This window comes from Rhizobium sp. BR 315 (assembly GCF_050577975.1).
Lineage (GTDB): Bacteria > Pseudomonadota > Alphaproteobacteria > Rhizobiales > Rhizobiaceae > Rhizobium > Rhizobium miluonense.
In genome coordinates, this window is the sequence record NZ_JARWKZ010000009.1 from 57,672 (window position 1) to 115,342 (window position 57,671).

A 57,671-nucleotide genomic window follows, 5' to 3' on the forward strand; every position below is an offset into this window, starting at 1 on the left:
CAGAACAGCCGCCCGCGCCTGATCGCTGACCAGCTCGGCATTGAGCGCGCCGGCGATCGCCGCCTGCTCGACGACATCGCGATTGTAGCGCGAATGCAGATTGTCGATCAGCGTACGCAGACGCAGAGCATCGGAAATAACCTCGCGCAGATCCTGTCCCGCGCGTACTTCACCGCTGCCAAGCCGGAGGCTGGCATCGTCGAGGCCTTGCGCGATCAGATATTCTTCCAGCGCCTTCTCGTCCTTCAGATATTGCACCGACTTGCCGCGCGCCACCTTATAAAGCGGTGGCTGGGCGATATAGAGATGGCCGCGTTCGATGAGGTCAGGCATCTGGCGGAAGAAGAAGGTGAGCAGCAGCGTACGGATATGGGCACCGTCGACGTCTGCATCCGTCATGATAATGATCTTGTGATAACGCAGCTTGTCGGCGTTAAACTCGTCCTTGCCGATGCCGGTGCCGAGCGCGGTGATCAGCGTGCCGATTTCCTGGCTCGACAGCATCTTGTCGAAGCGTGCACGCTCGACGTTTAGGATCTTGCCGCGCAGCGGCAGGATCGCCTGGTTTTCGCGTGAACGGCCCTGCTTGGCAGAGCCGCCTGCCGAGTCACCCTCGACGAGGAAGACTTCGGACTTGGCTGGATCGCGCTCGGAGCAATCGGCGAGCTTGCCCGGCAGCGATGCGATATCAAGCGCACCCTTGCGGCGGGTCAGTTCACGCGCCCTGCGGGCCGCCTCGCGAGCGGCTGCGGCCTCCACGACCTTGCCGACCAGCACCTTGGCTTCAGACGGATGTTCTTCGAGCCAGGTGCTGAGCGCTTCGTTGACGAGGCTTTCCACGACCGGGCGAACTTCGGAGGAAACCAGCTTGTCCTTGGTTTGCGAAGAGAACTTCGGGTCGGGAACCTTGACCGACAGCACGGCAGTCAGGCCTTCGCGGCAATCATCACCCGTCAGCGTTACCTTTTCCTTCTTGGTGATGCCGGATGACTCGCCGTAGGAGGTGATCTGGCGCGTCAGAGCCGCGCGGAAGCCGGCCATATGCGTGCCGCCGTCGCGCTGCGGGATATTGTTGGTGAAGCAGAGGACGTTTTCGTGGTAGCTGTCGTTCCACCACATCGCGACTTCGACCGTGATGCCGTCCTTCTCGCTGCGGATCGACACCGGCTTCTGAACCAGCGGCTTCTTGGCGCGATCGAGGTAGGCGACGAAGGCTTCCAGGCCGCCGTCATAGAGCATCTCTTCCTGCCTGACGTCGGAATGACGCTTATCGGTCAAAAGGATGCGGACGCCGGAATTCAGGAAGGCCAGTTCGCGCAGGCGATGTTCCAGCGTGCTGTAATCGAACTCCGTCATGGTGAATGTTTCGGAGCTCGGCATGAAGCTCACTTCCGTGCCGGTCGCATTGCCGGCATCGCCCGTTTGCTTCAGCGGCGCGTCGGCAACGCCATGGGTGAAGCTCATTTCATGGACATTGCCCTGGCGGCGGATCTTCAGCTTCAACCAGACGGACAGCGCGTTGACGACGGAAACGCCGACGCCATGCAGACCGCCGGAGACCTTATAGGAATTCTGGTCGAATTTGCCGCCGGCATGCAGCTGGGTCATGATGACCTCGGCGGCGGAAACGCCTTCGCCGGTGTGGATATCAGTCGGGATGCCGCGGCCGTTGTCGGTAACCGTGACCGAACCATCGGGATTAAGGGTAACCGTGACGATATCGGCATGACCGGCCAAAGCCTCGTCAATGGCGTTGTCGACAACTTCGTAGACCATATGATGCAGGCCGGAACCGTCATCCGTATCACCGATATACATGCCGGGACGCTTGCGCACGGCATCAAGGCCTTTGAGAACCTTGATGCTGTCTGCGCCATATTCGGCGCTACCGCCGTTTTCGGTTACGGATGTATCGGTCATTTATTGAAGTCTTTCCAGTGTTTAGAGAATCTCGCCGATCGCGGCCGAATCAGCGGTTTTTCTTTCCCTGAATATAGGATGTTTCACCCCGAACTTCCAAATGGAAGGCCCCGAAGTCAGGCATAAAGCAGGGGATTAAGGCGCTTTTCAGCCGGTTTTCCCGCCATTTTCGAGAACGCGATCTAGCTCTCGGATCGTTGCGGCGTCAAGGTTACGAATCTTGCCCGCCAAGCGGTTGACAAAGGCCGTGTATTCGGGCGCAAGCCCCGATGTATCGACGACGATGCGCGGATCGGAAAATCGTGCCAGCAGGAACAACTCCTCGGCCTCATCCCAGATAATGTTGAAATATCCGGCGATACGCTGCAGCAGATCGAAGGTCGGCGTGCCGCGCTTTCCGTGTTCTAAGGCGGATAAATAAGCCGGAGTCACATTCAGCGCGGCGGCCATCTGCTTCTGCGAGACGCCCTTGCGCAATCTCAGCTTTCGTACCGCTTCGCCGAAGGGGGTCATGGCTTCTCCCCCTTTGCGCGCGCGAGGCGAATATAGAGCGCGCCGTCGCCGCCATGGTGCTGAGCCGCAGTCTCGTAGGAGGAGATCAGGAAACGGAATTCCGGCTTGGAAAACCAGAGCGGTACGGCACGTTTAAGGGCGCCTTCGCTGCCCATGGAGCTGCCCTTGCCGGTAATGACCAGCACATGCCGAAGACCGCGACCATGCGCTCGCAGAAGGAAATCCAGAAGCATGCCGTGCGCCTCGCTCTGGATCAGACCATGGAGATCAATGCGCGCTTCCAGCGCCAGCCGACCCTTGGCGATCTTGCGCTTGACGGGACGTTCCAGCGGATGATGGCGGCCAGCGGGCTGCTTTGCGGGTGCCGAAGCTTCCTGCGCCTCCGAGGTTACGGGCGCTATCTTTGCCTTTGCGACGCGGACACTTTCCTCGTCTTCGGCTTCAGCCGCCAGCGCCGCTTCGAAAGCCTCGACATCCGCCATGCTGCGGCCTGGCATGGGGCGCGTGCTTTTGGCAACTTTGCCCCAGAGGATGCGGTCCTCCGTGCTGAGCTTACGCTCCTTGTCCTTTCGTTCCGGGGCCATCAGCCAAACCTTTGCGCTGCCGCCTTTGGAATGAGTATATAAAAATCGGCGTCGTTGCGCACGGTGCCGGCAAGCTCCCCGGCATCATAGCCCGAACCGGTAAAGATATCGCCGCGCGCCGGTCCGACGATCGCCGAGCCGGTGTCGAGCGCCAGCATCAGCCGGGCGAACGGCTTGCCGTCATCGAGATGCTTCAGGCTTTCCGAGCGGATGAAGAATGGGAAACCGAAGGTATGGATCAGCCGGTCGACCGCCAGCGAACGACCGGCAACCAAGGGCACCTTGGCGGCCGCGATCGGGCCGAGGGTCTCATCGCTAACATCGGCCTTGCGGAAGAAAATATAGGACCGATTGTGCGCGAGGACTTCATCGACCTGCTCCGGATGGGCATAAAGCCAGTCGCGGATCGTTTGCATGGAGATCGTTGCGCGGTCGAGCAAGCCACGGTCGATCAGCAAACGGCCCACCGCCGAGAAGGAATGCCCGGCCTTGGCAGCATAGGTGATGCGACCAAGCTGCCCATCCGGATAGCGCAGACGGGCAGCACCCTGCACATGCACGAAGAAGACATCGACCTTGGATTTCGCCCAGGCAATTTCCAGGTCCTTGCCTTCAAGGTAACCGCGATCGATCTCGCCACGGTCCGGATAGGCTGAAATCGCTCCGTCGCAGAAGCGTCCGAACATATAGGACGGATCGAGATCCAACGGCCGGTTGCTATCGTCGAGATCGATCAGATCGTCCGGCCGGCGATAGAATGGATAGCGGTAGGTTTCATCCCGCATGGCCGAGACTTCGATCTCCGGCTCGAAGAATGCCGTCACGAAACCATTTCCGCCATCGCCGCGACGGATGAAGAAAGGCTGGCAGTGTTCTTCGAAGAAGGCGCGGGCCTCGGCCGCATCTTGCGGCTCGCTTCCTTCCGCCTCATCAAGCAGCGTCAGGAGATCCTCGGCCGTCAGCCCGGCTGTGCCGGTACGATAGGGCTTCACATTGCGGATATGGGTCCGACAGTTCCTCATAGCGCGAAAAAGGCTAGAAGGATCGTCGTCCTTCCAGCCCTTCAGATCGGCGAAGGTTGCCGGCTCCAGCCTGAATTCCTGCGATGGGCTCGTCATTGTTCGGATTCGGTCGCCACAAGTTTCCAGTTCGGATCGCGGGAACGCGTATCGCGGGCAAAGGTCCAGAGATCGCTGATCTCCGCCACAGCTTCGGCATCGCCATCGATGAGTGCGCCGGCCTTGTCATAGGTGGCCGAGATCATCTGGCTGACGATGCGCATGGTGACGAAAGCTTCGGTCCCTTTCACCTCGGCAGTGACGATATCTGCCTTGTCGATGCCGACGAAGGTCGACTTGACCTTCTCTCCCTTGCCTTCGCGATCGGCGATGGCTGCGTCGAAGCCTTCATAAACTTCGCGGGACAAAAGCCCCTTCAAAGATTTGCGGTCGCCGTCGGCAAAGGCAATGACGATCATCTCGTAGGCCATGCGAGCGCCATTGACGAATTCCTTCGGGTTGAAGGAAGGATCGGCCTTGCTGACTTCTCGCAGCGAATTATTCAGCTGAGTGCCAGCCGGCGTGAAGGCGTCCACGGCTGCAAAACGATCTTCCTCTTCGGTCGCATCGCGGCGCGGCAAGGTCACCACCTTGCCCGCATCCGGCGGCGTCGGGCCGCTTGCCGGATCAGCGGAGCCATAGAGATCGCGCGGCGGCTTCTCGTTTCCCGTGCGGCGACCAAGGACACTGCGCAACTGAAAGAAGATCAGCACCGCCGCCACCAGGAAAAAGATCGTCACAAAGTCGTTTGCACCCATCTCGTATTGGAACCACCGTTAAAATTAAAGTTTCAATCCCCATATAGTCCGCATCGATCTATCATTCAAATAGCGGACCAGTTTCTTTATTATATGCGAGAAACCAACGCTTACGCGAAGAAACCCGCTTTCAGGACCACCGTAACATGCGCCTATCACTTCTTCCTATCTTCGTTTTCCTGATGCCTCTGGCTGAAATTGCCGGATTCATCATCGTCGGAAAGATGATCGGCGTCTGGGCGACACTGGGGCTCGTCATCCTCAGCGTACTGCTCGGTGCCGTTCTGCTAAGAATTCAGGGTATCGGCATCCTGCAGCGCATCTCGGCCGAAAGCCGCAATGGCGGCGACCCCGGCCGCGAGATGGTGCATGGCGCCATGATCGTCGTCGCCGCTTTCTTCCTGATGCTGCCCGGTTTCATCTCCGATCTCATCGGCCTCTTGCTTTTCATTCCGGCCGTACGCGATCTTGCCTGGACGATGCTGCGTAAACGCATCATTATCGTCGGCAATTCCCGCGCCTTTCGACGCGGACAGTATCCCGGCGCCGGCCCGCAGGGGCGACCGCAAAAGCCTGGAACGGTGGTCGATCTCGACGAAAGCGATTTCCATCGCGAGCCAAACCGCAAGTCGCCCTGGTCGGATCAGAAGCGGCTCGAGGACTAGGGCTGCAGCCTCAAGGCGGCAGGGGCATAAGGGTTGTGCGCCCCTATTCGAAATGCTAGATGGCGACACCCATCGAGACGTGAGAGGACACCCCCATGGCCAACGAGAACAGCGGAAACGGTGCAGCCAGCCCGAGCCTTAGCATCCTTGCTCAGTACACCAAGGATCTTTCCTTCGAAAATCCGGGTGCTCCGCGCTCGCTTCAGGCCAGGGAAAATGCTCCGGACATCAACATCAATGTCAACGTCAACGCCAACCCGTTGTCGGACGAGGATTTCGACGTCGTTCTGACGCTGAACGCCGAAGCCAAGGACGGCGAGCGCGTTCTCTTCCACACCGAGCTGGTTTATGGCGGCGTCTTCCGTGTTACCGGCTTCCCCCAGGAACACATGCTGCCGCTGCTCTTCATCGAGTGCCCGCGCTTGCTGTTCCCCTTCGCCCGTCAGATCATTGCCGACGTCACCCGCAATGGTGGCTTCCCGCCGCTGATGATCGACCCGATCGATTTCGCGCAGATGTTCACGCAGCGTATGGCCGAAGAACAGGCCCGCGCCCAGGTCTCGGCCGTTCCGAACTAAGTCTGAATTTTTCCACCCTGGAAACGAAAATGCCCGGATCACAGTCCGGGCATTTTCTTTTATGCGCTTAGGAAAGCACCCTATTCGGACACGCTATATTTGGACCAGATTCCCTTCGCGCCGAGCTTGGCGACCAGCGCCGAATGGGCGGCGAGTTCTTCATCGCTCAACCGACTAGGCAGCTGATTGGGCCGCGCAAGAACATCGGCAACGACATCCGCCGCTTCATCGCTTTGGCGCGAACGCGCCGACGAACCGTTGGCGCTGCCAAGACCAAGCGCGGTCTGACGGCCGCCGATCATCTCGATATAGACTTCGGCCAGTAGTTCGGAGTCGAGCAACGCTCCGTGCTTGGTGCGATGCGAATTGTCGATGCCGTAGCGGCGGCAGAGCGCATCCAGCGAATTCGGACCCATGGGGTGCTTGCGCCGGGCCATCGCCAGCGTGTCGATCACCATATCCGGCAGGATCGGCGGCCGGCCGAGCCTTGCGAACTCCGCATTGACGAAGCCCATATCGAAGGTGGCGTTGTGCGCGATCCATTTGGCATCGCCGAAGAATTCGAGAATTTGATCCGCAACAGTTTCGAAGGGCGGTTTGTCCTTCAGCGATTCATCGGTAATACCGTGGACGGCTAGCGCATCCGGATGGACCTTTCGGTCGCCGGGATTGATGAAGAGATGCAGTGTCTTGCCGGTCGGGAAATGGTTGATGAGCTCGATGCCGCCGATTTCGATGATACGGTCCGCCCTGTTGTCGAGGCCTGTGGTTTCCGTATCGAAAATGATTTCGCGCATGTAGTGCTCCGCCTTCCTATTTCTTGCTCTGCTGCTTGCGTCGCAGATCCGCGATGATCTCTCTCACCTGTTCGCCAGCCGCCTCGATGCTTCCACCCGTATCGATGATGTAATCGGCACGCGCCCGCTTTTCGGCATCCGGCGTCTGGCGGGAGAGAATCATATTGAATTTTTCCTCCGTCATGCCCGGCCGGGCAAGCACTCTTTCTCTTTGAATCTGTGGATCGCAGCTGACGACAACGATCTTGTCCAGCCTCGTTTCCGCACCGGTTTCAAACAGCAGCGGAATATCGAGCACGATCATATCAGCGCCGGCCTGCCGGTGACGTTCGAGAAACTGGTGTTCGCGTTCGCGCACAAGCGGATGAACGATGGCTTCGAGCCGCTTGAAACCGGAGGGATCGCTCGTAAGCTTTCGGCTGAGCTCCTGCCGGTCGACCTTGCCGTCGCTGGTAGAGCCGGGAAAAGCTGCCTCGACCAGCGGAACCGCTTCGCCGCTATAGAGATCATGGACGACGGCATCGGAATCATTCACGGGGATCCCAGCCTCGGCGAAAAGTTTCGCCGAGGTCGACTTTCCCATGCCGATCGATCCTGTCAGCCCGATCCTGATCATATCAGTGCTTTTCCATGTCGGCGATGATCAAAGCTCTCAAGGTTTCATCGACCACTGGGCGCCGTCCGAACCATTTTTCGAACCCCGGCACAGCCTGATGCAGCAGCATGCCAAGACCATCGACGATGGCAAAGCCCTGCTCCTCGGCCTGAGCCAGAAGCGGCGTTTTCAGCGGCACATATACAATGTCGGTAACGACGGCTCCTTGCACAAGAGGCGAGAAGTCGATCCGGGGTGCCGCTTCGCCATCCATGCCGAGCGACGTCGTATTGATAAATAGGCCGACGCCTTGCATGACCTCGCCGAGCGCTGCCATCGGATGGGCATGAACGCGTTCGCCAAAACGATCGGCCAATTCCTGCGCCCGCTCCACCGTGCGATTGACCACATGGATTTCCTTGAAGCCGCGGTCGCGAACCGCCTGGATAATGGCGCGACTGGCGCCGCCTGCTCCGAGGATCAGAGCGCGATCACCGCGATCCCAGCCGGGATGGCGCTCGTCGAGGTTCGCCGTGAAACCGCGGCCGTCGGTATTGGTCGCGTGAAGGACCCCGTCCTGAAGCCATAGCGTGTTGGAAGCGCCAAGCTCTTCCGAAAGGGCATCCGGCCGATCCGCCAGTTTGAACGCCGCTTCCTTATGAGGGATGGTGACATTGCCGCCAACGAAGCCGCTGGTGCCATCTTTCAGCGAGGCAATGAAAGAAGGAAACTCCGCCACAGGAACTTCATGGGCGCGATAACTGCCGGCTAAATCGAGCTGCCGCAGCCAGTAGCCGTGGATCAAAGGCGAGCGGGAATGCTTGACCGGGTAGCCCGTGACAAACGCTTTCGGCCCTTGTGTTTCACGTGAATCATCCATCGATCGCTCCCAACTCGCGCAGTTTTTCAAGAAGCGGCACCATCGGCAATCCGACGATCGTGAAATAGTCGCCGTCGATCTTGGAGAAGAGCTGGATACCCTCCCCCTCGAGTTGATACGCGCCGACACTCGACAATGCCTTCTCGCCGACGCGGCTGAGATGCCGATGAATGAAATCGGTCGACAGCGCGCGCATCGTCAGATTGGCGTGTGACATATGCTCCCAGATGATATCGCCGTTGCGCGCCAGGGCGATAGCGCTATTCAAACGGTGGGTCTGCGCCGACAAGATCTTCAAATGATTTTCGGCGTCGGCGATGGTCTTCGGCTTGTGGAAGACCTTGCTGCCGAGTGACATGGTTTGATCCGAGCCGATGATCAGCGAGCCCGGAAAGCGATCGCTCACCTCTTTGGCCTTTGCCTTGGCCAGCACCAGCGCTACTGCATCGGGGCTGGCGCCATTGTGCTCCAGCGGCGCCTCAATGGCACGCTCGTCAATATTGGCGGCGATGGCCTGGAAATGCAGTCCTGCATTCTCCATCAGCATGCGGCGAAACGGGCTGGACGACGCAAGGATAAGGGGCAAGGTCATGACATCTGCCTCTGAGATTATGATGTGCAGCGCTTAACGCAGCTTGGGGCGCAGGGCAACAATGGCCGCGGCAGTCTCTTCGATCGAACGGCGTGTGACGTCGATGATCGGCCAATTGTGCCGCGCGCAAAGCGAGCGGGCATATTTCAGCTCTTCGGAGATGGCGGCACGATCGGTGTAGTCGCCACGATCAAAGCCGGGCGTCGCGCCGAGGATACGGTTTTCGCGCACCTGAGAAATGCGATCGGTCGTTGCCACCAGTCCGACGATCAACGGTTTCGTCGCCCTGGCCAGGCTTTCCGGCAGAGGCACGCCATGAACGATCGGAATATTGGCCGTCTTGATGCCGCGATTGGCGAGATAGATGCTGGTCGGCGTTTTCGAGGTACGGCTAATACCGATGATGACGACATCGGCATCATCGTAATCGTCGGGCATCTGCCCGTCATCGTGATCCATGGTGAAGTTCAGCGCTTCGATGCGGGCAAAATAGTCCGCATTCATCACATGCTGTGCACCCACCCGGCGGCGCGAGGCTGTACCAAGGTAAGTCTGAAAAACATTCATGACCGGTTCGAGCACATTCACGCAGGGCACGCCCATATCCCGGCAACGCTCGGCAATGAAATCTGCTAACTCGCGATCGACGATCGTATAGAGGACGATGCCCGGGCTGTGATCGATCGCCTCCAGAACGGGCAGCAGCTGCTTGCGGTTCCGAATCAGTGGATAGACGTGCTCGATCGGCTGTGTGGCGTGGAATTGCACGGAAGCAGCCCGGCCGGCGGAGATGAGAGTCTCTCCTGTTGAGTCAGAAATCAGGTGCAGATGAAAGAAGCTCGTTCGGTTTTCCACGCTACTTTCCATCGCCTGTTGATATCTCGGGAGAAAAGAGAGGTACGAGAACCGGCCTATCCAGGGCAAGTGGAAAACCGCCGAGTTTTCCACATTTGGAATTTTCGCGAGACGGCTTTCGCGGTGGCTGTGGGCAATGTGGACAAATTGAACTGAGGCTGAGAGCTCCCCAGCTTATCCCCAGGCGGGGTCAAAGCGAAGCCTTCGACAAGCCGTTCAAAAGATTGAAAGATCCTGTTCTCTTTCCACATTTCCCATCGACGACACCGATTTGTTTGCTCGTTTGCCGTTCAGCCGCGACAAATTGGACAGGTACTGGATGAACTTTAATCCTTGATAGTCACCGACTCTAAGAAATAGAAACCTTAGATATATGTTTGATTTTATATAGGACGACGTCTTTGACCGATGAACGCCGGAAGATCATGCGGGTGCTGAGCGGAGAAACGCTTTCCCCTCCCCCTCTCTGGCTGATGCGCCAGGCTGGTCGCTATCTGCCGGAGTACCGCGAGACACGCGCCAAGGCCGGAAGTTTTCTCGATCTCTGTTATACGCCCGACCATGCGGTGGAAGTGACATTGCAGCCGATCAGACGCTATGGCTTCGATGCGGCTATTCTCTTTTCGGATATTCTCGTCATCCCCGATGCATTGAAGCGCAATGTTCGTTTCACCGAGGGACACGGGCCGGAGATGGATCCGATCGACGAGGCTGGAATTCTGGCCCTGAAGCCGGATGGGGTGATTGCGCACCTTGCGCCCGTCATGGAGACGGTTCGGCGGTTGCGGCAGGGCTTGCCCCTGGAGACGACGCTGCTCGGCTTCTGCGGCGCGCCCTGGACCGTTGCGACCTATATGATTGCCGGACACGGCACGCCTGACCAGGCTCCTGCCCGTCTGTTTGCCTATCGCCACCCCAAGGCGTTCGATCATCTCCTGATGCTGCTTGCCGATATATCCGCCGATTATCTCGTGGCGCAGATCGATGCCGGCGCCGACGCCGTACAGATTTTCGATTCCTGGGCCGGTGTGCTCGGTGAGAAGGAATTCGAGGCCTATGCCGTCAGGCCGGTCGCGCGAATGATTGCTTCCGTAAAAGCACAGCGACCGCACGCGCGGATCATCGCCTTCGCCAAGGGCGCTGGATACCAGCTGAAAACCTATCGGCAGAAGACAGGTGTGGACGCAATCGGTCTCGACTGGTCGGTACCACTGGCATTCGCGCGGGACCTGCAGCAGGAAGGCCCTGTGCAGGGCAATCTCGATCCGATGCGCGTCGTTGCCGGCGGCAAGGCGCTGGAGGACGGTATCGACGACATCCTGCAGCAGCTCGGTAACGGCCCACTGATTTTCAATCTTGGGCACGGGATAACGCCGCAGGCAGATCCGGCCAATGTTGCTGCGCTCGTCGAACGCGTGCGCGGATGGAGAGGCTGACGACGATGGAGAAGCAGACCGATACGGCCCCCGGCCAGAGGGCCGGACGACGGGCCTATTTTATGATCCTGGCTTTTGCTGTGCTGGCGATAGGATTGTTCGCCTGGCATCCGGTCGATCTCTATCTCTGGATCAAGGCGCTTCATATCATCGCCGTCATCTCATGGATGGCCGGAATGTTCTATCTGCCGCGGCTTTTTGTCTATCACACCGACGCCGAGCCGGGTTCGCAGCAATCGGAAACCTTCAAGGTGATGGAGCAACGTCTTCTGCGCTATATCATCAACCCGGCGATGATCCTGACTTGGATTTTTGGGCTCTATCTCGCCTGGTCGGTCTATGATTTCCAGGGCGGCTGGCTGCATGCGAAGATCGGGCTCGTTGTGCTTCTGTCCGCTGTTCACGGCCATTTCAGCAGCGCCGTGCGCGCCTTTGCCCGAGACCAGAACAAGCATTCGGCACGCTATTGGCGAATGATGAACGAGGCGCCAACACTTCTGATGATCGTGATCGTCATCCTGGTGGTGGTGAAGCCGTTTGCGTAAGATCGGGCCATTTTTGGTAGGGACGTTAAATTTCCTTCATTTTGCATGCCCCCCTTGCGGTTCGGAAAGTGAGTCGCTATTTTCCCGCCATCTTCTCTTCGTGGCATGTATCCATTCTGTCGCCCGCGAGCGCCCCCTATCGCGGTTCTGAATACGAGCAACATTGCCTTTCCCCTTCAAAAAAATGAGTAATTCCCTTCATGGCTGAAATGAAGCTTCAGGAACTGAAAAATAAATCCCCGACCGATCTCCTGGCCTTTGCCGAATCGCTCGAGGTCGAAAACGCCAGCACGATGCGCAAACAGGAATTGATGTTTGCCATCCTGAAGGTGCTCGCAAGCCAGGACGTGGAAATCATCGGCGAGGGCGTCGTCGAAGTTCTGCAGGACGGCTTTGGTTTCCTTCGCTCCGCTAACGCGAACTATCTTCCCGGTCCGGACGACATCTACATCTCTCCCTCCCAGATCCGCCGCTTCTCGCTGAAGACGGGCGACACGGTCGAGGGACCGATCCGCGGTCCGAAGGAAGGCGAGCGCTATTTCGCGCTGCTGAAAGTCAACACCATCAATTTCGACGATCCGGAAAAGATCCGTCACAAGGTCCACTTCGACAATCTGACGCCGCTCTATCCGAATGAGCGTTTCCGCATGGAACTCGACGTTCCCACCTCGAAGGATCTCTCTCCCCGCGTCATCGATCTGGTGGCGCCACTCGGCAAGGGTCAGCGCGGCCTGATCGTCGCTCCGCCCCGTACCGGTAAGACCGTTCTCCTGCAGAATATCGCTCATTCGATCACCGCCAATCATCCGGATTGCTACCTGATCGTGCTTCTGATCGACGAACGTCCGGAAGAAGTGACCGACATGCAGCGCTCCGTGCGCGGCGAAGTCATCTCCTCGACCTTCGATGAGCCGGCGGTTCGCCACGTGCAGGTCGCCGAGATGGTTATCGAAAAGGCCAAGCGCTTGGTCGAGCACGGGCGCGACGTTGTCATCCTCCTCGATTCCATCACCCGTCTCGGCCGCGCCTACAACACCGTCGTCCCTTCCTCCGGTAAGGTTCTGACTGGCGGTGTCGACGCCAACGCCCTGCAGCGCCCGAAGCGCTTCTTCGGCGCCGCCCGTAATATCGAAGAAGGCGGTTCGCTGACCATTATCGCGACGGCGCTCATCGATACTGGCAGCCGCATGGACGAAGTCATCTTTGAAGAATTCAAGGGCACCGGTAACTCGGAAATCGTTCTCGACCGCAAGGTCGCCGACAAGCGCATCTTCCCGGCTATGGATATCCTCAAGTCCGGTACGCGTAAGGAAGACCTGCTGGTGCCGCGTCAGGACCTGCAGAAGATCTTCGTTCTGCGCCGTATCCTCGCGCCGATGGGCACGACCGACGCGATCGAGTTCCTCATCGACAAATTGAAGCAAACGAAGAACAATCCGGATTTCTTCGAGTCGATGAATACGTAACTATTAGCTAGTTTTAGCGGCGTCTCTTTGAGAGAGACCGTGAAATGGTATGATCGGGTCGCTTAGTGCGGCCCGATTTTCATTTTGCGGAGTTCGATGAGCTCCTTGAACATGCAATCCGATCAGAATCGATTCGGAAGCGGATCAATTTTATGAACGCAGCGAACCAAACGATCTATGCTCTTTCCAGCGGCAGCCTTCCCGCCGGTGTCGCGGTTATTCGCATCAGCGGCAAGCAGGCGATGGCAGCCGTGGAATCGCTCGTGGGTTCCGTACCGGCGCCTCGTCATGCAGTATTGAAAACGATTCGGACTCGTAACGGTCTTATCCTCGACCGCGGTCTTGTTCTAACCTTTGCAGGTCCCGCTTCGTTTACGGGAGAAGACTGCGCTGAAATTCACGTTCATGGCGGCAAGGCTGTGGTCGCCTCGCTCTTGGCGGAGATCGCGACATTCGAGGACTGCCGCCTTGCTGAGCATGGTGAATTTTCACGGCGTGCCCTCGAAAATGGCAAAATGGACCTCGTAGAGGTCGAAGGTCTCGCCGATCTCATAAGCGCTGAGACGGAGATGCAGAGAAGGCTCGCTATGGAGCACGCCGCCGGCGGTCTGTCAGACCTGTACGAGAATTGGGCGGATCGTTTGACGCGAGCCCGTGCACTCATCGAAGCCGAACTCGATTTTGCCGATGAAGACGACGTGCCGGGCTCTGTTTCCGACCTCGTATGGGCCGACATGGAACGGCTTCATTCGGAACTGGCGACGCATCTGTCTGGGGCGGACTTTGGCGAGATCGTCAGAGACGGATTGCGGATCGTTATTGCCGGCCCGCCCAATGCCGGCAAGTCCAGCCTATTGAACGCTCTGGCGAAGCGCGAGGTGGCGATCGTCACCGATATCGCCGGAACAACACGCGATGTCCTGCATGTGGATCTCAACATTGAAGGATACGCCGTCAGGCTCTACGATACGGCCGGTCTAAGGGAGACGGATGAGATCGTTGAGCGCGAGGGAATTCGGCGAGCGCTGAAGACGGTGGCGGATGCCGATATGGTTCTTTCACTTGCCGAGATCGGTGAGCCCGCTCAAACTGATTTTGTCGGCTTCACCGGCAAGGTCTTTAAGCTAGGCACGAAAGCGGATGTTCACGGAACCGCGCCGGGCGATTATGATTTGCTTATCTCATCGACGTCGGGTGCCGGGCTGAAGGAACTACATCAGCTTATCATCAAGGATCTGCAGGATCGCTCCTCCTCCCTCTCGCTTGCCCTCCCCAGTCGCTTGCGTCATCGGGTGCTCCTCACCGAGAGTCTAGGTGCATTGAGCGCAGCAATTGAATCAGAGAGCCTGGGTCTCGATATCAGGGCGGAGCAGTTACGGCTAAGCGCCAACAGCCTCGGTCGAATAACTGGCCGGGTCGATGTCGAAGATCTATTGGATGTGATTTTCTCCGAGTTTTGCATCGGCAAATGATTCACGTGAAACACGTCATTGGACGTGACCGGAGAACGTTTCACGTGAAACCTTCTTGACTCCAGAAATTGATGTGCCAAACAAACGGCTTCATCGAGGATCGCAATCATGCTCGACAATATTTATGATGTAGTCGTCGTAGGTGGTGGCCATGCAGGCAGTGAGGCCGCTGCCGCTGCTGCGCGTCTGGGCGCTCGCACAGCGCTCGTCACGCATAAGCGCGCCACCATCGGCGTCATGTCTTGTAACCCCGCCATCGGCGGTCTTGGCAAGGGTCATCTAGTCCGCGAGATCGATTCCCTAGATGGGCTTATGGGCCGCATCGCCGATGCGGCCGGCATACAATTCAGGATGCTCAATCGCAAGAAGGGTCCAGCGGTCCGCGGTCCGCGAACGCAGGCCGACCGTAAGCTCTATCGACTTGCGATGCAGGCCGAGATCGAGGAAACGGCAAATCTCGAAGTCATTGAAGGTGATGCGTTCGATCTGGCGATTGAACATGGACGTGTCTCGGCTGTCACCTTAAAGGACGGCAGGGTGATCCGCTGCGGTGCGGTTGTTTTGACAACGGGCACCTTTCTTCGTGGGCTCATTCATATTGGTGATAAAAAGATTCCAGCCGGCCGTGTGGGTGAAGAGCCATCCATCGGGCTTTCGGGGACTCTGCTGCGTTATGGTCTGGCGCTCGGCCGCTTGAAAACCGGCACGCCGGCACGCCTTGATGGCTCGACGATCGATTGGGACTCCGTCGGCAGGCAAGGTGCGGATGAGGATCCGACACCCTTCTCCTTTATGACTGATTCTATCGTGAATCCTCAGGTCGAGTGTGGCGTGACCCGTACGACGCCGGAGACACACAAAATCATCGCCGATAACCTGAGGCGATCTGCGATGTATTCCGGGCAGATCGAGGGTGTCGGCCCGCGCTATTGTCCGTCCATTGAGGATAAGATCGTCAAGTTCGGCGAGCGCGACGGTCATCAGATTTTTCTGGAGCCAGAGGGCCTCGACGATACGACGATCTACCCGAACGGCATTTCGACCTCCCTCCCCGAGGATGTACAGGACGCCTTCATCAGAACCATTCCGGGCCTGGAACGAGTTCGAATCCTGCAATGTGGTTACGCGATCGAATATGATCACGTCGATCCGCGCGAGTTGAAATTGTCCCTGGAAGTGGAGAAGATCCCGGGCCTTTTCCTGGCCGGTCAGATTAACGGCACCACCGGCTATGAAGAAGCGGGTGCGCAAGGCCTCGTTGCTGGCCTGAATGCAGCGCGCCTGGCGTCTGGCGGCGAAGCCGTCGAGTTCAGCCGTACCGAATCCTATATCGGCGTAATGATCGACGATCTGACCTCGCGTGGGGTTGCTGAACCTTACCGTATGTTCACCTCGCGGGCCGAGTACCGCCTATCGCTCCGGGCCGATAATGCAGATGTGCGCCTGACGCCGATTGGCCTCGCGATTGGCTGTGTCAATAGCGCGCGCGCATCTCGCTTTAGCCGCTACATGGAGAATCTGGAGCAGACGAGAGCGCAGTTGAAGGAATTGACGATTACGCCGAGTGAGGTCGAAAAAGTCGGTATGCACCTGAACAAGGATGGTCAGCGGCGTTCGGCTTATGAGCTATTGTCTCATCCAGGCCAGTCGATCAAGACGCTTTCGAAGCTTTGGCCGGAGCTGGAAACGATAGAGCGTGGCGTGACGGAAGCCATCGAGATCGAAGCCGCCTATGCCGTCTATATGGATCGGCAGACCGCGGATATCGTTCAAGCCAGAAAGGAAGAAGAGCGCGTGATTCCTATGGAATTCGATTTCACCGTCCTCTCCGGACTGTCTAATGAATTGAAGCAGAAGTTGACGATGGCTCGCCCGAAGAATATCGCCCAGGCGTCTCGTATCGACGGAATGACCCCAGCAGCTATCTCGTTGCTTCTGGCGCATCTGCGGAAGCTCGGTGCTTCGGAAGAGCGCAAGCTGGTTTCCTAAGACTACAAGGTTTGAGAGTCTAAATTTATGGAATTGAACGGTGTACGTGTTTCACGTGAAACACAGGAGCGGCTGCAGCACTTTGCGGAGCTATTCCAGAAGTGGGCGAAGACGATCAATCTCGTAGCGCCGTCGACGATTGGCGATCTTTGGAGCCGGCATATTGCGGATAGCGCCCAGATTTTCCAGCTTCAGCCGAAAACGAATCACTGGGTCGATCTGGGCAGCGGTGGCGGTTTTCCGGGCATTATAACGGCGATTCTGTTGGCGGAACGGGGCGCCGGCCATGTTGATCTGGTGGAGAGCAATCAGAAAAAGGCAGCCTTTCTGCGGGTTTGTCTGCGCGAATGCGAAGCGCGTGGCGCTGTTCATGCGATCCGGATCGAGGAGGCGCCTGCAGTTATCCAACATTGTGATACGATTTCGGCGCGTGCGCTCGCTGAACTTGATTTGCTGCTGGACTATTCTGCGCCTTGGCTGGAGCGCAATAAGAATCTGCGCCTATTGTTGCATAAAGGCCGGGATTACGAGCGCGAGCTCCAGAAAGCCCGTGGTCGTTGGGAATTCGATCTGGTAAAACATCGAAGTGTCGTCGAGCGAGATTCCGTCATTTTGGAACTGAGTGGTATTCGGCACCTGATTTAACCGAAATTGGATGTGCGGCAGATGATCGGCGAGCGAAACCGGATTATTACCATCGCAAATCAGAAGGGCGGCGTTGGCAAGACAACGACCGCGATCAATTTGGCTACGGCGCTTGCCGCTATAGGCGAGCGCGTATTGATCGTCGATCTTGACCCGCAGGGTAACGCAAGTACCGGCCTGGGTATTGAGCGGCGCGATCGGAAACAGTCATCTTATGATCTCCTGGCCGGAACGCATACGATTCTGGAAACGGTGCTCGAAACCGCTGTTCCGAATCTCTTCATCGTGCCGTCGACCATGGACTTGCTCGGCGTCGAGATGGAAATTGCGCAGCAGCCTGACCGGGTGTTTCGCCTGCGGCGTGCGCTCAATAGCCCGGACGCTCTCTCCTTCTCCTACATTCTGGTCGATTGCCCACCCTCTTTCAATTTGCTTACAATGAATGCCATGGCAGCCGCGCACTCGGTGCTGGTGCCGTTGCAGTGCGAGTTCTTTGCTCTGGAAGGTCTTAGCCAGTTGCTCGAGACGGTCGATCAGGTTCGACGCACGGTCAATCCTTCGCTCGACATTCAGGGCATCGTTCTAACGATGTTTGATTCCCGAAACAATCTTGCGCAACAAGTAGTGAGCGATGTTCGCACCCATCTTGGTGAGAAGGTCTACCATACGTTGATTCCACGCAACGTACGCGTGTCTGAGGCGCCGTCTTACGGCAAGCCTGCGATTCTCTATGATCTGAAATGTGCGGGCAGCCAGGCTTATCTGCAATTGGCCTCGGAAGTGATTCAGCGGGAGCGGCAGCGCAAGGCTGCAGCCTGACATAGTTTTGTTCCAGAGTGAGTATCGGTGATGAATGATGATCTTTCGAAACGGCGTCTTGGGCGTGGATTAGCGGCTCTCATCGGTGAGATGGATCAGCCGACGCCCGTGGAAGCAGGAAGGCCGACCGTCAATCCGGACCGCCTGGTGCCGATCGAATTCATCTCGCGCAATCCGCGCAATCCCCGCCGTTATTTCGACGAAACCGAGCTGCATGACCTCGCCAGTTCCATACGGCAGCATGGTATCGTACAACCGGTCGTCGCTCGCACGGTCTCGGTAGATCGTTATGAGATCATTGCCGGTGAAAGACGCTGGCGTGCCGCGCAACTGGCAGGCCTCATCGAGATCCCCGTTATCGTTCGGGATGTCGATGACAAGACCGCGCTGGAAATTGCCATCGTCGAGAATGTTCAGCGTGCCGACCTCAATCCACTAGAAGAGGCGCTTGGATACGAGCAGTTGATCGCCGAGCACGGCTATACGCAGAACGATCTCGGCGAGATCATCGGCAAGAGCCGTAGCCATGTTGCCAACTCTCTCCGTCTGCTGAAGTTGCCTGATCCTGTGCGCGACATGCTTGCCGCCGGCAGCTTGTCCGCTGGCCACGCACGCGCGCTAGTCTCGACATCAGACCCGGCCGGTTTAGCCCGTACGATCGTCTCCAAGGGCATGTCCGTTCGTGATGCCGAGCGATTGGCGCAGAATGACATCAAGGCGCAAAACGACCCTCGCCCGGCCGGCGCGCATAGGGATGAGAAGGATTCCGATACGCTGGCGCTCGAACGCACGCTTTCGGATACGCTCGGGCTGGATGTGTCGATCAACCACCGAGGCAATGGCGGCCAGGTTAGGATATCCTATAAGACGCTGGAACAGCTTGAAGAAATCTGCCGCCTGCTGGAGCGGCGTTGAGCTCAGTCATTACGCGTAAAAATCAGCTCTTGCGGGCTGATTGCAGCGTTGTTGCCAGAAGAGTTTGCGTGGCGATGGTCTCTTCGAGACTGGCACGCTGCCGCGTCTGAAGAATGGCGGATTGCAGCCTGTTCATTTCGCGAGAGATGGCAGGCGCCGACCAGCTTTTGAGCGCTTGTTCAATGATTGGCTTGCGACGAAAATGCAGGTGGCGCCCGAGCGTCTGCATCACCTGGGCTGGTGCCAATCGCTTCTCATCCATTTCGGCCCGCATCGTGTCAAGCAGTTGAAATTGCTTCAGGCATCCCTGCAGCACGAGAAACATCGGCGTTTTCGAAGAAGCGATCTTCTGCATGGCACGCAGGAACCCTTCAGAGTCGCCTTTTAGGATAGCGTCGACGGCATCATCGGCGGAAATGGCGCTGGCGTCGCCAATAATGTCGAGGACATGCTCTTCCTCGATGGTGCTCTGCCCCCGGCAATAAAGCGCAAGCTTGCGTACTTCGTTGCGTGACGCAATACGATCTCCTCCGAGAAGCTCCAGGAGGGACTGGCGGGCTGCCGGCGTGATGCGCAGGCCTTCATTTGTTAGTTCAATGTCGATCAGGCCGTTAAGAGCTCTGATATCGTCGGCATAACAGGGAATGGTTGCGATCGCGCGGGCCGGTTCGGCGACCTTGCGTAGGCCCGATCCCTTCTTGAGATCGCCGGCCTCGATGATGATAAAGCTCGCATCCGGGGGTGTTTCGGAGATGATCTGAAGCGAATCGACCAGAGCCTTTTCGTTGGCGGCGCCACGAATCCAGACGAGTTTCTCGCCACCGAAGAGCCCGATGGCGTTGACCTCGTCAAGAAGGCGACCCGCATCGTTCTGCAGATCACCAACATCGAGTTTTATCAGAGAAAAAGCGTCGCTCAGATCGACGCCGGTCTTGGCGGCGATCTGAGCGGCACGCTCCGAAACAAGGCCTCGATCCGGGCCGTATATAACGAAAAGCCGGTAGTTGCGCGCGGCATTTTGGAGGAATCCGTCAAATTCGTGAGACTTGATTTCCGCCATGCCGGGCTCTTATTCAGCGGCTGAGTGCAGCAGCGATGTCGGCAGCCACCATCTGGGCAACTTCGCGGGCAGCACGATCTTCCGAGTTGAGGATTGCGCGATACTTGCCGAATTCCTGTGTTGGGAAATCGATGAGCGAGGTCACAGAACGGCTGCCAGATTTCAGCACCTTACCGGTGCCGGCCTCCTTGAGTACGAAGGAGGCTGTAACAGTCGTGCGGCCAGCTCCCGACGTATCGGATGATGGGAGATAGAGGACCCCGGCTACACTTGAACCGGCGCTCAGATCGACAGTGTACCTCGGTGTCTTTGTCTCGCCGCCACCGCGCCCGGCGATAAAGATCAGCTGGTTGCGAACTTCCTGTCCGACACGCGAGCCGGCATCGGAGAAGGAGACCTCCGACAGCTTCTGTGTCACGCCAGTGCTGATGGCATAGAGCGGCTTGACCTGGCAGGAAGACAGAAGACCGGCAACAGCCGCCAGAGACGCGACGCCGGCTATGCGGGCGAACTTGAAAAGACTATCAGACGACAATGTTCACGATCCTCTGTGGAACGACGATGATCTTCTTTGGCGCCTGATCATTCAATGCGCTTTTGACAGCATCCAGGGCGAGCACGGCCTGTTGCACCGCATTCTGATCTGCATCGCGCGCGATTGTCAATTCAGCTCGCTTCTTGCCGTTGATCTGAACGGGATAGACGATCTCGTTTTCTATGACGAGGGCCTCGTCATAGACCGGCCACGAGCTGGTGGCGATCATATTGCTATTGCCGAGCACCGCCGAGCATTCCTCGGCCAGATGCGGCGTGATCGGAGCAACCAGCGCAATGAGGATCTCGACGGCTTCGCGGACAGCGGAGCGGTAGGTGGCATCGGCCTGACCTGCCGCCACCTTGCTCAGTGGCGCCGCCAGCGCATTGACGAATTCGTAGATGCGCGCCACGGCCTTGTTGAAGGCGAGCTTGTCATAGTCACCCTGAACCGCCTTCAGCGTGCGATGTGCGATCTGCGAAATCGCCAGTGCTTCACCTTCCTTAGCCGGAGTCGATTCGGCCGATTTCAGAGCGTCGGCTGCCTCGGAGACGAGGCGCCACATGCGCTGCGTGAAACGATGCGCGCCTTCGACACCGGCTTCGGACCAGATGACGTCGCGATCGGGCGGCGAATCGGAAAGCACGAAGAAGCGCGCCGTATCGGCACCATAAGACGCGATGATATCATCGGGATCGACGACATTCTTCTTCGACTTCGACATCTTCTCGATCGAGCCGATGGTGATGTCCTCGCCATTCGACAGCAACGTGGCGCGGCGCTGGCCGTCCAATTCCTCGATGCGGATATCGGCCGGCGACACCCATTCGCGTGTCAAGCCATTGCTGCGGCTATAGGTTTCATGCACCACCATGCCCTGGGTGAACAGTCCCTTGAAGGGCTCCTTCACATCGAGATGGCCGGTTTCCCGCATGGCGCGGGTGAAGAAGCGTGAATAGAGCAGGTGCAGGATCGCGTGCTCGATGCCGCCGATATACTGGTCGACGGGCAGCCAGTGGTTGGCCGCGGCCTGATCCGTCGGCTGGTTTTCCCAAGGCGCGGTGAAGCGGGCGAAATACCAACTCGAATCAACGAAGGTATCCATCGTGTCCGTTTCACGGCGGGCATCCTTGCCGCATTGCGGGCAGGCGACATGACGCCAGGTGGCGTGGCGATCAAGCGGATTACCCGGCTGGTCGAAGGTGACGTCGTCCGGCAGCTTGACCGGCAAATCCTTCTTCGGCACCGGCAGCACGCCGCAATCGTCGCAATGGATGACTGGGATCGGGCAGCCCCAATAGCGCTGACGGGAAATGCCCCAGTCGCGCAGGCGGAAATTCACCTTGCGCTCGGCCTGTGGTGCATTGCCGAGGCTCGTGTCCGACAACTTCGTGGCCACAGTCTCGAAGGCTTCTTCGATGCTCATGCCGTCGAGGAAACGGGAGTTGATCATGATGCCGTCACCGTCATAGGCGACGTCGCCGATGCAGAAGCTTGCGGCATCGCCGTCCTTCGGCATGACGACGGGCACGACTGGCAGGTCGTATTTGCGGGCGAAATCCAGGTCGCGCTGGTCGCCGGACGGGCAGCCGAAGATGGCGCCTGTGCCATAGTCCATCAACACAAAATTGGCGATGTAAACAGGCAGCTCCCAGGACGTGTCGAAGGGATGGCGGACGCGAATACCGGTGTCCATGCCCCTTTTCTCGGCGGTCTCCAGGGCAGCCACCGAAGTGCCGGCGCGGCGGCATTCCTCGCAGAAGGCTTCGATGGCTGGATCCTTGGCTGCAGCTTCCTTGGCAAGCGGATGGTCGGCCGAGATCGCCAGGAAGGATGCGCCGAACAGCGTGTCGGGACGGGTCGTATAGACTGTGATCTCGCGATCGCTATTGGGAGCGGTTTCCGGCACGATTTCCCAGCGAACAGTCAGACCCTCGGAGCGGCCGATCCAGTTCTTCTGCATCAGCCGCACTTTTTCTGGCCAATGGTCCAGCGTATCCAGGGCGTCAAGCAGTTCCTGGCTGAACTCGGTGATCTTGAAGAACCACTGCGTCAGTTCGCGCTGCTCGACGAGAGCGCCGGAACGCCAGCCGCGCCCGTCGATGACCTGCTCGTTGGCGAGAACGGTGTTGTCGACCGGGTCCCAGTTGACCTTGGACTTCTTGCGGTAGACCAGGCCCTTCTCCATCATGTCGATGAAAAGCATCTGCTGGCGATGATAGTAATCGACGTCGCAGGTCGCGAATTCGCGGCTCCAGTCGAGCGACAGGCCCATGGCCTTCAGCTGCGTCCGCATCGAAGCGATGTTCTGGTAGGTCCACTCTTTCGGATGCACCTTATTGTCACGGGCGGCGTTTTCCGCCGGCATGCCGAAGGCGTCCCAGCCCATCGGATGCAGCACATTATAGCCGCGGGCGCGTTTATAGCGGGCAACGACATCGCCCATGGCGTAGTTGCGCACGTGGCCCATATGGATGCGGCCCGAAGGATAGGGAAACATCTCTAGAACGTAGTATTTCTCACGCGGATCGGCGTTGTCGGTAACGAAGACCTTGTCTTCGTTCCATTTCTGCTGCCAACGGGGCTCGGCGTCGCGCGGATTATAACGTTCGATAGTCATCTGATCTTGTATTCCGGAAAATCATGGGGAGTCAGGCGTGACCTTCACCACGAAACCACCCAAGCGTCAAGTTTAGCGGGTGCAGCAAGTGCCCAATCTTGCAAAGCAAAGCCGGATTCAGGCGCATTCGCCCTTGGCAAAGCCTGCGAGCCTCATTACTGCAAAGTTTGAGAAGCAAGCGAAATATCGAGGCGAAAAGATGGAACTTCAAGAGCGCCTGAACGAAGTCCGTTCTCATATCGCGGCGGCTGAACGCCAGGCCGGCCGAAAAGCCGGTTCCGTGCAGCTTGTTGCCGTGTCCAAGACCTTCGATGCCAATCAGATCCGGCCGGCGATTTCGGCCGGTCAGCGCGTGTTCGGCGAAAACCGTGTGCAGGAGAGCCAGGGCAAGTGGCCGGAGTTGAAGGCTGAAACGCCCGGGATCGAGCTGCATCTGATCGGGCCGCTGCAGTCGAACAAGGCGGCCGATGCTGTGGCGCTGTTCGACGTCATCGAGACTGTTGACCGGGAGAAGATCGCGCGCGCCCTCGCCGATGAAATGAAGCGGCAGGACAAGGCCGTCAGGCTCTATGTGCAGGTCAATACCGGTCTGGAGTCGCAAAAGGCCGGCATTACCCCTGACGATACGGTCGCTTTCGTCGATTTGTGCCGCAACGAGCTCGGGCTTTCGATCGAGGGTCTGATGTGCATTCCGCCGGCGGACGAAAATCCGGGGCCGCATTTTGCCCTGCTCGCCAAGCTTGCTCAGCAAGCGGGTGTCGAGAAGCTCTCTATGGGCATGTCGAGCGACTATGAAATCGCCGTCGCCTTCGGCGCGACAAGCGTTCGCGTCGGCTCGGCGATCTTCGGAGCCAGATAGGCGAGGTCAAAACAAAAAGCCCCGGTCGGAAACCAGGGCTTTGAAATTCGTGAAGATCGACCGGATCTTAGAACTGGTCGTCGTCCTCGTCGTCGCGCGTGGTCGACTTCAGCGACTTGAGCTTGGCGAAAACGGCGTCCGCATCGATTTCCTTTTCCTTCGGCTCGTCACGCTCATAGCTGAAGCCGAGCTTCTCGGTTTCCTGAGCAGGTTGCAGCGTCGCGCCGAGTTCGGCAGCGGTCGGCAGCGGACGGCCCTTGGCGGCCTTTTCGACTTCCATGTCGAGGTCGATCTGGCTGCAGAGGCCGAGCGTTACCGGATCCATCGGCGCCAAGTTGGCCGAGTTCCAGTGCGTGCGGTCACGGATCTGCTCGATGGTCGACTTGGTGGTGCCGACGAGACGGGAAATCTGCGCATCCTTCAGTTCCGGATGGTTGCGCACCAGCCACAGGATGGCGTTCGGACGGTCCTGACGCTTGGAGACCGGCGTGTAGCGCGGGCCGCGGCGCTTGGATTCCGGCACGCGAACCTTCGGCTCGGAAAGCTTCAGCTTGTGGTTTGGGTTGGCTTCGGCACGGGCGATTTCGTCACGGGTCAGCTGGCCGGTCGAGATCGGGTCGAGGCCCTTGATGCCCTGCGCTGCTTCGCCATCGGCAATGGCCTTCACTTCGAGCGGATGCAGCTTGCAGAACTGCGCGATCTGGTCGAATGACAAGGCTGTATTGTCGACAAGCCAGATGGCAGTTGCCTTCGGCATGAGCAATTGTTGAGCCATGGATATAGTCCTTCTGTCAGTCCGCGCCGGTGTCGCGGTCCGGGGTGTAACACCACAATGTCCGGGAAATACGGCTCTATATAGCGATAGTGTCGCGGAATTGCAATTCTTTGCGTATGAAATGCACTTTGTCCAATTGCTGTCGTAGTTTGACCTGCTATTGATTGCACGCAAAGCGCACCGATAATCGCAGGTCGGGGTGTAAGGATTTCAAGGAGGAGACTATGTCGGAAAAGATTCATCCCGTGACGAAATCGGTCAAGGAACATGCCTTGATCGATGAGGCGAAGTACCAGAAATGGTATCAGCAGAGCGTCGAGGATCCCGACAAATTCTGGGGCAAGCATGGCAAGCGTATCGACTGGTTCAAGCCCTACACCAAGGTGAAGAACACGTCGTTTATCGGCAGGGTCTCGATCAAATGGTTCGAGGATGGCGTGACGAACGTCTCCTACAATTGCATCGACCGTCATCTGAAGAAGCATGGCGATCGGGTTGCCTTCATCTGGGAAGGCGACAATCCGTATATCGACAAGAAGGTCACCTACAACGAGCTCTACGACCAGGTCTGCCGGCTGGCGAACGTCCTGAAGAAGCACGGCGTCAAGAAGGGTGATCGCGTCACCATCTACATGCCGATGATCCCGGAAGCGGCCTATGCCATGCTCGCCTGCGCCCGCATCGGCGCGGTGCATTCCGTCGTCTTCGGCGGCTTTTCGCCCGAAGCGCTGGGCGGCCGCATCGTCGATTGCGAATCCACCTTCGTCATCACCTGCGACGAAGGCGTTCGCGGTGGTAAATCCGTTCCCCTGAAGGACAACACCGACACGGCGATCCAGATCGCCGCCAAGCAGAAGGTTGCCGTCAAGAATGTTCTCGTCGTGCGCCGCACCGGCGGCAAGATCGCCTGGGAAGCCGGCCGCGATCTCTGGTATCACGAGGAAACCGCCAAGGCGAAGCCGAATTGTCCGCCGGCAAAGATGAAGGCCGAAGATCCGCTCTTCATCCTCTACACTTCCGGTTCGACCGGCAAGCCGAAGGGCGTGCTGCATACCACGGCCGGCTATCTCGTCTATGCGGCGATGACGCATGAGTATACATTCGACTATCACCCCGGCGATATCTACTGGTGCACGGCCGATGTCGGCTGGGTCACTGGCCACTCCTACATCGTCTATGGGCCGCTCGCGAATGCTGCCACCTCGCTGATGTTCGAAGGCGTGCCGAACTACCCGGATCAGGGCCGCTTCTGGGATGTCATCGACAAGCACAAGGTCAATATCTTCTACACAGCGCCGACGGCGATCCGCTCGCTGATGGGTGCCGGCGATCATTTCGTCAAGCGCGCCTCGCGCTCCAGCCTGCGCCTGCTCGGTACGGTCGGCGAACCGATTAATCCGGAAGCATGGGAATGGTATTACAAGGTGGTCGGCGACAGCCGCTGCCCGATCGTCGATACCTGGTGGCAGACGGAAACCGGCGGTCACATGATCACGCCGCTTCCGGGCGCGACGGATCTGAAGCCTGGCTCAGCGACCCTGCCCTTCTTTGGCGTGCAGCCGCAGTTGGTGGACAATGAAGGCAACGTGCTGGAAGGCGCCACCGACGGCAATCTCGTCATCGCCGACAGCTGGCCGGGCCAGATGCGCACGGTCTATGGCGACCACGAGCGCTTCATCCAGACCTACTTTTCCACCTACAAGGGCAAGTACTTCACCGGCGACGGCTGCCGTCGCGATGAGGATGGCTATTACTGGATCACCGGCCGCGTCGACGACGTGCTCAATGTATCGGGCCACCGTCTCGGTACAGCTGAAGTCGAATCGGCGCTTGTTTCGCACAGCCAAGTGTCGGAGGCGGCTGTCGTCGGCTATCCGCATTCGATCAAGGGCCAGGGCATCTATTGCTATGTGACGCTGATGGTCGGCCAGGAAGGTTCGGATGCGCTGCGGCAGGAGCTGGTGAAACACGTTCGCGCCGAAATCGGCCCGATCGCCTCGCCGGACAAGATCCAGTTCACGCCCGGCCTGCCGAAAACCCGCTCCGGCAAGATCATGCGGCGCATCCTGCGCAAGATCGCCGAGGACGATTTCGGCGCGCTCGGTGATACCTCGACGCTCGCCGATCCGGCTGTCGTCGATGACCTCATCGCCAACCGCCAGAACAGGGCGGATGCTGCTTGATGTTTCAAGGCGCCGTGTCGATGGGTGCGGCGCCTTTTTAAAGTATTTTCGGAAGTTCGAGCACTTACTGCTCACCTCTGGATCGCGCATCTAAAATGCGTCTGGCATGAGATTTTTCGGCCGTTACCTCTTAAAAATCGATCGCTCTGCCATTGATTTCCCAGTCGCCGAAGCGGGCGGGGTCTGCGCCGCCGCGGCCGCCGGTTTCGGGGGGCAGGTCGGCTTGGGCCTGCGCCTGGCGGCGCTCCTCGGCTTCGGCAAGGGCGCGTTTGGCGGCAGGGGAAAGCGGCTTGCGGATGATTTCACCGGCTTCGGTTTCGATTTTATTGTCGTTATCTGCTGTTTGCATGGTCTCGCATGACCTCCGAAATATTGAAATGAGGGGAGGAATAGCCAAATCATAATGCGTCCGGCCACAAAGAAAAAGGTTTGGGCGACATATGTGTTGGAGACCCCTCGATGAATCTCATGCGCACCGCGATGCTGCTCGCCTTCATGACCGCCCTTTTCATGGGTGTTGGCTATCTGATCGGCGGTCAGTCTGGCATGTTGATCGCATTTGTCGTCGCTGCCGGCATGAATTTCTTTTCCTACTGGAATTCGGACCGAATGGTGCTTTCCACCTATGGTGCGCAGGAGGTGGATGAGCGCAGCGCTCCGGAATTCTACCGTATCGTCCGCGATCTCGCTCGCAATGCCGGCCTGCCGATGCCGAAGGTCTATCTCTACGACAGCCCACAGCCGAATGCTTTCGCGACGGGCCGCAATCCGGAAAATGCCGCCGTAGCTGCTTCCACCGGTCTGCTACATGCGTTGACGCCAGAGGAGGTGGCCGGCGTGATGGCGCACGAGCTGGCCCATGTGCAGAACCGCGACACGCTGACCATGACGATTACGGCGACGCTTGCCGGCGCCATATCCATGCTCGGCAATTTCGCCTTCTTCTTCGGTGGTCGCCGCGACAACAACAATCCGCTCGGCATGGTTGGCGTCTTGGTGGCGATGATCGTCGCGCCTCTGGCGGCGATGCTGGTGCAGATGGCGATCAGCCGCACGCGCGAATACTCCGCCGACCGCCGCGGCGCAGAAATTTGCGGCAACCCGCTTTGGCTGGCCTCGGCGCTCGGCAAGATCGCCCGCGGTGCGGAGCATATTCCGAATGAAGAGGCCGAGGGCCATCCAGCAACGGCGCATATGTTCATTATCAATCCGCTGTCGGGTGAACGCATGGACAATCTGTTCTCGACCCATCCGAACACGGAAAACCGCATCGCGGCGCTGCATGACATGGCTCGTTATGGCGGTGGCAGCGCCTCGCCCATGGCGCCATCTGCGGGCTTTGGCTCGACGGGACCGGTCTTGACTGCTAATCCGGAGCGGAAATCGCGCTCCGTGCCGAATACGGGTCGCGGTGGTTCGCAACCGCCGAAGGGTCCCTGGTCTTGAGTTCTGACACGAAAAACAAAGCTTTCAACAAAGACGGAAAGAGATCCGGCAAGAGGCCGACTGATTCCAGATTGCATGATTCGGCGCCGGCGAAGCCAGGTTTTGCGGCGCGCGCCGCTGCGACGAAGATCCTTGCCGCCGTCATCGATCGCAAGACGCCGCTCGACGGCATGCTGGATGCTGAAGGCGGCAACCCTGCCTACAAGGCGCTTGGCGAAAGCGACCGGGCGCTCGTGCGCGCCATCCTCAACAGCGCGCTGCGGCATCTGCCGCGTATCGAGGCGACGATATCGTCCCTGCTCGATTCGCCGCTGCCGGAAGGCGCTCGCGCGCTCCATCATGTACTTGTCGTTGGTGCCGCACAGATGCTGTATCTCGATGTGCCTGACCATTCTGCCGTCGATCTTGCCGTCGAGCAGGCCAACCGCGATCCCCGCAATCGCCGCTTTGCCAAGCTGGTCAATGCCATTCTCCGCCGCATTGGCAGGGAGAAGCAGGACATTCTCGAGCAGGTCGCGCGCGTGCCCGCGATGCCGGCCTGGTTTCTCACCCGCCTGGAGGCCGCCTATGGCGCTTCGGCCGCGCTCAAAATTTCCCAGACGCAGCTCGAGCCAGCGGCAATCGATCTTACAGTAAAATCCGACGCGGAAGGCTGGGCGAAACGGCTCAACGGCGTGGTTCTGCCGACCGGTGGGGTGCGGCTCGCCGCCTTCGAGGGATCCATCCCATCGCTCGAGGGTTTCGGTGAAGGCGAATGGTGGGTGCAGGATGCAGCTGCCAGCATTCCGGCTAAGCTCTTCGGCCCGCTGGCCGACAAGCGGGTCGTCGATCTCTGTGCGGCCCCTGGCGGCAAAACGGCGCAGCTCATTCTCGCAGGCGCCAAGGTCACGGCTCTCGACCAGTCTGCCAACCGGCTGAAAAGATTGTCCGGCAATCTGGCGCGCCTCGGTTTCGAGGCTGAAACCGTCGTCGCCGACATGAGTAAATATCGGCCCGACGAACTATTCGATGCCGCTCTTCTCGATGCGCCCTGCTCCTCGACCGGGACCACGCGCCGCCATCCCGATGTGCTCTGGACCAAGGGCCTGGAGGATATCGCCAAGCTTGCCGGCCTGCAGGAGCGGCTGCTTCGTCACGCCCTGACGTTGGTCAAGCCCGGCGGCCTCGTGGTCTTCTCCAACTGCTCGCTCGATCCAGAGGAGGGCGAAGATCTCGTTGCTCGTCTTCTTGCCGATACCGACAGCGTCGAGCGGGTTCCGATCGCGGCGGGCGACTGGCCGGGCCTCGAAGCGGCGATTTCACCGCTCGGTGCCTTCCGCACCACGCCTGACATGCTGACGCTTGCCGATGGTTTTGCCTCCGGCCTGGACGGCTTCTACGCAGTCGTTCTTCGGCGCCTTTCATAGAGTATTTCCAGGAAAAGTGCGCCGCGGTTTTCCGGCCGGAATGCGTGCGAAACAAGAAGAGAGAGTGCTTTCGCGATTCGAAGAACAGCGGAATCGCGATAGTCGTGGTTTCCACAGGCTTTCGGGAATAGGTCAAAAGACGGTAACCTGTTCTTAATTGGTATATTTGTAACCTCTTTTTAACTACGGGTAATGAGAGTAAGCAGAAGCAAATATGCAGGTCTGCGGCAGGGTTTTGTGAGTTCATACATGCGGGAAGCATGGCGGCGGATGTCTCGCCGCGCGGCGTTGACGCGATTGCGTCTCACCCGCCACACGATGCGTGTGCCGGAACGCCTCATCGTGGCGCCGACGGATCTCCGTAGCATCGATCCTTTTTTTGTCGAGGAACTTTTGAACGGCCGCATCCTGCTGGCCGGCAGGGTTCTCGAAACGCAAGGCGCCTCCCCTTTCTCGCTAGAGCTGCCGTCACGGGCGTTTGCGGCGCGGCTGCACAATTTTCGCTGGCTGCGGCATCTGCGCGCTGAGAAGAGCGACCAGGCCTCGGCCATGGCGCGCTCCGTCCTCACGGATTGGATTGCCGTTCACGGTCGCCGTCTTCATGGGCTTGCCTGGGCACCCGATATCGCCGCACAGCGGCTCATTGCTCTCCTGTCGCATTCACCCGTGCTTCTGCACGGCACGGATAGCGGCTTCTATCGCCGTTTTATGCGCGTGCTTGTGCTCCATGTCCGCTTTTTGCGCCGGATGGCGTCGTCGGCGCGGGATGGCACGACCCGTTTTCGTGTGCGCATCGCGCTTGCGATGTCGTCGGTTGCCATGCCGAACGGTGCCTTAGCGGTGAAGCGGGCGGGTCAGGCGCTCGATCGTGAAATCGACCGGCAAATCTTGGCAGACGGCGGCCACATCTCCCGCAATCCGAGGGTATCGCTGGAGCTGCTGCTCGATCTGCTGCCTCTGCGTCAGACCTACGTCAATCTCGGCCACGACGTGCCGATACGGCTCATTCCCGGCATCGATCGCATGTATCCCGCGCTGCGCTTCTTCCGGCATCAGGATGGCGATCTGGCACTTTTCAACGGCGCAACATCGACGCTTGCCAATGAACTCATGTCTGTGCTGCGCTACGACGAAACGGCGGGGCAGATCTTCAAGGCGCTGCCGCACACGAAATATCACCGGTTGGCCGCCGGCCAGGCCGTCGTCATCATCGATGCCGGCGCTCCTGCCTCGGCCGATCTAAGCCGCACGGCGCATGCGGGCTGTCTCTCCTTCGAAATGTCGTCGGGCAAGACGCGCTTCATCATCAATTCCGGATCGCCGGAATTTGCCGGCGACCGCTACGTGCAGGCCGCGCGGGCGACCGCTGCGCATTCGGCCGTCGCGCTCAACGACACGTCGTCGTCTCAGTTCTCCAAATCCAAGCATTTGGGGCCGATCATGGTCGGCGGCGTGAAGAAGGTTATCATCGAGCGCGCCGAGACCGAGGACGGGCGCGACTATGTCAGAGCCGCGCATGACGGTTATCTCTCGACTTTCGGCTATGTTCACGAGCGCGAGCTGAGCCTCAACGCCAAAGGCACTATCCTGGCCGGCCGCGACCGCTTCTTCGTGCCGGAGGGCAGGAAGCAGGCGCCGAAGGGCGACGGCATCGCCTCGGCGCGCTTCCATATCCATCCCTCCATCAGCCTGCTGCAGACCGAGACGGATTCTGCCCTGCTGATCGCGCCCGATGGCGAGACCTGGGTCTTCTCCTCGCCCGGCAACGAGGTGCTGGTGGCAGAAGATATCTTCTTTGCCGATCCCTCGGGCATGCGCTCTTCCGATCAGCTCGAGATCGTCTTCCGGATTACCGAAAAGCCGGAAATCCGCTGGTTTTTGTCCCATCGGCCATAGGCTAAGCGCGTCAGCTATGCTAACGGGGCGGCATCATCGTCCCGCGCCATTTCCGCCGGACGTGTCATCTCCCTATGCTAGACCGGAGAAAGCCCATGGCCGTCGTTTCCAAGAAAATCCCCGCTCCCGACAAGGTGAAGGTAAAAACCGCGCTTCTGTCCGTCTTCGACAAGACCGGCATCGTCGAGTTGGCGCGCGCGCTCAGCGAACAGGGCGTGCGCCTGCTGTCGACAGGCGGCACGCATAAGGCGATTGCCGCGGCTGGCCTTGCCGTCACCGACGTATCCGAAGTGACGGATTTTCCGGAGATCATGGACGGCCGGGTCAAGACGCTGCATCCGAAGGTACATGGCGGCCTGCTCGCCATCCGCGACGATGCCGAGCATCAGGCGGCTATGAAGGAGCACGGCATCGAGGCCATCGACCTTGCCGTTATCAACCTCTACCCCTTCGAGGACGTTCGCAAGGCCGGCGGCGATTACCCGACGACGGTCGAGAATATCGATATCGGCGGCCCGGCGATGATCCGCGCTTCGGCCAAGAACCATGCCTATGTGACGACACTCACGGATCCCGCTGATTATGCCGAGCTGCTGGCCCAACTGTCTGCCGATGCCGGACAGACGAGCTACGATTTCCGCAAGCGCATGGCCGCCAAGGCCTTTGCCCGCACGGCTGCCTATGATGCGATGATCTCCAACTGGTTTGCCGAAGCGCTCGATATCGCCGCGCCGCGCCACCGCGTCATCGGCGGCGTCCTGCGCGAGGAGATGCGCTACGGCGAAAACCCGCACCAGAAGGCCGCCTTCTACGTGACAGGCGAAAATCGCCCGGGCGTTTCCACGGCAACGCTGCTCCAGGGCAAACAGCTTTCGTACAACAACATCAACGATACCGATGCGGCTTATGAACTCGTTGCCGAGTTCCTCCCGGAAAACGGGCCGGCCTGCTCGATCATCAAGCACGCCAACCCCTGCGGCGTTGCCACCGGCCCGAGCCTCGTGGAGGCCTATAAGCGGGCTCTTGCCTGCGATTCCGTCTCGGCCTTCGGCGGCATCATCGCGCTGAACAGCCTGCTCGATGCGGAAACCGCCGAGGAGATCGTCAAGCTCTTCACCGAAGTCATCATTGCGCCCGACGTCACCGAGGAAGCCAAGGCGATCATCGCTCGCAAGCCGAACCTTCGCCTGCTTTCGGTCGGCGCCCTGCCCGATCCGCGCGCTGCCGGCCTGACCGCAAAGACCGTTTCCGGCGGCCTGCTGGTCCAGAACCGCGACAACGCATTGGTCGAGGATATGGAGCTCAAGGTTGTCACCAAGCGTGCGCCTACGGCACAGGAGCTGGAAGACATGAAGTTTGCCTTCCGCGTCGCCAAGCATGTGAAGTCGAATGCCGTTGTTTACGCCAAGGACGGCCAGACGGCGGGTATCGGCGCGGGACAGATGAGCCGTGTCGATTCAGCCCGGATCGCTGCCATCAAGGCCGAGGAAGCCGCCAAGGCCATAGGGCTTGCCGAGCCGCTGACCCGCGGTTCTGCCGTCGCCTCCGAAGCCTTCCTGCCTTTCGCGGACGGTCTGCTTTCGGCGATTGCCGCAGGCGCCACGGCGGTCATCCAGCCAGGCGGCTCGATGCGCGATCAGGAGGTCATCGACGCGGCCAACGAGCACAATGTCGCGATGGTCTTTACCGGCGTGCGCCACTTCCGCCATTGATCGGCGGATATACGCGATTGCAAAATCTTATATCCCGGCTGGTTCGCCCGCCGGGATTTTCTTTGCCTATTTTGACACCCTATCGGCCGGATAGGGTGTCGGCAGCAAAAGCAAGAGGCCGCCGGCAAGGAAGATGACGAGCGTCGCCATGCCGAGGCGGGCCGAGCCGCTCCAGTAGGTTACCAGCGAGAAGAACAGCGTCGCCATGAAGCTGGTGGCGCGGCCCGAGAGTGCATAAATGCCGAAATAGCGCCCGGCTTCCGAGAGGCTGACGCTGCGGGCGAGATAAGAGCGCGAGGAGGCCTGTACGGGGCCGAAGGCGATGCCGATCAAGAGGCCATAGCCGATATAGGCTTTCTCCGCCGCGGTGCCGAACAGACCGCCGGAACTGACCGTCGAGAGCGGGACAAGGCCGAAAAGCGTGAAGCCCGGTCCAGTCGAGAGGATGCCGAAAGTGGCGACGAGCAGCAGCGTCAGGCTGATCATGACCGTCGTCTTCGAGCCCAGCCAGCGGTCGACATAGCCGGCGGCGAAGCACCCGAAAATGGCGATGACATTGAGGATGATGCCGTAGATGCCGATCTCGATCGTCGCCCAGCCGAACATGCCTGCCGCAAAGGTGCCACCGAGGATCAGCAGGCCGTTGACGCCATCCTGATAGACCATGCGGGCGATGAGGAAGAGGCTGATGCCGCGTCGGCGCTTCAGCTCGCCCAAGGTCATGGTGAGTTCGTGCAGGCCCGAGCGAACGGCGGCACGAAGCGGCAGGCCGCGGGCGGCGTCGGGCGTGAAGAAGAACATCGGCAAGATGAAGAGAAAGTACCAGACGGCGGAAATCGGCCCAGTGATGCGCGCGTCCTCACCGAGCGTGGCATCGAGGCCGAAGAGCGGCGTCAGGCCGAGAATGGTCTTGCCGGTCTGCGGATTGCCGGCGAGCAGCGCAACGACAGTGATCAGCACGATCATGCCGCCGAGATAGCCGAGCCCCCAGGCTGCATTCGACAGCCTACCGACATCATCCTTGCCGACCAGCCGCGGCATCATGGAATCGTTAAAGACGATCGAGAATTCGGCCGAGATCGAAGCCAGGATCATGAAGATTACCGGATAGACCACCGGCGATCCGGGTGCGGCGCCCCAGAGGCAGAAGAGGCTGGCGATCTTGATGACGGCGAAGAAGGCGATCCACGGTTTGCGAGCACCGGATTGATCCGCGATCGAGCCGAGGACCGGCGAGAGGATGGCGATGATCACCGAGGAGATCGTCGCCATGTTGCTCCATGTCGTCTGTGCGGAGATCGGATCGGTCGTCAGTCGCGCGACGAAATAGGGGCCGAAGATGAAGGTGGTGACGACGGTGAAGAACGGCTGGGCCGCCCAGTCGAAGAACATCCAGCCCCAGATGCCTCGTGCCGGCACTTTTGCCGGCACGCCATTGTCAATTTCAGTCGTCACCAAGTTCAGCCCCTCAATCCCTTACCCGTTTGCCGGGTCGGGGCGGACTGTGTCACCTTGCCCGGCCGTTCGCAAGATCGCTAAGCAGGCCGGCGGCAACGGTAATGCGAGCGAGGTTCGGATCGCCGCTTTCGCTGAGGCCGCCGAGCTCTTCGGCGATACGATTGATGCGGATACGGTCTTCCGCATGCCATGCCTGAACCGGCTGCTTGTCCTTCGGATGGTTGGACAAGGCGGAGATGACGATATCGCGGCGCGCGCCGGCGATCTGATCGAGGCTGCGCGCCAAAGCGAGGCTTTCATAGTGGTCGCCGGTGACGATCCTGCTGCCGGCAAGCAGCAGGCGGCCGACGCGGAAGGTCTGCGAGACGGTGAAGTAGCTTTCGGCCGCCCGGTGCAGCGTATCGCCGGTGCGCTCGGCGATCTGCATGATCTCAGGCACGAGGACGAGCGCGTAGATCGTGGCAATCTCCGAAGCCAGCTTTTCCGGCAGGCCGGCGGCCAGATAGTCCGCCTCACGCGTGGCGATCTCGGCTGCGAAATCTGCCGGGATCTGGCTGAGGAAGACGGGTCGCAGCTTCTTCAAGGCTGCCCGAAGCCGGCTAACCGTCTCTTCGATGTCGCCCTTGGCAGCGCCGGTCTTGAGCAGCAGACGGGTCAGCACCGTATAGACCTCTGTGATCTCGCCGTAGACGCGGTTTTGCATCTGACCGCCGACCTTGCCATCCAGCGCATCGGTCTCGTTCCAGAGCCGGTCGAGATCGAAGCCGTCGCGGGCAACCACAGCTGCCTTAACCACCTCGGCAGCCGACGCCGCCGTTGCATCCATCATGCTGACTGCAAAGCCCGGACCGCCTCTATTGATCGCCTCGTTGGCGAGCGCCGTTGCGATGATCTCGCGGCGCAGGCGGTGAGTGTCGATATCGGCGGCATTTGAGCGCTGCATCTTGGCCGGGAAATACCGGCTGAGGGTTGCCGCGAAGTAGGGATCGTCGGGCAGGGCGCTTGCGACCAGCGCGTCGAAGAGGACGATCTTGGCATAGGAGAGCAGCACGCCGATTTCCGGGCGCGTCAGCGGCCGGCCGTTGGCATAACGTTCGGCGAAGGTCTGATCGTCGGGCAGGGTTTCGACTTTGCGGTTGAGCTGTTTTGCCGCTTCGAGCACGCTCATGAAGCGGCTGAGTTCCAGGCCGTTGCCGGTGCCCTTGCGCTCCGTCAGCGAGATCGCCAGGGATTGCAGGTAGTTGTTGCGCAATACGAGTATCGCCACTTCGTCGGTCATGGAGGCGAGCAGCGTGTCGCGCTTGGCACGTGTCAGCCGGTCGTCGAACATGGCAGATGCCAGCGCGATCTTGATGTTGACCTCGACGTCAGACGTGTTGACGCCGGCGGAGTTGTCGATGGCGTCCGAGTTGCAGCGTCCGCCCTTGAGGCCATAGGCAATGCGGCCCTTCTGGGTGACGCCGAGATTGGCGCCCTCGCCGATCACCTTGGCGCGGACTTCCTCGGCCGTGATGCGGATCGGATCGTTGGCGCGATCGCCGACTTCCGAATCCGTTTCGGCCGGCGCCTTGACGTAGGTGCCGATGCCGCCGAACCACAAGAGGTCCACCGGCGCCCTGAGGATCGCCGTCATGATTTCGAAAGGCGTTGCGACCGACTTGTCGATGCCTATGGCGGCAACCGCCTCCGGCGTCAGCGTCACCGACTTCGCCGAGCGGGAAATGATCATGGCGCCCTTCGAGAGGATCGACTTGTCGAAATCCTGCCAGCTCGAGCGCGGCAGGTTGAAGAGGCGCTGCCGTTCGGCCAGCGTCTTTTCCATGCGAGGATCGGGATCGATGAAGATGTCGCGGTGATCGAAGGCGGCGAGCAGGCGGATCTTTGGCGAGAGCAGCATGCCGTTGCCGAAGACGTCGCCGGACATGTCGCCGACGCCGACGACGTTGAAGGGCGTCGTCTGGATATCGATGTCCATCTCGCGGAAATGCCGCTTCACGGTTTCCCAGGCGCCGCGGGCGGTGATGCCCATCTTCTTGTGGTCGTAGCCGGCCGAGCCGCCCGATGCGAAGGCGTCGTCCAGCCAGAAGCCGGCTTCTTGCGCCAGCGCATTGGCGGTGTCTGAGAAGGTAGCCGTGCCCTTGTCGGCGGCGACGACGAAATAGGGATCGTTGCCGTCGAGCCGCACGGTGTCGGCCGGCGGAATGATATCGGCGCCGGAGATATTGTCGGTGATCGACAGCAGCGTGCGGATATAGGTCTTGTAGGCCTCGCGGCCGGCATTGAAGACTTCGTCACGGCTGCCGCCGACCGGAAGCTTCTTCGGATAGAAGCCGCCCTTGGCGCCCACCGGCACGATAACGGCATTCTTGACCTGCTGCGCCTTCACCAGGCCGAGCACTTCGGTGCGATAATCCTCGGCACGGTCGGACCAGCGCAGGCCGCCGCGCGCCACCTTGCCGAAGCGCAGGTGCACGCCTTCGACCTCGACGCCGTAGACGAAGATTTCGCGGAAAGGCCGCGGCTCGGGCAGGCCATCCAGAAGCTTCGGATCGAGCTTGAAGGCGAGCATCGCCCTCGGCGTGCCGTCGGCATTCCTCTGGAAATAGTTGGTGCGCAGCGTTGCGTCGATGGCGTTGACATAGCGGCGCAGGATGCGGTCGTCGTCGAGGCTCGGAACGTCGGCAAGCTCGGTTTCGATGGCTGCATGCAGCTCGGCAAGCTTTTTCGTGCGGTTCTTGTCGTTAAGCTTCGGATCGAGCGTGTCGTGGAACAGCCGGAAGAGCGATCCTGCGACGTGCGGATATTTGTCTAGCGTCGAGGAGATATAGTCCTGCGAATAGGCAATGCCTGCCTGCCGGAGATAGCGGGAATAGGCGCGCAATACGTTCGTTTCGCGGGCGGAGAGATCGGCAGAGACGATCAGCCGGTTGAAGGCGTCGTTGTCGATGGTGCCGCCGAAAGCAGCGAGGAACGCTTCTTCCAGTGCGGCGCCGTGGCGGGCAAGATCGATCGTCAGGCCGTTGCGGGCCTCGAGTTCCATGTCGTGAAGCACGACATGACCGGTCGAGCCGCCCTTGGCGGTGACGTAGATGTCGAAGGTGCGCTCGCTGATGACGTTGAAGCCGAGATTTTCCAGGAGCGGCACGCGGCGCGACAGCGCAAGGTTGCCGTCCCCATGGAAGATCTTCAGCGAAAGAATGTCGCCTGTCTCGTCCTTGCGGATATAGAAGCCGATGCGGATCGGCTCGACGCCGGCAGTTGCGGTGATGTCAGGCAGATCAGCAAAGGCGTCTTCCGGCGAAAAGGCTTCCTGGAAGGCCTGGCTGACGGAGATGCTCGGCGCCTTCGGGCCTGCCAGCGTGACGAAACGCTCGTCCCAGCGGGCGGTGATGGCGCGGATCGCCTCTTCGAGCTTAGCCTGTGGAACATGCGGCGTCTTGCCGGCGCTGCGGCCGATGATGAAGTGCACGCGCGCTACGCTCGCTTCCGGGAAAGCCGGATAATAGGCGGAGACGCGGCCGTCATAGACTGACTTCAGGTAGTTGCCGATCTTCTCGCGGACGACGGAATCATATTCCTCGCGCGGGACATAGACGATTACCGAAACGAAGCGGTCGAATTGGTCGATGCGCGGCAATGCCCGCACGCGCGGCCGGTCGGTCAGATCGTTGATCTGTTCGGCAAAGCTTGCCAGCAAGGTCGTATCGATCTGGAAGAGGTCGTCGCGGGGATAGGATTCCAGCGTATTTTCGAGCATGCGGCCCGAGTGGCTTGTGGGATCGAAGCCGAAATGATCCTTGACCTTCTGCACCTTCGAGCGCAGCAGCGGCACTTCGGCGGCAGCGCTGGTATAGGCCGTGGAGGTGAAGAGACCGACGATGCGCAGCTCGCCCGTCACATTGCCATCGGCGTCGAAGCGCTTGACGCCGACATAATCCATATAGGCGCGGCGGTGAACGATCGATTTGACGTTGGCCTTGGTAACGATCAGGAAATCCGGTCCATCGAGGAAGGCGAGGATTTCCGGCGTCGTGGTGACGGCGTCCTGGCCCTGCCTGAGAACGCGGACATCCGGATTGGAGAGGATACCGAGGCCGGCGCCGCGATCGCGCTCGACCTTGGCGTTTGCGCCCTTGCCGGAATAGACATATTCGCGCATGCCGAGGAAGGTGAAATTGCCGTCCCGTAGCCAAGCAAGGAAGGCGAGCGCCTCGTCGCGATCGTTCTTGCGGCGGCCGGCTGCTTCATAGGTGGAAAGCTCGGAAATGACGGTGTCCAGGCGCGACAGCATCGGCTTCCAGTCGGAAACGGCGAGATGCGTCTGATCGAGCACGGTCTGCACCCGCTTGGTCAGGTCCGCTGCCTGCGCCGCCGTCAAAGGCGAGAGATGTAGCTGGATATGGCTGACGCGATGGGCAGGGTCGCTCGGGCGCTCGGCGGAATAGAGGCTCGGCTGCTTGCCGCCCTCGATGACCAGGATCGGATGCACGGCCATATAGAGGTCGCGGTAGCTGCTGGTCACCTCTCCCATGACCGATTCGTAGAGGAAGGGCATATTGTGGTCGGTGATCGACAGGATCGATACGGCAACGCCATCGGGCTCTATATTGGCAACCTGATCGATGCTGACGCGCGGAGCGGTGCCATTCCAGGCTGCCAGCTCCTTGGCCGCGTGCGTTGCAGCAAGGGCCAGCATTTCAGGGCTGTAAAGCTCCATATCGTCGTTGCTGGCCCGGCCGAACAGGATTTCGGGATCGAGGTGCGCCTCGCCCGTCGTTGCGGCTATTTTTCGTGCCGCTTCGATCTGTTTTTCCCGTTTCGGATTGCTTTTGGGCGCCATGGAATTCCTCCCGATTTTCGAATTCTGACCACATTAGCAGAAGGTTTAGCGAAAAAACTGGCAAAAAGAATGCGAATTCGGTTGCTTTTGGACTGATTTTGGCTCGTTTTTTTAAAAATCTTGCCAGAATGCTCGATCTCAGCACAAAGCAGATATCGTTGGGGTGAAATTGGCGGAATCACTTCGTCAACAGAGGGTTTCATGACTCTGTGAAGTGCCGTTGACAGAGTGCCGCCAAAGGGATCATCAACGGCATCGTTGCAGTTTGAAGCCCTGAACTTGAAAGCAAGCATCATGTCGCAAGTGTCGGCCGGCGCCGTTATCGTCATCTCCAGCCATGTCGTCAGAGGTTCCGTAGGCAATCGCGCCGCCGTCTTCGCGCTGGAAACGCTCGGCCATCCCGTGTGGGCCCTGCCGACCATCGTTCTGCCATGGCATCCCGGCCACGGCCGTTCGACGCGGCTGACCTTCAACGAGGCGGATTTCGATCACGCAATCGACGATCTCATTGCGGCGCCCTGGCTTTCCGAGGTCAAAGCGGTGCTCTCCGGATACTTTGGTAATGCCGCGCAGGCGCGTTCCGTTGCCCGGCTGGTGGCGGCATTGCGGGAAAAGAACCCCGATCTGCTTTATGCCTGCGATCCTGTCATCGGCGATGCCGGCGGGCTCTATGTGCCCGAGGCGACTGCCGAAGCGATCCGCGACCATCTTATCCCGCTGGCTTCGCTGGCGACGCCGAACCGCTATGAGCTTGCCTGGCTTGCCGGCGCGCCGCTCGAGGACAACAACGCTATTATGGAGGCGGCACTCGCGCTTGGGCCGTCGCGCATGCTGGTGACCTCGGCGGTGCCGATGATGGCCGGCGGCATCGGAAACCTCTATCTCAGTGGCCGGAGCGCGCTGCTTGCCGAGCATCGCAGCATAGAGGGTGCGCCGAACGGGCTCGGCGATCTGCTCTGTGCCTTGTTCCTCTCACGCCTGCTTTCCGGCATGGATGAGGAACGGGCGCTGCAGCTGACGACGGCCAGCGTCTATGAAGTGCTGGCGCGCGCCGTCAAACGCGGCAGCAACGAGCTGACACTCGCCGTCGATTCCGCGAGCCTGTCGACGCCGATGGCGATGGTGCAGCTGCGGCACCTCGTTCATCCGGCGCAACGGCGGAAAAAATAGCGGCCCGCAGGGGGTAACGCTTTTTGCAGCGCAGCAGTTGCCATCGGTCCCGGTGCGCTGTAATTCAATATCATGCAAAGCTTTCCCGACACCCTTCTGAACGGTTATCGCAGCTTCATGAGCGGGCGTTACGTCGATGAGCGCGAACGCTATCGCACTCTGGCGGAGATCGGCCAGAACCCGTCGACACTTGTGATTGCCTGTTGTGACTCCCGTTCGGCGCCGGAGATCATCTTCGATGCCGGCCCGGGCGAGCTCTTCGTCATCCGCAACGTCGCAAACATGGTGCCGCCCTATGAGCCGGACGGCAATTTCCATTCGACCTCGTCGGCGCTTGAATTCGCGGTTCTGTCGCTCAAGGTCTCCGACATCGTTGTCATGGGCCACGGCCGCTGTGGCGGTATTCGTGCTGCACTCGATCCCGATGCCGAGCCGCTGTCGCCGGGCGACTTCATCGGCCGGTGGATGGCCCTGCTGAAGCCGGCGGCCGAACAGATCCAGAGTAACGACATCATGACGCAGACCGAACGTCAGACGGCACTGGAGCGTATTTCGATCCGCAACTCGCTGGACAATCTCCGCAGTTTCCCGGAGATCAAGGCGCGCGAGGAAGAGGGCAAACTGCGCCTGCATGGCGCATGGTTCGATATTTCGACCGGCGAGCTCTGGATCATGGACCCCGATACCCGCGATTTCATCCGTCCGGACGTATAAGTCCACCTGGACGTCCTGCGGCTAGAATATCGATCAAAAAAGAAAAGGCGCTGCGGACCATCCGGTCGTAGCGCCTTTTTTTGATTCATGCGCCAGCTGAGGCTTACCTGCCGTCGATCTGCTGACCGATATAGGCGATGGCCTGCTGATAGACCCGTGCGTCGTTCCAGCCGGCAATGGCGACGAAATTCGGCTCGCCGGGCTGATAGCCGGCGCCGGGCTGCCAGCCATGGCCGCGCAGGAAGTTGGCAGTCGAGGCGAGTGCATCCGCACGCGAGCCGACAAGATCGACCCTGCCGTCGCCATCTTCGTCGATGCCGAAGGCCACGACGTTTTTGGGCATGAACTGCGTCTGGCCGATTTCGCCATGGGCCGCACCGCGTGCAGACGTGCTGAGATAGCCTTCGCCGACGAGCTTCAGGGCGGCATAGAGCTGCTCGGTGAAGAATGCGGAACGGCGGCAGTCATAGGCAAGGGTCGAAACGGCCGAAAGCGTGTGCTGGTCGCCCATGTAGCTGCCGAAGCCGGTTTCCATGCCCCAGATGGCGATGATCGGGCCTGCGGGAACCCCGAAGCGTTTCTCGATCTTGGCAAACAATGCCGCGTTCGCCTGCTTCATATTGCGGCCGCGACTGATGATCGTCTGGCCGCCGCGCTTCTTCATGAATTCCTCGAAGGAAAGCTTGAAGCTCTTCTGGCCGCGGTCGGCGCGAATGGTGGGCTGGTTGTAATGAACGTTTGCGAAGGCCTTGTCGAGGACGGAGGAACTGACGCCCTGTCCCTGCGCTTCGCGCTTGAATTCCTGCACCCAATTCTCGAAACCTGCGGAAGTGTTGCCGCAGGATGCAGCGTTTGCCGTAATCGGCATGGCGAGCAGCAGCCCGCCCGCGACGAGAGCCGCCATTCCAGACTTTGTGATCCGCATTCAGTGTCCCCGAATTCTTACCGCGATGCGAACGCGGTAACCGTTTTTGGAAGGCGCATAAACCCGCCAATCACCAGGCTTATGCGCGGTCTAGTCGTCACTGGACCATGCCAGCATCCGACCATCATGTCATTATCACATTTTAGCGGTCAGTATTTTCGCTTCACGTAAAACATAACCGCCAAATATATTTGCAAAAGCCTCGCCTTTCATCCGAAATGGCGAGGCTTTCGTTCAATCCTGCTTAGCTAGCGAAGATTTATAAACCGTAAATTGGTTTACGAAATCTTATGCAGCCTGCTTGCGCGGCTTGATCAGGCCGCGATTGATAAGCAATTCGGCGATCTGGATGGCATTGAGGGCGGCACCCTTGCGCAGGTTGTCGGAGACGACCCAGATATTGAGGCCGTTTTCGACGGTCGCGTCTTCGCGGATACGCGAAATATAGGTCGCGTCCTCGCCGGCGGATTCGTAAGGCGTGATGTAGCCGCCGTTTTCGCGCTTGTCGATGACGAGGCAGCCCGGTGCTTCGCGTAGGATGTCACGGGCCTGGTCTGCGGTGATCTCGTTTTCGAACTCGATGTTGACCGATTCGGAATGGCCGATAAACACGGGTACGCGAACGGCCGTGCAGGTGACCTTGATCTTCGGGTCGAGCATCTTCTTGGTTTCGGCCAGTACCTTCCACTCTTCCTTGGTGTAGCCGTCTTCCATGAAGCTATCGATATGTGGAATGACGTTGAAGGCGATGCGCTTGGTGAACTTCTTCGCCTCGATCGGGTCGGCGACGAAGACGGCGCGGGTCTGGTTGAACAGCTCGTCCATGCCGTCCTTGCCGGCACCGGAAACGGACTGGTAGGTCGAGACGACGACGCGCTTGATCTTGGCGAAATCATGCAGCGGCTTCAGCGCCACGACGAGCTGCGCAGTCGAGCAATTCGGGTTGGCGATGATGTTGCGCTTGGTGAACTGCGTGACGGCATCCGGGTTCACTTCCGGCACGATCAGCGGCACGTCGGCGTCGTAGCGCCAGGCGGAGGAGTTGTCGATGACGACGCAGCCCTGGGCGCCGATCTTCGGCGAGAACTTCTTCGAGACCTCGCCACCGGCCGACATCAGGCAGATGTCGGTGTCGGAGAAGTCGTAGTTCTCCAGGTTGGAAACCTTCAGCGTCCGGTCGCCGAAGGAAACTTCGGTTCCCTGCGAGCGGGCGGATGCGAGCGCCACGACCTCATCGGCCGGAAAACCGCGTTCAGCCAGGATGTTGAGCATTTCGCGGCCGACATTCCCGGTCGCGCCCGCTACTGCAACTTTGAAACCCATTTCTCAAGCTCTCTTTCTCTTCTCTCCTCTTGGGCGAAGGGGGGGAACCGCAGCCATTACGACCGGTTCCTGTCCCCAGCCGAGCCGGGGAGAGAGCGGCAGGCCAGAGACGTCAGACGGTTTTCGTCGTCGTTTTGGCCATGGTTTTGGAAGAAACCGGAAAATAGACATCCTGCCCGGCATATTCCGCCGGGTGACTGTGGCTATCGATCTGTTCGAAGCGAAGCATGGAAGTCTTCCTTTTCCGTCGCCGGTTCTAAGAGGTTTTCCACAGGAGTCAAGGATTTCCTCGCTCGCATCGCTGCGGGAGCGAGGAAATCGGGGGCGTTGAAACGTGCCTTCAACCTATCGTGTTCGAAGGCCCTCCGTTTCGAGTGTCAGCGGTTGGACTTGCGCGTGATTTCGAACAGGAACCAGGTGCGGCGTTCGGTCTCGTCCAGCCAGTTTTCGAGGAGGCTGGCGGTGGCGACATCGCCATATTCGTCGCAGACGCCGTGAACAGCGCGCATTTCGGCCGAAAGCTTGAGATTGTCATCCGCCAGTTCGGCGAGCATGTCCTGCGGGTCGACATATTCCGCGTCGTTGTCCGGGATGCGTTGCAGCTTGGCGATCTGGCCGATCGAGCGCAGCGTGTTTCCGCCGATCTTTCGGGCGCGCTCGGCCATGGGATCGGTCATCGCGAAAATCTGATCGCCTTGTTCGTCCAGAAGCAGGTGATAATCGCGGAAATGCGGTCCGCTCATATGCCAGTGAAAATTCTTGGTCTTCAGATAGAGGGCAAAGACATCGGCCAGCAGCGCGCTCAGAGCTGCGGAAATATCGCGGGTCGCTTCCTCGCTGAGATTGGTGCGAGTGCCTAATTTCGACTTGGTATTGGCGCTATTCATAAAGACGTCCTCCGTTTGTTTTTCACGACAGCGATCGCCGGCGGATCTTAGGAGCGCTCGATGACATTCGCTGCTGCGTTGGATCGCATTGAAGACAGGATCTGTTTCGAAATTTCGCGGACGAGATGTCGCTTCGCGGCACGATCGACTGCGATGCCATGCGGAAAACCCGGACATCCACACTAAATAGGAAAATGAGGCGGTTTGGCAATTGTTCGCTAATGTATAGGCGCAGTGTGCGGCTATGCCGCGCCGGTCAAGCCGCCCTTCTGACGAAGGGCGGCTCTGCGTTGGGTGATTATTTCAGGCCACCACCGACATAGATGGTTTCACCGGTCACCCAGGCGGCGTCCTGCGAAGCCAGGAAGACAGCCACCGGGGCGATATCGGTCGGCTGGCCAAGGCGGCCGAGCGGCGTCTGCGAGACGAGATGCTTCTCAAAGTCGCTGCCGATGACGCCTGCCGCAACGACGCCTTCAGTCTCGACGCCGCCCGGCGCGAGATTATTGATCCGGATATTTTTCGGACCGAGCTCCTTGGCGAGGATCTGGGTGATGGAGTTTACGGCAGCCTTGGTTGCCGTATAGACCGATGCGGTCGGCAGGTTCATGCTGACGGCGTTTGAGCCGATGTTGATGATATTGCCGCCTTCTGGGCCGAAATATTTGACGGCTTCCCGCGTGGTCAGCAGTGTGCCCAGCACGTTGATATTGAATTCACGATGGAATTCTTCCTCGGTGAACTCCTCGATCGGCGCGAATTGGTAGACGCCGGCATTGTTGACCAGGATATCGACGCGGCCGAAGGCCTGCTTGGTTTCGGCGAAAAGCCGTTTGACGTCTTCGGATTTGGAAACGTCGCCGTGGACGGCGAGCGCCTTACCGCCCTTGGCCGTGATCGCGGCCACCACCTTGTCGGCGCCTTCGCGGCTCGAGGCATAGTTGACGACGACGGCTGCGCCCGCCTCGCCCATTGCCTTGGCGATGCCAGCACCGATGCCCTTGGATGCTCCGGTCACGATTGCGACCTTGCCTGTCAGCTTGCTCATGTGACTTTCCTTTGGAAAATGTTAGACGGTTTTATAATCATCAAACCATTTGGCGCATGCGACCCGAAAACCGTTTCGCATCGTCACTTTGATATTTAGATAATCATCTAATTGATACAAGAGCGGCAACAGAAAATGCTGATGGCATGGACGAAATCGTCAGATCTTGGAAAGCTCCGCCATATAGGCGTTCAGCGTATCGCGGCGCAGCATGAGGTTTGCGAACTTGCCCTCACGCTGGATCTCGATGAGCCCGGCGTTTTCGAGCTCCTTGATATGATGGGACATCGTCGCGGCGCTGACGGTGTGGCACTCGTTCAGGGTGCTGCAGGGCATGGGTTCGGTTCGTGCGCCGATCTCCTTCAAGATCTGCACGCGTCGCGGCTCGGCAAGCGCCCGGGAGATCAATCCCATCTGCCTTTCGCTCAAACGTATCGGCCCGGCATCCATGATTTTCATCGCAGTGGAAACGAAATCGGGTTGACCGCTTTCGCGATCACGCCATTGCCAGATATATGAAGGCAGAACGGCCTTGGCAACCTTTGCGGTCTGGCCATGCATTGTTGTGCTCAAAGGCGGACGCGTACGAGTATGCCCTCGCCTTACCGGCTGCACACGGCGACTTAGCTGCACATGGTCTAATCAGAGCGTCATTTGCTCTTCAGCAGCCGCCATTTCGTTACAGGCCAGCCAGCGGGGTCGATGCGAAAGAGCAGGCCGTAACGGGAATAGACGATCGCCGTCATGAAGGAAAACCAGCCGCCGAGCGCCAGGCCGGCTATGACGTCGCTCGGATAATGGGCGCCGACCATGACGCGCGTGATCGCCAGCCACAGAGCGCAGGCAGCGAAGATGTAACGGTAGCGCGGGAAGATAAAGGCAAGCGCCACGAAAAGGGCGCCGATTGTGGTCGCGTGGCCAGACGGAAAGCTCTCGAAGCTGGCGCGGCCGTTGAAGGGCGAGAAGCCGAAGGGGCCCCAATCGGCAAAATGCGTTGGGCGGGCGCGGCCGATGGCACGCTTGAGCACATTGGCGAGAAGGCCGGAAAGCACGATCGTTGTCAGCAGGTAAGCACCGATCTGGCAGATGCGCGTTGCCTGGCAGCGACAACGCGGCGAGCGCAGCAGACGGCTACCGGCCCAACCTTCGATGAACAGGAAGGCGCTGACGATGATGATCCAGCCGGAATCGCCGAAATCGGTCAGCATTCCGCCGAAAAAGCGAATAGAGGGCGAGAGGCTCTTCAGGGCTGCGCCGACGGGCCGATCGAACAGGAGAGCAGAGAGCAGCACAATATTGGCTGTCAGAAATAGGCAGGTCTTCCAATGGCATGATGCAAGCGCAGCATCGCTTCGCCGCCAACGCCTATCGAGAGACGCCAAAATCTCCTGCATACCCACCGCCTGATATTTCATATCCAATCAAAGATGACGCCTAACAGCGACTTGTTACAACTCTTCTAAAGAATTGTGACGCCGAGGCAGGTGATTGATCAAGGCGCGTGCAAGCCTGGCTGCAGCAGCAAAAAGCCCCGCTCTTCGGTGAAGAACGGGGCTTGTGTTTCACGTGAAATATAGCAGGCGATTTATGCCGAAGATTATGCCGACAGAGCCTTGAATTCGGCGAGGATGGCATCGCCCATTTCGGCGGTGCCAACCTGGCGGCTGCCAGCCGACATGATGTCGCCGGTGCGGATGCCGCTGTCGAGCACGTTGGCGATCGCCTTTTCCAGCGCATCGGCTTCGGACACCAGGCCGAAGGAGTAGCGCAGGCACATGGCGAAGGAAGCGATCATGGCGATCGGGTTGGCAATGCCCTTGCCGGCGATGTCCGGTGCGGAACCGTGCACGGGCTCGTAGAGTGCCTTGCGCTTGCCGGTCTTGGCGTCAGGTGCGCCGAGCGAAGCGGACGGCAGCATGCCGAGCGAACCGGTCAGCATGGCGGCGACGTCGGACAGCATGTCGCCGAACAGGTTGTCGGTGACGATAACATCGAACTGCTTCGGCTGGCGCACGAGCTGCATGCCGCCGGCATCGGCGAGCATGTGCTCAAGCTGTACGTCGGCATATTTTTCCTTATGCGTCGCGGTGACGACCTGGTTCCAGAGCACGCCCGACTTCATGACGTTGCGCTTTTCCATCGAGCAGACGCGGTTGTTGCGGGTGCGCGCCAGTTCGAAGGCAACGCCGGCGATGCGTTCGATCTCGTAGGTATCGTAGATCTGGGTGTCGATGCCGCGCTTCTGGCCGTTGCCGAGATCGATGATCTCTTTCGGCTCGCCAAAATAGACGCCGCCGGTGAGTTCGCGCACGATGAGGATATCGAGGCCTTCGACCAGTTCCGGCTTCAGCGAGGAGGCCGATGCCAGCGCCGGGTAGCAGATGGCTGGGCGCAGGTTGGCAAACAGCTGGAGATCCTTGCGCAGGCGCAGCAGGCCGGCTTCCGGGCGCACTTCGTAAGGCACCGCATCCCACTTCGGACCGCCGACAGCGCCGAAGAGCACGGCGTCGGCCGCCATTGCCTTTGCCATATCGGCATCGGAGATCGCCGCGCCATGCGCGTCATAGGCGCTGCCGCCGACAAGGCCTTCGTCCGTGACGAAGCCGGCATTCTTCGTCTCGTTCATGTAGGCGATGATCTTGCGAACTTCGCCCATAGCTTCGGGACCGATGCCGTCACCCGGCAGGAGGAAGAGATTGCGCACTGTCATGGGAAAGCCTCCGCGAAAGAAAAAGTTGCGGGGTTTTTAGACCTGCAAATGCGGCTTTTCAAGCGAGGAAGGGGCCGAAACGGTACGGTTTTCGGGCTTTTGCGCCTAACCATCCGCCCTCGTGGTTCGAGGCTACGCCCTTCGGGCTTCGCACCACGAGGGCGGATGGCTTGCGTTGCTTTATCCTTACTCGGCCAGGCCGAGCGAAGCGAGATAGGCAGCCGATGCCGGGATCTTCGACTTGTCCTTGATCTCGATGATCAAACGCGGATTGCTGTCGAGCTTGGCAAGGGCGGCAAAGACGGCGCGCCAGTGGATATTGCCTTCGCCAAGGCTCCAGTGGCGGTCGGCATAGCCATCCGCGTCCTGCAGGTGGATATGCTGCAGGCGGTTGCCGGCGGCGTGGACATAGTAGTCGACCGGCGGAGCGCCGGTGTAGCCATGAGCGTAATGAGCATGGCCGGTGTCGATCGACACGGCTACGGCGGGCGAGTTGAAGCTATTTGCAAGACCGACGCGGATATGAGGATCCTTGTCTTCGATATTCTCGATGACCATGGTCAGGCCGATGTCTTCGGCGCGCTTGACGGCCTCTTTCAGCGTCAGGTGCGTATATTCGATGATCTTTTCGCGCTCGCCCTTGTTGTTGTCGAGATTGTTGTAGGACCACGACGTATAGGGGCTATGGATGACCATCTGCGTGGCGCCGATATTGGCGCAGACGTCGAGCGCCTGCTGCAGGCGCTTGGAGACGACGGCGCGGATGTCCGAATCCTGCGAGGCGATGATGAAGCCCCAGAACGGGCCATGGATGCCGAGGCGACCCTGATGGCCGTCGAGCAGCTTGCGGGCGCGCTCGGCAAGCGGCTGCCAATCACCGTTCAGGACGTCGGCTTCGACGAAGCTCTGCAGTTCGAGGTCTCGCGGCTTTTCGAGCAGCCAGTTGCGATGGGTTTCGAGGTCGTCAAGCGTCATGGCGGCGCCGACAATGGGAAGCGAGGTCATGGAGAGGCTCCATTGCGTGGAGAAGAATAGGGGTGGGATGGGCCCGAAGGGCCTCGGCAGGCCTATATGGACCCCCTTCTTGTCGAACATATTACAGCGAGTGGAAAGGCGCGGCCTTTTCAGATGCCTGAAACAAAAAGCCGGGCTGCAAGGCCCGGCTTCGAAACGCAAAATAATGATGAAACCGATCAGGCAGCCCAGGGGCGCGATGCGGCGTTTGTCTTTTCGAAATCGTTGATCGCGGAAGATTTTTCCAGCGTCAGGCCGATATCGTCGAGGCCGTTCAGCAGGCAGTGGCGCTTGAACTCGTCGAGTTCGAACTTCAGCGAGCCGCCGTCTGGGCCGGTGATTTCGAGGTTTTCCAGATCGACGGTCAGGATGGCGTTGGAGCCGCGCGAGGCGTCGTCCATCAGCTTGTCGAGATCTTCCTGGCTGACCTTGATCGGCAGGATGCCGTTCTTGAAGCAGTTGTTGTAGAAGATGTCGGCGAAGCTGGTCGAAATGACGCAGCGAATGCCGAAGTCGAGAAGTGCCCAGGGCGCATGCTCACGCGAGGAGCCGCAGCCGAAATTGTCGCCGGCGACGAGGATCTTGGCGTTCTGATAGGCGGGCTTGTTCAGCACGAAATCCGGGTTCGGCGAACCATCTTCGTTGTAACGGGCTTCTGCGAAGAGCCCCTTGCCGAGGCCGGTGCGCTTGATGGTCTTCAGATAATCCTTCGGGATGATCATGTCGGTATCGACATTGACGACCGGGAGGGGTGCCGCGACACCGGTCAACTTCACGAACTTGTCCATGGGGTCCTGCCTTCATTCTCGTCTAAGCACGAATTATCCTGCCAATAGAGCAAATCCGGCCCGAAATGAAGGAGAATCTTGGATGTGCTCTAAAACGCGGCGCTTTGGTCGCCCTTGCCAATCAGGACGAGGCCTGAATCTCGGGCAAACGGGTTTGGCAGCCGGCATAGCAGGCCACCCCTATCCTGTGTTCGACCTTAGAGATCGATGATCGTGCCGCGACCGTCGTTCCAGATGCGCATTTCGCGCTGGCTGTTCGTCTTCGCCTTGGCGCGCACCGGCGCAGGCTTCATGCGCAGCGAAATCGCACGGGCTACCATGAGCACGGTCAGGATACCGCCGACGGCAAGCGTGAGCGAAACGGTAAACAGCGCCATGGCTGCAAACACAGTAACACCGGCAAGCGCGATAAACAGGGAACGGATATTCTGCATGGTCGAGACCTCTCTACTTCCAGCAATGTGGTCCTCTTCCTTCTCATCTGCAAGAGGAGCGTGGCTTTTTGTTGACTTGCTTGTCGATTAAAAGCGCGGCAAAACGGCACTATGAGCGAATTTTCTCCTTCCCGCCCCGCCCGCCTGCGCCGTTCGGTCTTGAGCGTTCCCGCCATCAACCGCCGGGCGCTCGAAAAGCTTTCGAGCCTCGATTGTGACGCCGTCATCTTCGATCTCGAAGATTCCGTATCGCCGGAGAAGAAGGCCGAGGCGCGGGAGAATTTGCGCGCCTTTTTCGCCGCGTCCGCACTTCCCGGCAAGGAGCGGATCATCCGCATCAATGCGCTTTCCTCCAATTTCGGCGCTGACGATCTGGAGCTGGTCGTGGAGCTGGAACCGGATGCGGTGCTGCTGCCGAAAGTAGACGAGCCGCAGGACGTGACTGGTGTCAGCGACCGGCTCGCGGAAGCCGATGCGCCGGAGGGCCTGCGCATCTGGGCGATGATCGAGACGCCGCGCGGCATCCTGAATGCAGCTGCGATCGCCGAGGCCGGGCGCACGGCGGGCAGCCGGCTCGATTGCTTCGTCGTCGGCCTCAACGACCTCAGAAAGGAAACGGGTGTTCTGCCCCAACCCGGCCGCACCTATGTCGTGCCCTGGCTGATGCAGGTGGTGCTGGCGGTCAGCGCCTATGGGCTCGAGGCTATCGACAGCGTCTTCAACGACTTCAAGAATGCCGAAGAATTTGAAGCCGAATGCGGCCAGGGCCGCATCATGGGATTTGCTGGCAAGATGCTGATCCATCCGAACCAGATCGAGGCGGCCAACCGGCACTTTGGTCCCGATGAAGCTGCCATTGCCGAGGCCGAAGCCATCATCGCCGCCTTTGCCAAACCGGGCGCCGAAACTCTCAATGTCGTGAACCTCGGCGGGCGGATGGTGGAGCGGCTGCACCTTGTCCAGGCCGAGAGACTCGTCCATAAAGTTCGCCTGATCGAGCAGCATTCTGATGCGGCTGCAACGCCTCGCACCGACGTCTGACTGAAAAACAAGAAAGATGTTCTGATGAAACTCTACCGCTTCCTCACCGGCCCTGACGACGCATCCTTCTGCCACAAGGTGAGTGCGGCGCTGAACAAGGGCTGGGAGCTGTCGGGCTCGCCGACCTATGCCTTCAATGCTGCGACCGGCCAGATGCAGTGCGGCCAGGCCGTCATCAAGGAAGTGGCGGGTAGGGATTACGATCCGGAGATGAAGCTTTCCGAGCAATAAGCCGGAGGTAATTGCTTTATCGAAGGTCTGATGCCTTTCCCTGACCGTCTTGCGGTCAGGGCCGATATCACCGATCCGTCGCTTCTTCGGCGCTCGCCTCGATGCGCTCAATGTCCTCGTCGCTCAGGCCAAAATGGTGACCGATCTCGTGGATCAGGACATGGGTGATGATATCGCCGAGGGTTTCCTCGTTCTCAGCCCAATAATCGATGATCGGCCGGCGGTAGAGGCGGATCTTGTTCGGCATATCCCCGGTCTGGGCGGTGAAACGCTCCGAGATGCCGCGGCCTTCGAAGAGGCCGAGCAGGTCGAAGGGGGTTTCCAGCGCCATATCCTCGAACACTTCGTCATCGGGAAAATCCTCGATGAGAATGATGAGGTTGCCGGTGAGCGAGCGGAATTCGTCCGGCAGGTGGCTGTAAGCCTCCATGGCCAGAGATTCGAATGTGCTGATTGAGGGCGCGTGGCGGTCCCGCCAATCCTCGCTCTGGTCAATGCGAGCCATGAATGCTTCCTTCCTTGGCTGGTCATATAGAGACTTTGCGCAGCTTTTACGAGAGCGGATTCAAGCGAAGGAATATTTTCTTATGAAATGGTGTTGACTCTTTCACCAAGCTCTGGAATCCATAAGAACATAACAGGAACATTATCGATCTGGAGTGAACGTCATGGCCGAGGCTGCCGTGGCGCGGGAAACGCTTTTTGCCCTGCGTGAAACCATTGCCCGACTGGAAGGCAGGCCGATCCCGGCACTGGCCGCGGCAGCGCATGAAGCGCTGGCGGACAAGCCGGCCACGAGGTCGGCAGGTCTTGCGAAGCCCCTGCCCGAGCAGCCGCTTCTTGCGGTCGGAGTCGACGATCTCGATGCCGCGATGCAGGGCGGCGTGGCGCTCGATGCGCTGACGGAAATCCGCTCGCTCGGCCTGCGCGATGCCGGGTCGGCCAGCGGCTTTACCCTTGCGCTAGCCGCGCGGCTGCATGCACAGGCGTCAGGCACAGACGCGGCCATCTCTCCGATCCTGTGGATCGGCGATACGGTCGCCACAATGGAGGCGGGCCTGCCCTACGCCATCGGTCTTCAGGATTTCGGACTGGCGCCGTCGGCCTTCCTGCAGGCCTCGCCGCGCAAGCTGGAGGAAGCACTCTGGCTGGCGGAGGCAGCGCTTAGCAGTGCGGCCTTTGCGGTTGTCATTCTGGAAGTGCGTGGCAATCCGGCTCGTTTCGGCCTGACCGAAAGCCGGCGGCTGGCGTTAAGGGCCAAGGCGGCAGGACGGCCCTTGTTTCTGTTGCGACAGGGAGGCGAGGAGGAGGCGAGTAGCGCTCTCTTCCGCTTTTCCGTCGAACCCGCGCCGGCGCAGGCGCGGCCCCTGCCGGATGGATCGGTGCTTGGCGGCAGCATCGGTCACCCGGCCTTTCGTCTGACCTTGGAAAAGAGCCGCAAACCGGCGCCTCTTTCCATAACCCTGGAGTGGAATGCCCATGACCGCCGCTTTGCCCCTGTCTCCGACATTCAATGCCCTGCCTTTCCCGGCGAACCCGCAGCGCATTCTGGCGCTGACCTTCCCGCATCTGCCGACCGACCGCATCGCCCGCAAGCGCTGGGGCCTGTCCTGGCGTTCGACAGGCAGGCTTGAAACGCCGCCGCTCGTCTGCGCCGGCAAGCTCAACAACGCCATGCGGCTGACCGCGCTCAACGAGCGGGCGGAGATGATCGGCCTGAAGCCGGGCCAGGGCGTGGCCGAGGCCAAGGCGATCTGCCCTATCCTTGATATCGTCGAGGAGGATCTGGCAGCGGATCGCAAGCTTTTGGAAGCGATCGCCGACTGGTGCGACCGCTATACGCCGTTGGTGGCGATCGACGGCAAGGACGGCCTGTTTCTCGATATTACCGGCTGCGCCCATCTCTTCGGCGGCGAAGAGGCGCTGCTCGAAGACGTCTTGATCCGGATTTCCCGGTTGGGGCTCGATGTGCGCGGCGCCATTTCCTCCGCGCCGGGCCTGTCTTGGGCCGTAGCCCGCTTTGACGACTGCCGTGTCGTTCCTCCGGAGGCCATGGAGGAGGCCTTGGCGCCGTTGCCTGTGGCGTCCTTGAGGCTCGGCGAGGAGACCGTTGCGGCCTTGCAGAAGATGGGCTTGAAGCAGACGGGCGATCTTCTGGCCGCGCCGCGTGCGCCGCTTGCCCGTCGTTTCGGCACGCAGCTGATATTGCGGCTCGATCAGGCCGTTGGTCTCGTCGAGGAGCCGATCTCGCCGCGTCGGCCAGTCGCGCAATTGTCGGCCGAGCGCCGACTTGTCGAGCCGGTGCAAGCGGAAGCCGATCTTCTGGAGCTCGCCCGGCAGCTCGCCGAAACCCTGAAGCCGGGGCTGGAGGCACGCGGTGTCGGCGGCCGTTCCTTCGAGCTTCTGCTCTTCAGAGTGGATGGCGAGGTCTTCCGCATTGCCGCCGGCGCATCGCAGCCGCTGCGGGAGCCAAGGCGGATCGCCAGCCTGTTCACGGAGCGCTTCACCGCCATTCATGACGATCTCGATGTCGGCTATGGTTTCGAGATCGTCCGTCTCAATGTACTGCGGCATGCGGCCTTCGATGCAACGCAAGGCGATTTCGTCGGGGAAGGCCGGCAGGACAGCTCGCTTGCCGCCTTTGTCGATCGGGTGGCCGCACGACTGGGGCCGGATTGCCTGCAGGGGTTCGAACTGCGGCAGAGCCATATTCCTGAGCGGGCCTCCCGGCCGGTGCCGGCCATGCATGTTCTTGCCGCTCATAGACGGACGGGCAGCGATCATGCCGGCCACGGCTTTTTCCGCGGCGAGCGGCCGTTGCGGCTATTTCGTATGCCGGAGCTGATCGAAACCGTCGCTGCCGAGGTGCCCGACGGTCCTCCCCGGCAGTTCCGCTGGCGGCGGGTCATGCATCGCGTGCAGCGGGCCGAGGGGCCGGAACGGCTTTCGGCGGAATGGTGGGTCGAGGAAAAGGAAGAGCCTGCCCGCGATTATTTCCAGATCGAGGATGAAGAGGGCCATCGTTTCTGGCTGTTCCGCAAGGGTCTCTACGGCCGAGGCGGAACGGGACCGGATTGGTATATGCACGGGGTCTTCGCATGAACGCGCGCCCGAGTTTTCACGAACCTCCCCCTTTCTTCGAGATCGGGGTGAGAACGAATTTCTCCTTTCTCGAAGGCGCCTCGCATCCGGAAGAGATCGTGGCGCAAGCCGCTATCCTGAAACTGTCCGGGTTTGGAATTGCCGATCGCAATTCGGTTGCCGGCGTGGTCAAGGCGCATGCGCATACCAAAGTTCTCTCGGAAAAATACAAAGAGGCCGCTAAGAAGAATCTGGAGCTTCGAGCTACGGGCAAGCCGGAAAAACCGCTCCTAAAGCCGGTCCCTTTCCAGCCCGGTGCTCGGTTGGTGTTTTCGGACGGCACGCCGGATATTCTTGCCTATCCGGAGAACCGCACAGGCTGGGCGCATCTCTGCCGGCTGTTGAGTGCCGGCAATCTGAGCGGCGAAAAAGGTGTCTGCGTTCTCAAGGAAAGCGACCTTGAGAAATGGGGCGACGAGATAATGCTGGCGCTCATTCCAGATGCTGACAGCATCGCGACGCCGGAGGGGCAGGCAAAGCTTGAGGAGTGCCTGAAGCGGCTATGGATGCGCTTTGGCCGAAAGTTCCATATGGTCCTGTCGCCTGCCTATGACGGGCGGGATCGGATGGTCTTTGCCACGCTTTCCATTCTGGCGCAGCGCAATGGCGTGCGGCTGATCGCCAGCAATCAGCCGCTCTATCATGCGACCGAACGCAAGCCGCTTGCCGATATCGTCGTTTCGATCCGCGAGCATGTGCCGATCGCTGAGGCCGGCTTCAAGCTGGCGGCCAATGCCGAACGCTATATGAAGGACGCTGCCGAGATGGCGCGTCTCTTTAAGGATTATCCGAAGGCGATCGCCAATACGCAGAAGTTTTTTAGCCGGCTTTCTTTCTCACTGGATGAGTTGAAGCACAATTATCCCGACGAAAGCACCGATGGCGAAACCGTTTCGGAAACGCTGGAGAGGCTGACATGGGAGGGCGCGAAATGGCGTTATTCCGGGGAGGTTCCCGAAAAGGTCTCAAAGCAGATCGAGCATGAGCTCAAGCTCATCCGCGAGCGGCAATATGAGCCCTATTTCCTGACGGTGCATCGGATCATGGAGTTTGCCCGCAGTGAGAATATCCTGTGTCAGGGGCGTGGATCAGCTGCCAATTCGACGGTCTGCTACTGCCTCAGGATTACTGAGGTCAATCCGGAGATTACGATGCTTCTGTTCGAGCGTTTCATCTCGACAGAGCGGGAGGAGCCACCGGATATTGACGTCGATTTCGAGCATGAGAGACGCGAAGAGGTCATTCAGTTCATCTACAGGCATTACAAAATGGAGCGTGCCGGGCTGACGGCAGCCGTCACCAGCTATCGGGCACGTTCAGCCGGACGCGAGGTGGCCAAGGCTTTTGGTCTTTCGGAGGATGTGCAGTCCGCCCTTGCGAGCGGTGTCTGGGGCTGGTCAACGGAGGAATTGTCCGATCGCGAGGCAAAGCTTGCGGGCCTTAATCTCGCCGACAAGACGACACAAAACGTGCTTTCCTATGCTTCGACGCTGATGGGATTTCCGCGACATCTGACCCAGCATGTTGGCGGCTTCGTCATCACTCGGGATCGGCTGGATGAGGTCGTGCCGATCATGCATACGGCGATGGATGATCGCTATATGATCGAGTGGAACAAGGACGATCTCGACAATCTCAACATATTGAAGATCGACGTTCTGGCGCTCGGCATGCTGACCTGCCTCGCCAAGGCCTTTGACCTGTTGCTTTTGCATTACGATGTGAAGAAGCAGCTCGCCGATCTTGGTAGCGGCGAATATCCCGACCGATTCCCGGTCTATGACATGATCTGCCGTGCCGATACGATCGGCGTTTTCCAGATCGAAAGTCGGGCGCAGATGAGCATGTTGCCGCGTCTCCGGCCCCGCAGATTCTACGATCTGGTGATCGAAGTGGCGATCGTCCGGCCCGGTCCTATCCAGGGCAATATGGTGCATCCCTATCTCAAGCGGCGTGAAGCCGAGCGGGCGGGAAAGGAGTTGGATTATCCGAGCGACGAGTTAAAGGAGGTGCTGAAGCGAACGTTGGGCGTTCCCCTGTTTCAGGAACAGGCCATGCAGATCGCCATTACGGCGGCCGGATTCACGCCTGCGGAGGCGGACAAGCTGCGACGGGCCATGGCGACCTTTAAGCGCACCGGGACCATCCACACCTTCGAAGAGAAGATGGTCGAAGGCATGACCGCGAAGGGGTACGACCGTGAGTTCGCCAAGAACTGCTTCGAGCAGATCAAGGGCTTCGGCGAATATGGCTTTCCCGAAAGCCATGCGGCTTCCTTTGCTCTTCTCGTTTACGCCTCTTCCTGGCTCAAAACCTATTATCCCGACGTCTTCTGTGCGGCGATCCTCAATGCCCAGCCGATGGGCTTTTATG

Annotated in this window: 51 protein-coding genes (2 of these 51 cut by a window edge); 23 read left to right on the top strand and 28 right to left on the bottom strand. The window is 59.6% G+C overall.

The features are described from left to right. The 5 genes from gyrB to QD409_RS12230 form a co-directional block, all read right to left on the bottom strand. Positions 1-1,920, bottom strand: the 5' portion of a protein-coding gene (gene gyrB, locus QD409_RS12210; RefSeq protein WP_430762817.1) for a DNA topoisomerase (ATP-hydrolyzing) subunit B. The gene continues 516 nt to the left of window position 1, outside the view; 1,920 of the gene's 2,436 nt are visible here — the first part of the coding sequence; its start codon is at positions 1,918-1,920; the stop codon falls past the left edge of the window. Positions 1,921-2,067: 147 nt separating this feature from the next. Further along, complete coding sequence (locus QD409_RS12215) at positions 2,068-2,433, bottom strand: helix-turn-helix domain-containing protein (protein ID WP_092846498.1); 366 nt, start codon at positions 2,431-2,433, stop codon at positions 2,068-2,070. Then, positions 2,430-3,017 (bottom strand): Smr/MutS family protein, encoded by a 588-nt coding sequence (locus tag QD409_RS12220; RefSeq protein WP_430762818.1) that lies wholly within the window; start codon positions 3,015-3,017, stop codon positions 2,430-2,432. The genes QD409_RS12215 and QD409_RS12220 overlap by 4 nt, the downstream gene beginning before the upstream one ends. Beyond that, a complete protein-coding gene (gene mltA / locus QD409_RS12225; RefSeq protein ID WP_430762819.1) occupies positions 3,017-4,135 on the bottom strand; it encodes a murein transglycosylase A in 1,119 nt (372 codons plus the stop codon). The genes QD409_RS12220 and mltA overlap by 1 nt, the downstream gene beginning before the upstream one ends. Beyond that, a complete protein-coding gene (locus QD409_RS12230; RefSeq protein ID WP_430762820.1) occupies positions 4,132-4,833 on the bottom strand; it encodes a Tim44/TimA family putative adaptor protein in 702 nt (233 codons plus the stop codon). Before QD409_RS12230 ends, mltA begins: the two co-directional genes overlap by 4 nt. 146 nt (positions 4,834-4,979) lie before the next feature. Here QD409_RS12230 and QD409_RS12235 point away from each other — a divergent pair, with 146 nt between their 5' ends. Together QD409_RS12235 and secB are read left to right on the top strand one after the other, a co-directional pair. Next, positions 4,980-5,498 (top strand): FxsA family protein, encoded by a 519-nt coding sequence (locus tag QD409_RS12235; RefSeq protein WP_430762821.1) that lies wholly within the window; start codon positions 4,980-4,982, stop codon positions 5,496-5,498. Positions 5,499-5,593: 95 nt separating this feature from the next. Beyond that, positions 5,594-6,076, top strand: coding sequence for a protein-export chaperone SecB (secB, locus tag QD409_RS12240; protein WP_004127443.1), 483 nt, complete (start codon positions 5,594-5,596; stop codon positions 6,074-6,076). 80 nt (positions 6,077-6,156) lie between these two features. On the opposite strand, the gene dnaQ is transcribed toward secB, so the two are convergent. Genes dnaQ through QD409_RS12265 form a run of 5 tightly spaced genes read right to left on the bottom strand, consistent with a single transcriptional unit; the run spans position 6,157 to position 9,795 of the window. Further along, positions 6,157-6,873: a DNA polymerase III subunit epsilon gene (gene dnaQ / locus QD409_RS12245; protein WP_092846488.1), complete on the bottom strand. Its 717-nt coding sequence runs from the start codon at positions 6,871-6,873 to the stop codon at positions 6,157-6,159. A 16-nt stretch (positions 6,874-6,889) separates the two neighbouring features. Continuing rightward, entirely contained in the window at positions 6,890-7,489 is a 600-nt protein-coding gene (gene coaE, locus QD409_RS12250; protein ID WP_430762822.1) for a dephospho-CoA kinase, read from the bottom strand. A gap of 1 nt (position 7,490) precedes the next feature. Further along, positions 7,491-8,348 (bottom strand): shikimate dehydrogenase, encoded by an 858-nt coding sequence (locus QD409_RS12255; RefSeq protein ID WP_430762823.1) that lies wholly within the window; start codon positions 8,346-8,348, stop codon positions 7,491-7,493. After that, entirely contained in the window at positions 8,341-8,940 is a 600-nt protein-coding gene (locus QD409_RS12260; RefSeq protein ID WP_430762824.1) for a Maf-like protein, read from the bottom strand. Before QD409_RS12260 ends, QD409_RS12255 begins: the two co-directional genes overlap by 8 nt. 33 nt (positions 8,941-8,973) lie before the next feature. Further along, positions 8,974-9,795, bottom strand: a complete 822-nt coding sequence (locus tag QD409_RS12265) for a pyruvate, water dikinase regulatory protein (RefSeq protein WP_430762825.1) — start codon at positions 9,793-9,795, stop codon at positions 8,974-8,976. Positions 9,796-10,196: 401 nt separating this feature from the next. On the opposite strand from QD409_RS12265, the gene hemE reads away from it, so the two are divergent. The 8 genes from hemE (at position 10,197) to QD409_RS12305 (ending at position 19,082) form a co-directional block, all read left to right on the top strand. Then, on the top strand, positions 10,197-11,231 hold the full coding sequence (gene hemE, locus QD409_RS12270; RefSeq protein WP_430762826.1) for a uroporphyrinogen decarboxylase: 1,035 nt from the start codon (positions 10,197-10,199) through the stop codon (positions 11,229-11,231). Positions 11,232-11,236: 5 nt separating this feature from the next. After that, positions 11,237-11,776, top strand: coding sequence for a protoporphyrinogen oxidase HemJ (hemJ, locus tag QD409_RS12275; RefSeq protein WP_430762827.1), 540 nt, complete (start codon positions 11,237-11,239; stop codon positions 11,774-11,776). Positions 11,777-11,976: 200 nt separating this feature from the next. Next, positions 11,977-13,242, top strand: coding sequence for a transcription termination factor Rho (gene rho, locus QD409_RS12280; RefSeq protein WP_028753790.1), 1,266 nt, complete (start codon positions 11,977-11,979; stop codon positions 13,240-13,242). A gap of 152 nt (positions 13,243-13,394) precedes the next feature. Beyond that, a complete protein-coding gene (gene mnmE, locus QD409_RS12285) occupies positions 13,395-14,714 on the top strand; it encodes a tRNA uridine-5-carboxymethylaminomethyl(34) synthesis GTPase MnmE (protein WP_092846594.1) in 1,320 nt (439 codons plus the stop codon). A gap of 108 nt (positions 14,715-14,822) precedes the next feature. Continuing rightward, positions 14,823-16,703: a tRNA uridine-5-carboxymethylaminomethyl(34) synthesis enzyme MnmG gene (gene mnmG / locus QD409_RS12290; protein WP_430762828.1), complete on the top strand. Its 1,881-nt coding sequence runs from the start codon at positions 14,823-14,825 to the stop codon at positions 16,701-16,703. A gap of 27 nt (positions 16,704-16,730) precedes the next feature. Further along, positions 16,731-17,348: a 16S rRNA (guanine(527)-N(7))-methyltransferase RsmG gene (gene rsmG / locus QD409_RS12295; RefSeq protein WP_430762829.1), complete on the top strand. Its 618-nt coding sequence runs from the start codon at positions 16,731-16,733 to the stop codon at positions 17,346-17,348. Positions 17,349-17,369: 21 nt separating this feature from the next. After that, a complete protein-coding gene (locus tag QD409_RS12300; protein WP_004127412.1) occupies positions 17,370-18,167 on the top strand; it encodes a ParA family protein in 798 nt (265 codons plus the stop codon). A 30-nt stretch (positions 18,168-18,197) separates the two neighbouring features. After that, the gene (locus QD409_RS12305) at positions 18,198-19,082 is read left to right on the top strand and encodes a ParB/RepB/Spo0J family partition protein (protein WP_092846470.1); all 885 of its coding nucleotides are present in this window, start codon (positions 18,198-18,200) and stop codon (positions 19,080-19,082) included. 22 nt (positions 19,083-19,104) lie between these two features. Here QD409_RS12305 and holA read toward each other — a convergent pair whose 3' ends face one another. From holA to leuS, 3 genes are read right to left on the bottom strand one after another with little or no spacing between them, the layout of a single operon-like run. After that, positions 19,105-20,142 (bottom strand): DNA polymerase III subunit delta, encoded by a 1,038-nt coding sequence (holA, locus tag QD409_RS12310; protein ID WP_430762830.1) that lies wholly within the window; start codon positions 20,140-20,142, stop codon positions 19,105-19,107. Between the two features lie 13 nt (positions 20,143-20,155). Continuing rightward, a complete protein-coding gene (locus tag QD409_RS12315; RefSeq protein WP_430762831.1) occupies positions 20,156-20,677 on the bottom strand; it encodes a hypothetical protein in 522 nt (173 codons plus the stop codon). Continuing rightward, positions 20,667-23,297 carry a leucine--tRNA ligase gene (leuS, locus tag QD409_RS12320; protein ID WP_430762832.1) on the bottom strand — a complete coding sequence of 877 codons (2,631 nt, stop codon included), beginning with the start codon at positions 23,295-23,297 and terminating at the stop codon, positions 20,667-20,669. The genes QD409_RS12315 and leuS overlap by 11 nt, the downstream gene beginning before the upstream one ends. 199 nt (positions 23,298-23,496) lie before the next feature. Between leuS and QD409_RS12325 the strand changes: the two genes are divergently transcribed. Next, positions 23,497-24,156 carry a YggS family pyridoxal phosphate-dependent enzyme gene (locus tag QD409_RS12325; protein ID WP_430762833.1) on the top strand — a complete coding sequence of 220 codons (660 nt, stop codon included), beginning with the start codon at positions 23,497-23,499 and terminating at the stop codon, positions 24,154-24,156. Between the two features lie 67 nt (positions 24,157-24,223). Here QD409_RS12325 and QD409_RS12330 read toward each other — a convergent pair whose 3' ends face one another. Next, positions 24,224-24,931 (bottom strand): DUF1013 domain-containing protein, encoded by a 708-nt coding sequence (locus tag QD409_RS12330; RefSeq protein ID WP_092846462.1) that lies wholly within the window; start codon positions 24,929-24,931, stop codon positions 24,224-24,226. 224 nt (positions 24,932-25,155) lie between these two features. Here QD409_RS12330 and acs point away from each other — a divergent pair, with 224 nt between their 5' ends. Further along, positions 25,156-27,114 carry an acetate--CoA ligase gene (gene acs, locus QD409_RS12335; protein WP_430762834.1) on the top strand — a complete coding sequence of 653 codons (1,959 nt, stop codon included), beginning with the start codon at positions 25,156-25,158 and terminating at the stop codon, positions 27,112-27,114. Between the two features lie 130 nt (positions 27,115-27,244). Here acs and QD409_RS12340 read toward each other — a convergent pair whose 3' ends face one another. Beyond that, positions 27,245-27,463, bottom strand: a complete 219-nt coding sequence (locus QD409_RS12340; protein ID WP_430762835.1) for a DUF1674 domain-containing protein — start codon at positions 27,461-27,463, stop codon at positions 27,245-27,247. 110 nt (positions 27,464-27,573) lie between these two features. Between QD409_RS12340 and htpX the strand changes: the two genes are divergently transcribed. The 4 genes from htpX (at position 27,574) to purH (ending at position 33,574) form a co-directional block, all read left to right on the top strand. Next, the gene (gene htpX, locus QD409_RS12345) at positions 27,574-28,560 is read left to right on the top strand and encodes a zinc metalloprotease HtpX (protein WP_430762836.1); all 987 of its coding nucleotides are present in this window, start codon (positions 27,574-27,576) and stop codon (positions 28,558-28,560) included. Beyond that, positions 28,551-29,966 (top strand): RsmB/NOP family class I SAM-dependent RNA methyltransferase, encoded by a 1,416-nt coding sequence (locus QD409_RS12350; RefSeq protein ID WP_430762897.1) that lies wholly within the window; start codon positions 28,551-28,553, stop codon positions 29,964-29,966. Before htpX ends, QD409_RS12350 begins: the two co-directional genes overlap by 10 nt. Before the next feature lie 192 nt (positions 29,967-30,158). Then, positions 30,159-31,862: a heparinase II/III family protein gene (locus QD409_RS12355; RefSeq protein WP_092846452.1), complete on the top strand. Its 1,704-nt coding sequence runs from the start codon at positions 30,159-30,161 to the stop codon at positions 31,860-31,862. A 95-nt stretch (positions 31,863-31,957) separates the two neighbouring features. Continuing rightward, positions 31,958-33,574, top strand: coding sequence for a bifunctional phosphoribosylaminoimidazolecarboxamide formyltransferase/IMP cyclohydrolase (gene purH / locus QD409_RS12360; protein ID WP_430762837.1), 1,617 nt, complete (start codon positions 31,958-31,960; stop codon positions 33,572-33,574). Positions 33,575-33,640: 66 nt separating this feature from the next. Here purH and QD409_RS12365 read toward each other — a convergent pair whose 3' ends face one another. Next, positions 33,641-35,032, bottom strand: coding sequence for an MFS transporter (locus tag QD409_RS12365; RefSeq protein WP_430762838.1), 1,392 nt, complete (start codon positions 35,030-35,032; stop codon positions 33,641-33,643). Positions 35,033-35,081: 49 nt separating this feature from the next. Next, positions 35,082-39,872 carry an NAD-glutamate dehydrogenase gene (locus QD409_RS12370; RefSeq protein ID WP_430762839.1) on the bottom strand — a complete coding sequence of 1,597 codons (4,791 nt, stop codon included), beginning with the start codon at positions 39,870-39,872 and terminating at the stop codon, positions 35,082-35,084. A 294-nt stretch (positions 39,873-40,166) separates the two neighbouring features. Between QD409_RS12370 and pdxY the strand changes: the two genes are divergently transcribed. Both pdxY and QD409_RS12380 read left to right on the top strand, forming a co-directional pair. After that, on the top strand, positions 40,167-41,042 hold the full coding sequence (gene pdxY / locus QD409_RS12375; protein ID WP_092846444.1) for a pyridoxal kinase PdxY: 876 nt from the start codon (positions 40,167-40,169) through the stop codon (positions 41,040-41,042). Between the two features lie 72 nt (positions 41,043-41,114). Beyond that, on the top strand, positions 41,115-41,756 hold the full coding sequence (locus tag QD409_RS12380) for a carbonic anhydrase (protein WP_092846442.1): 642 nt from the start codon (positions 41,115-41,117) through the stop codon (positions 41,754-41,756). 103 nt (positions 41,757-41,859) lie between these two features. Here the strand turns inward: QD409_RS12380 and QD409_RS12385 are convergent, their stop codons facing one another. The 10 genes from QD409_RS12385 to QD409_RS12430 form a co-directional block, all read right to left on the bottom strand. Further along, entirely contained in the window at positions 41,860-42,681 is an 822-nt protein-coding gene (locus QD409_RS12385) for a lytic murein transglycosylase (protein ID WP_430762840.1), read from the bottom strand. A 288-nt stretch (positions 42,682-42,969) separates the two neighbouring features. Further along, positions 42,970-44,004, bottom strand: a complete 1,035-nt coding sequence (locus tag QD409_RS12390) for an aspartate-semialdehyde dehydrogenase (protein ID WP_430762841.1) — start codon at positions 44,002-44,004, stop codon at positions 42,970-42,972. Between the two features lie 377 nt (positions 44,005-44,381). Next, complete coding sequence (locus QD409_RS12395) at positions 44,382-44,891, bottom strand: Dps family protein (RefSeq protein WP_092846436.1); 510 nt, start codon at positions 44,889-44,891, stop codon at positions 44,382-44,384. A 298-nt stretch (positions 44,892-45,189) separates the two neighbouring features. Continuing rightward, positions 45,190-45,939, bottom strand: coding sequence for an SDR family NAD(P)-dependent oxidoreductase (locus QD409_RS12400; RefSeq protein ID WP_430762842.1), 750 nt, complete (start codon positions 45,937-45,939; stop codon positions 45,190-45,192). Between the two features lie 159 nt (positions 45,940-46,098). After that, positions 46,099-46,500, bottom strand: coding sequence for a winged helix-turn-helix domain-containing protein (locus QD409_RS12405; protein ID WP_430762843.1), 402 nt, complete (start codon positions 46,498-46,500; stop codon positions 46,099-46,101). An 89-nt stretch (positions 46,501-46,589) separates the two neighbouring features. Further along, on the bottom strand, positions 46,590-47,333 hold the full coding sequence (lpxE, locus tag QD409_RS12410; RefSeq protein ID WP_430762844.1) for a lipid A 1-phosphatase LpxE: 744 nt from the start codon (positions 47,331-47,333) through the stop codon (positions 46,590-46,592). Between the two features lie 203 nt (positions 47,334-47,536). Further along, entirely contained in the window at positions 47,537-48,649 is a 1,113-nt protein-coding gene (leuB, locus tag QD409_RS12415; protein ID WP_430762845.1) for a 3-isopropylmalate dehydrogenase, read from the bottom strand. Between the two features lie 186 nt (positions 48,650-48,835). Beyond that, positions 48,836-49,654 (bottom strand): sugar phosphate isomerase/epimerase family protein, encoded by an 819-nt coding sequence (locus tag QD409_RS12420; protein ID WP_430762846.1) that lies wholly within the window; start codon positions 49,652-49,654, stop codon positions 48,836-48,838. 188 nt (positions 49,655-49,842) lie between these two features. Next, complete coding sequence (gene leuD, locus QD409_RS12425) at positions 49,843-50,451, bottom strand: 3-isopropylmalate dehydratase small subunit (protein ID WP_430762847.1); 609 nt, start codon at positions 50,449-50,451, stop codon at positions 49,843-49,845. A gap of 197 nt (positions 50,452-50,648) precedes the next feature. Continuing rightward, a complete protein-coding gene (locus tag QD409_RS12430; protein ID WP_004127322.1) occupies positions 50,649-50,885 on the bottom strand; it encodes a hypothetical protein in 237 nt (78 codons plus the stop codon). 111 nt (positions 50,886-50,996) lie between these two features. On the opposite strand from QD409_RS12430, the gene QD409_RS12435 reads away from it, so the two are divergent. Next, positions 50,997-51,926, top strand: coding sequence for an HpcH/HpaI aldolase/citrate lyase family protein (locus tag QD409_RS12435; protein WP_430762848.1), 930 nt, complete (start codon positions 50,997-50,999; stop codon positions 51,924-51,926). Between the two features lie 24 nt (positions 51,927-51,950). Next, positions 51,951-52,157: a DUF1737 domain-containing protein gene (locus tag QD409_RS12440; RefSeq protein ID WP_430762849.1), complete on the top strand. Its 207-nt coding sequence runs from the start codon at positions 51,951-51,953 to the stop codon at positions 52,155-52,157. A 67-nt stretch (positions 52,158-52,224) separates the two neighbouring features. Here QD409_RS12440 and QD409_RS12445 read toward each other — a convergent pair whose 3' ends face one another. Beyond that, a complete protein-coding gene (locus QD409_RS12445; RefSeq protein ID WP_004127318.1) occupies positions 52,225-52,662 on the bottom strand; it encodes a metallopeptidase family protein in 438 nt (145 codons plus the stop codon). A 163-nt stretch (positions 52,663-52,825) separates the two neighbouring features. Here QD409_RS12445 and QD409_RS12450 point away from each other — a divergent pair, with 163 nt between their 5' ends. The 3 genes in view from QD409_RS12450 to QD409_RS12460 are tightly spaced (at most 40 nt apart) and all read left to right on the top strand, a layout consistent with a single transcriptional unit that may run on beyond the window. Then, positions 52,826-53,791 carry an ImuA family protein gene (locus QD409_RS12450; protein ID WP_430762850.1) on the top strand — a complete coding sequence of 322 codons (966 nt, stop codon included), beginning with the start codon at positions 52,826-52,828 and terminating at the stop codon, positions 53,789-53,791. 40 nt (positions 53,792-53,831) lie between these two features. Next, complete coding sequence (locus QD409_RS12455) at positions 53,832-55,259, top strand: Y-family DNA polymerase (RefSeq protein ID WP_430762898.1); 1,428 nt, start codon at positions 53,832-53,834, stop codon at positions 55,257-55,259. Next, positions 55,256-57,671 carry the 5' portion of an error-prone DNA polymerase gene (locus QD409_RS12460; protein WP_430762851.1) on the top strand. The gene runs 1,052 nt beyond the window's last position, so only the first 2,416 of its 3,468 coding nucleotides appear in the window; its start codon is at positions 55,256-55,258; its stop codon lies beyond the right edge, outside the window. The genes QD409_RS12455 and QD409_RS12460 overlap by 4 nt, the downstream gene beginning before the upstream one ends.

Coding starts and splice junctions, on each gene's coding strand:
- QD409_RS12455 (WP_430762898.1), top strand. CDS start 53,832: ATGCGGCTGACCGCGCTCAACGAGCGGGCGGAGATGATCGGCCTGAAG.
- acs (WP_430762834.1), top strand. CDS start 25,156: ATGTCGGAAAAGATTCATCCCGTGACGAAATCGGTCAAGGAACATGCC.
- QD409_RS12390 (WP_430762841.1), bottom strand. CDS start 44,004: ATGGGTTTCAAAGTTGCAGTAGCGGGCGCGACCGGGAATGTCGGCCGC.
- leuB (WP_430762845.1), bottom strand. CDS start 48,649: ATGACAGTGCGCAATCTCTTCCTCCTGCCGGGTGACGGCATCGGTCCC.
- QD409_RS12215 (WP_092846498.1), bottom strand. CDS start 2,433: ATGACCCCCTTCGGCGAAGCGGTACGAAAGCTGAGATTGCGCAAGGGC.
- mnmE (WP_092846594.1), top strand. CDS start 13,395: ATGAACGCAGCGAACCAAACGATCTATGCTCTTTCCAGCGGCAGCCTT.
- mnmG (WP_430762828.1), top strand. CDS start 14,823: ATGCTCGACAATATTTATGATGTAGTCGTCGTAGGTGGTGGCCATGCA.
- QD409_RS12340 (WP_430762835.1), bottom strand. CDS start 27,463: ATGCAAACAGCAGATAACGACAATAAAATCGAAACCGAAGCCGGTGAA.
- QD409_RS12260 (WP_430762824.1), bottom strand. CDS start 8,940: ATGACCTTGCCCCTTATCCTTGCGTCGTCCAGCCCGTTTCGCCGCATG.
- htpX (WP_430762836.1), top strand. CDS start 27,574: ATGAATCTCATGCGCACCGCGATGCTGCTCGCCTTCATGACCGCCCTT.
- QD409_RS12380 (WP_092846442.1), top strand. CDS start 41,115: ATGCAAAGCTTTCCCGACACCCTTCTGAACGGTTATCGCAGCTTCATG.
- QD409_RS12300 (WP_004127412.1), top strand. CDS start 17,370: ATGATCGGCGAGCGAAACCGGATTATTACCATCGCAAATCAGAAGGGC.
- leuD (WP_430762847.1), bottom strand. CDS start 50,451: ATGGACAAGTTCGTGAAGTTGACCGGTGTCGCGGCACCCCTCCCGGTC.
- QD409_RS12385 (WP_430762840.1), bottom strand. CDS start 42,681: ATGCGGATCACAAAGTCTGGAATGGCGGCTCTCGTCGCGGGCGGGCTG.
- QD409_RS12370 (WP_430762839.1), bottom strand. CDS start 39,872: ATGGCGCCCAAAAGCAATCCGAAACGGGAAAAACAGATCGAAGCGGCA.
- QD409_RS12235 (WP_430762821.1), top strand. CDS start 4,980: ATGCGCCTATCACTTCTTCCTATCTTCGTTTTCCTGATGCCTCTGGCT.
- pdxY (WP_092846444.1), top strand. CDS start 40,167: ATGTCGCAAGTGTCGGCCGGCGCCGTTATCGTCATCTCCAGCCATGTC.
- hemJ (WP_430762827.1), top strand. CDS start 11,237: ATGGAGAAGCAGACCGATACGGCCCCCGGCCAGAGGGCCGGACGACGG.
- QD409_RS12445 (WP_004127318.1), bottom strand. CDS start 52,662: ATGGCTCGCATTGACCAGAGCGAGGATTGGCGGGACCGCCACGCGCCC.
- QD409_RS12330 (WP_092846462.1), bottom strand. CDS start 24,931: ATGGCTCAACAATTGCTCATGCCGAAGGCAACTGCCATCTGGCTTGTC.
- rho (WP_028753790.1), top strand. CDS start 11,977: ATGGCTGAAATGAAGCTTCAGGAACTGAAAAATAAATCCCCGACCGAT.
- QD409_RS12355 (WP_092846452.1), top strand. CDS start 30,159: ATGAGAGTAAGCAGAAGCAAATATGCAGGTCTGCGGCAGGGTTTTGTG.
- QD409_RS12400 (WP_430762842.1), bottom strand. CDS start 45,939: ATGAGCAAGCTGACAGGCAAGGTCGCAATCGTGACCGGAGCATCCAAG.
- QD409_RS12305 (WP_092846470.1), top strand. CDS start 18,198: ATGAATGATGATCTTTCGAAACGGCGTCTTGGGCGTGGATTAGCGGCT.
- QD409_RS12420 (WP_430762846.1), bottom strand. CDS start 49,654: ATGACCTCGCTTCCCATTGTCGGCGCCGCCATGACGCTTGACGACCTC.
- coaE (WP_430762822.1), bottom strand. CDS start 7,489: ATGATCAGGATCGGGCTGACAGGATCGATCGGCATGGGAAAGTCGACC.
- lpxE (WP_430762844.1), bottom strand. CDS start 47,333: ATGCAGGAGATTTTGGCGTCTCTCGATAGGCGTTGGCGGCGAAGCGAT.
- QD409_RS12450 (WP_430762850.1), top strand. CDS start 52,826: ATGGCCGAGGCTGCCGTGGCGCGGGAAACGCTTTTTGCCCTGCGTGAA.
- secB (WP_004127443.1), top strand. CDS start 5,594: ATGGCCAACGAGAACAGCGGAAACGGTGCAGCCAGCCCGAGCCTTAGC.
- dnaQ (WP_092846488.1), bottom strand. CDS start 6,873: ATGCGCGAAATCATTTTCGATACGGAAACCACAGGCCTCGACAACAGG.
- QD409_RS12405 (WP_430762843.1), bottom strand. CDS start 46,500: ATGCATGGCCAGACCGCAAAGGTTGCCAAGGCCGTTCTGCCTTCATAT.
- QD409_RS12325 (WP_430762833.1), top strand. CDS start 23,497: ATGGAACTTCAAGAGCGCCTGAACGAAGTCCGTTCTCATATCGCGGCG.
- QD409_RS12220 (WP_430762818.1), bottom strand. CDS start 3,017: ATGGCCCCGGAACGAAAGGACAAGGAGCGTAAGCTCAGCACGGAGGAC.
- holA (WP_430762830.1), bottom strand. CDS start 20,142: ATGGCGGAAATCAAGTCTCACGAATTTGACGGATTCCTCCAAAATGCC.
- mltA (WP_430762819.1), bottom strand. CDS start 4,135: ATGACGAGCCCATCGCAGGAATTCAGGCTGGAGCCGGCAACCTTCGCC.
- QD409_RS12430 (WP_004127322.1), bottom strand. CDS start 50,885: ATGCAGAATATCCGTTCCCTGTTTATCGCGCTTGCCGGTGTTACTGTG.
- QD409_RS12255 (WP_430762823.1), bottom strand. CDS start 8,348: ATGGATGATTCACGTGAAACACAAGGGCCGAAAGCGTTTGTCACGGGC.
- QD409_RS12395 (WP_092846436.1), bottom strand. CDS start 44,891: ATGAATAGCGCCAATACCAAGTCGAAATTAGGCACTCGCACCAATCTC.
- QD409_RS12440 (WP_430762849.1), top strand. CDS start 51,951: ATGAAACTCTACCGCTTCCTCACCGGCCCTGACGACGCATCCTTCTGC.
- rsmG (WP_430762829.1), top strand. CDS start 16,731: ATGGAATTGAACGGTGTACGTGTTTCACGTGAAACACAGGAGCGGCTG.
- QD409_RS12435 (WP_430762848.1), top strand. CDS start 50,997: ATGAGCGAATTTTCTCCTTCCCGCCCCGCCCGCCTGCGCCGTTCGGTC.
- purH (WP_430762837.1), top strand. CDS start 31,958: ATGGCCGTCGTTTCCAAGAAAATCCCCGCTCCCGACAAGGTGAAGGTA.
- leuS (WP_430762832.1), bottom strand. CDS start 23,297: ATGACTATCGAACGTTATAATCCGCGCGACGCCGAGCCCCGTTGGCAG.
- QD409_RS12230 (WP_430762820.1), bottom strand. CDS start 4,833: ATGGGTGCAAACGACTTTGTGACGATCTTTTTCCTGGTGGCGGCGGTG.